The organism is Streptomyces sp. NPDC005898, from assembly GCF_040629635.1.
Lineage (GTDB): Bacteria > Actinomycetota > Actinomycetes > Streptomycetales > Streptomycetaceae > Streptomyces.
Map to the genome: position 1 here is coordinate 56,697 of NZ_JBEXWC010000024.1, position 56,070 is coordinate 112,766.

General features: G+C 71.9%; 50 protein-coding genes, 8 tRNA genes and 1 riboswitch (2 of these 59 running past the window's edge). Of the genes, 28 read left to right on the forward strand and 30 right to left on the reverse strand.

The annotated features are described in order from the left end of the window. The 4 genes from ABZ385_RS26665 to ABZ385_RS26680 form a co-directional block, all read right to left on the reverse strand. Nucleotides 1–709, reverse strand: the 5' portion of a protein-coding gene (locus ABZ385_RS26665) for an ABC transporter ATP-binding protein (RefSeq protein WP_358913561.1). Its footprint begins 272 nt before the window's first position; the window shows 709 of its 981 coding nt (coding positions 1–709); its start codon is at nt 707–709; the stop codon falls past the left edge of the window. A 155-nt stretch (nt 710–864) separates the two neighbouring features. After that, a tRNA-Gly gene (locus tag ABZ385_RS26670) sits at nt 865–940 on the reverse strand. 79 nt (nt 941–1,019) lie between these two features. Further along, nucleotides 1,020–1,091: transfer RNA gene (locus ABZ385_RS26675), tRNA-Gly, on the reverse strand. A 122-nt stretch (nt 1,092–1,213) separates the two neighbouring features. Next, entirely contained in the window at nt 1,214–1,531 is a 318-nt protein-coding gene (locus tag ABZ385_RS26680) for an Lsr2 family protein (RefSeq protein ID WP_358582495.1), read from the reverse strand. A gap of 352 nt (nt 1,532–1,883) precedes the next feature. Here ABZ385_RS26680 and purS point away from each other — a divergent pair, with 352 nt between their 5' ends. From purS to ABZ385_RS26720, 8 genes are all read left to right on the forward strand, one after another. Then, nucleotides 1,884–2,135, forward strand: coding sequence for a phosphoribosylformylglycinamidine synthase subunit PurS (gene purS, locus ABZ385_RS26685; RefSeq protein WP_358582497.1), 252 nt, complete (start codon nt 1,884–1,886; stop codon nt 2,133–2,135). Further along, nucleotides 2,132–2,812 (forward strand): phosphoribosylformylglycinamidine synthase subunit PurQ, encoded by a 681-nt coding sequence (gene purQ, locus ABZ385_RS26690; RefSeq protein WP_358582499.1) that lies wholly within the window; start codon nt 2,132–2,134, stop codon nt 2,810–2,812. Before purS ends, purQ begins: the two co-directional genes overlap by 4 nt. Then, nucleotides 2,809–5,058, forward strand: a complete 2,250-nt coding sequence (gene purL, locus ABZ385_RS26695) for a phosphoribosylformylglycinamidine synthase subunit PurL (RefSeq protein ID WP_358582502.1) — start codon at nt 2,809–2,811, stop codon at nt 5,056–5,058. The genes purQ and purL overlap by 4 nt, the downstream gene beginning before the upstream one ends. 125 nt (nt 5,059–5,183) lie before the next feature. Next, nucleotides 5,184–5,684 carry a helix-turn-helix domain-containing protein gene (locus tag ABZ385_RS26700; protein ID WP_358697318.1) on the forward strand — a complete coding sequence of 167 codons (501 nt, stop codon included), beginning with the start codon at nt 5,184–5,186 and terminating at the stop codon, nt 5,682–5,684. Between the two features lie 32 nt (nt 5,685–5,716). Further along, nucleotides 5,717–6,556: a M23 family metallopeptidase gene (locus ABZ385_RS26705; RefSeq protein WP_358913562.1), complete on the forward strand. Its 840-nt coding sequence runs from the start codon at nt 5,717–5,719 to the stop codon at nt 6,554–6,556. Nucleotides 6,557–6,561: 5 nt separating this feature from the next. Further along, nucleotides 6,562–7,200 (forward strand): TetR/AcrR family transcriptional regulator, encoded by a 639-nt coding sequence (locus ABZ385_RS26710; RefSeq protein WP_358582510.1) that lies wholly within the window; start codon nt 6,562–6,564, stop codon nt 7,198–7,200. Between the two features lie 10 nt (nt 7,201–7,210). Beyond that, nucleotides 7,211–8,011 carry a sterol carrier family protein gene (locus ABZ385_RS26715; protein ID WP_358913563.1) on the forward strand — a complete coding sequence of 267 codons (801 nt, stop codon included), beginning with the start codon at nt 7,211–7,213 and terminating at the stop codon, nt 8,009–8,011. 97 nt (nt 8,012–8,108) lie between these two features. Next, entirely contained in the window at nt 8,109–8,582 is a 474-nt protein-coding gene (locus ABZ385_RS26720; protein WP_358582514.1) for an META domain-containing protein, read from the forward strand. Between the two features lie 35 nt (nt 8,583–8,617). Here ABZ385_RS26720 and ABZ385_RS26725 read toward each other — a convergent pair whose 3' ends face one another. Further along, nucleotides 8,618–10,060 (reverse strand): sulfatase-like hydrolase/transferase, encoded by a 1,443-nt coding sequence (locus tag ABZ385_RS26725; protein WP_358913564.1) that lies wholly within the window; start codon nt 10,058–10,060, stop codon nt 8,618–8,620. Nucleotides 10,061–10,253: 193 nt separating this feature from the next. Between ABZ385_RS26725 and purF the strand changes: the two genes are divergently transcribed. Both purF and purM read left to right on the forward strand, forming a co-directional pair. Further along, nucleotides 10,254–11,780 carry an amidophosphoribosyltransferase gene (gene purF, locus ABZ385_RS26730; protein WP_358913565.1) on the forward strand — a complete coding sequence of 509 codons (1,527 nt, stop codon included), beginning with the start codon at nt 10,254–10,256 and terminating at the stop codon, nt 11,778–11,780. A gap of 36 nt (nt 11,781–11,816) precedes the next feature. Then, the gene (purM, locus tag ABZ385_RS26735) at nt 11,817–12,890 is read left to right on the forward strand and encodes a phosphoribosylformylglycinamidine cyclo-ligase (RefSeq protein WP_358697410.1); all 1,074 of its coding nucleotides are present in this window, start codon (nt 11,817–11,819) and stop codon (nt 12,888–12,890) included. A gap of 89 nt (nt 12,891–12,979) precedes the next feature. Here purM and ABZ385_RS26740 read toward each other — a convergent pair whose 3' ends face one another. Continuing rightward, on the reverse strand, nt 12,980–13,234 hold the full coding sequence (locus tag ABZ385_RS26740; RefSeq protein ID WP_125513810.1) for a DUF3073 domain-containing protein: 255 nt from the start codon (nt 13,232–13,234) through the stop codon (nt 12,980–12,982). A gap of 283 nt (nt 13,235–13,517) precedes the next feature. Continuing rightward, nucleotides 13,518–14,594 carry a Glu/Leu/Phe/Val dehydrogenase dimerization domain-containing protein gene (locus ABZ385_RS26745; protein WP_358585434.1) on the reverse strand — a complete coding sequence of 359 codons (1,077 nt, stop codon included), beginning with the start codon at nt 14,592–14,594 and terminating at the stop codon, nt 13,518–13,520. Between the two features lie 154 nt (nt 14,595–14,748). Between ABZ385_RS26745 and ABZ385_RS26750 the strand changes: the two genes are divergently transcribed. After that, nucleotides 14,749–15,645 carry a hypothetical protein gene (locus ABZ385_RS26750; protein WP_358913566.1) on the forward strand — a complete coding sequence of 299 codons (897 nt, stop codon included), beginning with the start codon at nt 14,749–14,751 and terminating at the stop codon, nt 15,643–15,645. A 468-nt stretch (nt 15,646–16,113) separates the two neighbouring features. Beyond that, entirely contained in the window at nt 16,114–16,320 is a 207-nt protein-coding gene (bldC, locus tag ABZ385_RS26755; RefSeq protein ID WP_003949541.1) for a developmental transcriptional regulator BldC, read from the forward strand. Between the two features lie 461 nt (nt 16,321–16,781). Here the strand turns inward: bldC and ABZ385_RS26760 are convergent, their stop codons facing one another. The 3 genes from ABZ385_RS26760 to hrpA form a co-directional block, all read right to left on the reverse strand. Then, the gene (locus ABZ385_RS26760; RefSeq protein ID WP_358585438.1) at nt 16,782–16,991 is read right to left on the reverse strand and encodes a DUF6274 family protein; all 210 of its coding nucleotides are present in this window, start codon (nt 16,989–16,991) and stop codon (nt 16,782–16,784) included. A 168-nt stretch (nt 16,992–17,159) separates the two neighbouring features. Continuing rightward, nucleotides 17,160–17,234 (reverse strand) — tRNA-Asp (locus tag ABZ385_RS26765). Between the two features lie 94 nt (nt 17,235–17,328). After that, the gene (gene hrpA / locus ABZ385_RS26770) at nt 17,329–21,318 is read right to left on the reverse strand and encodes an ATP-dependent RNA helicase HrpA (protein ID WP_358913567.1); all 3,990 of its coding nucleotides are present in this window, start codon (nt 21,316–21,318) and stop codon (nt 17,329–17,331) included. Between the two features lie 83 nt (nt 21,319–21,401). Between hrpA and ABZ385_RS26775 the strand changes: the two genes are divergently transcribed. The 4 genes from ABZ385_RS26775 to ABZ385_RS26790 are packed head-to-tail and all read left to right on the forward strand — an operon-like array spanning nt 21,402 to nt 24,586. Further along, nucleotides 21,402–21,788, forward strand: coding sequence for a hypothetical protein (locus ABZ385_RS26775; protein ID WP_358585442.1), 387 nt, complete (start codon nt 21,402–21,404; stop codon nt 21,786–21,788). 54 nt (nt 21,789–21,842) lie between these two features. Further along, nucleotides 21,843–22,601: a DsbA family protein gene (locus tag ABZ385_RS26780; RefSeq protein ID WP_358585444.1), complete on the forward strand. Its 759-nt coding sequence runs from the start codon at nt 21,843–21,845 to the stop codon at nt 22,599–22,601. Then, nucleotides 22,598–23,458 (forward strand): cytochrome c biogenesis CcdA family protein, encoded by an 861-nt coding sequence (locus tag ABZ385_RS26785; protein WP_358913568.1) that lies wholly within the window; start codon nt 22,598–22,600, stop codon nt 23,456–23,458. Before ABZ385_RS26780 ends, ABZ385_RS26785 begins: the two co-directional genes overlap by 4 nt. Before the next feature lie 33 nt (nt 23,459–23,491). Beyond that, entirely contained in the window at nt 23,492–24,586 is a 1,095-nt protein-coding gene (locus ABZ385_RS26790; RefSeq protein ID WP_358913569.1) for an ABC transporter permease, read from the forward strand. A 52-nt stretch (nt 24,587–24,638) separates the two neighbouring features. Here ABZ385_RS26790 and ABZ385_RS26795 read toward each other — a convergent pair. The 4 genes from ABZ385_RS26795 to ABZ385_RS26810 all read right to left on the reverse strand — a co-directional run bounded on the left by ABZ385_RS26795 (nt 24,639) and on the right by ABZ385_RS26810 (nt 26,571). Continuing rightward, a tRNA-Phe gene (locus ABZ385_RS26795) sits at nt 24,639–24,712 on the reverse strand. Between the two features lie 24 nt (nt 24,713–24,736). Beyond that, nucleotides 24,737–24,811 (reverse strand) — tRNA-Asp (locus ABZ385_RS26800). 39 nt (nt 24,812–24,850) lie between these two features. Next, nucleotides 24,851–24,923: transfer RNA gene (locus ABZ385_RS26805), tRNA-Glu, on the reverse strand. A 79-nt stretch (nt 24,924–25,002) separates the two neighbouring features. Next, on the reverse strand, nt 25,003–26,571 hold the full coding sequence (locus ABZ385_RS26810) for a metallophosphoesterase (RefSeq protein WP_358913570.1): 1,569 nt from the start codon (nt 26,569–26,571) through the stop codon (nt 25,003–25,005). Nucleotides 26,572–26,642: 71 nt separating this feature from the next. Between ABZ385_RS26810 and ABZ385_RS26815 the strand changes: the two genes are divergently transcribed. The 4 genes from ABZ385_RS26815 to ABZ385_RS26830 all read left to right on the forward strand — a co-directional run bounded on the left by ABZ385_RS26815 (nt 26,643) and on the right by ABZ385_RS26830 (nt 30,651). Further along, nucleotides 26,643–26,993 carry a metallopeptidase family protein gene (locus ABZ385_RS26815; RefSeq protein WP_358585451.1) on the forward strand — a complete coding sequence of 117 codons (351 nt, stop codon included), beginning with the start codon at nt 26,643–26,645 and terminating at the stop codon, nt 26,991–26,993. Nucleotides 26,994–27,273: 280 nt separating this feature from the next. Further along, a complete protein-coding gene (locus ABZ385_RS26820; protein ID WP_358585453.1) occupies nt 27,274–27,774 on the forward strand; it encodes a hypothetical protein in 501 nt (166 codons plus the stop codon). Nucleotides 27,775–28,035: 261 nt separating this feature from the next. Further along, on the forward strand, nt 28,036–30,405 hold the full coding sequence (locus tag ABZ385_RS26825) for a DEAD/DEAH box helicase (RefSeq protein WP_358913571.1): 2,370 nt from the start codon (nt 28,036–28,038) through the stop codon (nt 30,403–30,405). A 173-nt stretch (nt 30,406–30,578) separates the two neighbouring features. Continuing rightward, a tRNA-Lys gene (locus ABZ385_RS26830) sits at nt 30,579–30,651 on the forward strand. Nucleotides 30,652–31,189: 538 nt separating this feature from the next. On the opposite strand, the gene ABZ385_RS26835 is transcribed toward ABZ385_RS26830, so the two are convergent. Together ABZ385_RS26835 and ABZ385_RS26840 are read right to left on the reverse strand one after the other, a co-directional pair. Beyond that, the gene (locus tag ABZ385_RS26835; RefSeq protein WP_358913572.1) at nt 31,190–31,354 is read right to left on the reverse strand and encodes a hypothetical protein; all 165 of its coding nucleotides are present in this window, start codon (nt 31,352–31,354) and stop codon (nt 31,190–31,192) included. Then, nucleotides 31,351–31,590 (reverse strand): hypothetical protein, encoded by a 240-nt coding sequence (locus tag ABZ385_RS26840; protein WP_358913573.1) that lies wholly within the window; start codon nt 31,588–31,590, stop codon nt 31,351–31,353. The genes ABZ385_RS26835 and ABZ385_RS26840 overlap by 4 nt, the downstream gene beginning before the upstream one ends. Before the next feature lie 211 nt (nt 31,591–31,801). Between ABZ385_RS26840 and ABZ385_RS26845 the strand changes: the two genes are divergently transcribed. The 3 genes from ABZ385_RS26845 to ABZ385_RS26855 all read left to right on the forward strand — a co-directional run bounded on the left by ABZ385_RS26845 (nt 31,802) and on the right by ABZ385_RS26855 (nt 34,217). Next, nucleotides 31,802–33,046: a Twin-arginine translocation pathway signal gene (locus ABZ385_RS26845; protein ID WP_358913574.1), complete on the forward strand. Its 1,245-nt coding sequence runs from the start codon at nt 31,802–31,804 to the stop codon at nt 33,044–33,046. A gap of 5 nt (nt 33,047–33,051) precedes the next feature. Beyond that, nucleotides 33,052–33,372, forward strand: a complete 321-nt coding sequence (locus tag ABZ385_RS26850; RefSeq protein ID WP_358585463.1) for a 4a-hydroxytetrahydrobiopterin dehydratase — start codon at nt 33,052–33,054, stop codon at nt 33,370–33,372. Between the two features lie 419 nt (nt 33,373–33,791). Continuing rightward, nucleotides 33,792–34,217, forward strand: a complete 426-nt coding sequence (locus tag ABZ385_RS26855) for a hypothetical protein (RefSeq protein WP_358913575.1) — start codon at nt 33,792–33,794, stop codon at nt 34,215–34,217. A 312-nt stretch (nt 34,218–34,529) separates the two neighbouring features. On the opposite strand, the gene ABZ385_RS26860 is transcribed toward ABZ385_RS26855, so the two are convergent. The 8 genes from ABZ385_RS26860 to ABZ385_RS26895 all read right to left on the reverse strand — a co-directional run bounded on the left by ABZ385_RS26860 (nt 34,530) and on the right by ABZ385_RS26895 (nt 38,882). Continuing rightward, the gene (locus ABZ385_RS26860; RefSeq protein ID WP_358585466.1) at nt 34,530–34,658 is read right to left on the reverse strand and encodes a hypothetical protein; all 129 of its coding nucleotides are present in this window, start codon (nt 34,656–34,658) and stop codon (nt 34,530–34,532) included. 22 nt (nt 34,659–34,680) lie between these two features. Next, nucleotides 34,681–35,151, reverse strand: a complete 471-nt coding sequence (locus tag ABZ385_RS26865) for a hypothetical protein (RefSeq protein ID WP_358913586.1) — start codon at nt 35,149–35,151, stop codon at nt 34,681–34,683. A 340-nt stretch (nt 35,152–35,491) separates the two neighbouring features. After that, on the reverse strand, nt 35,492–35,974 hold the full coding sequence (locus ABZ385_RS26870) for a hypothetical protein (protein ID WP_358913576.1): 483 nt from the start codon (nt 35,972–35,974) through the stop codon (nt 35,492–35,494). Continuing rightward, nucleotides 35,971–36,432 (reverse strand): hypothetical protein, encoded by a 462-nt coding sequence (locus ABZ385_RS26875; RefSeq protein WP_358585472.1) that lies wholly within the window; start codon nt 36,430–36,432, stop codon nt 35,971–35,973. Before ABZ385_RS26875 ends, ABZ385_RS26870 begins: the two co-directional genes overlap by 4 nt. A gap of 87 nt (nt 36,433–36,519) precedes the next feature. Then, a complete protein-coding gene (locus tag ABZ385_RS26880) occupies nt 36,520–37,356 on the reverse strand; it encodes a helix-turn-helix transcriptional regulator (RefSeq protein WP_358913577.1) in 837 nt (278 codons plus the stop codon). A gap of 16 nt (nt 37,357–37,372) precedes the next feature. Beyond that, a complete protein-coding gene (locus ABZ385_RS26885) occupies nt 37,373–38,101 on the reverse strand; it encodes a DUF6879 family protein (RefSeq protein WP_358585475.1) in 729 nt (242 codons plus the stop codon). Nucleotides 38,102–38,217: 116 nt separating this feature from the next. After that, a complete protein-coding gene (locus ABZ385_RS26890; RefSeq protein ID WP_358913578.1) occupies nt 38,218–38,388 on the reverse strand; it encodes a hypothetical protein in 171 nt (56 codons plus the stop codon). A 191-nt stretch (nt 38,389–38,579) separates the two neighbouring features. Further along, nucleotides 38,580–38,882 carry a chaplin gene (locus ABZ385_RS26895; protein ID WP_358699358.1) on the reverse strand — a complete coding sequence of 101 codons (303 nt, stop codon included), beginning with the start codon at nt 38,880–38,882 and terminating at the stop codon, nt 38,580–38,582. A 409-nt stretch (nt 38,883–39,291) separates the two neighbouring features. On the opposite strand from ABZ385_RS26895, the gene ABZ385_RS26900 reads away from it, so the two are divergent. The 3 genes from ABZ385_RS26900 to ABZ385_RS26910 all read left to right on the forward strand — a co-directional run bounded on the left by ABZ385_RS26900 (nt 39,292) and on the right by ABZ385_RS26910 (nt 42,119). After that, nucleotides 39,292–39,365: transfer RNA gene (locus ABZ385_RS26900), tRNA-Met, on the forward strand. 156 nt (nt 39,366–39,521) lie between these two features. Beyond that, complete coding sequence (locus tag ABZ385_RS26905; RefSeq protein WP_358589067.1) at nt 39,522–40,682, forward strand: PP2C family protein-serine/threonine phosphatase; 1,161 nt, start codon at nt 39,522–39,524, stop codon at nt 40,680–40,682. Nucleotides 40,683–40,884: 202 nt separating this feature from the next. Then, nucleotides 40,885–41,031: riboswitch (cyclic di-AMP (ydaO/yuaA leader) on the forward strand. An 11-nt stretch (nt 41,032–41,042) separates the two neighbouring features. Further along, nucleotides 41,043–42,119: a M23 family metallopeptidase gene (locus tag ABZ385_RS26910; protein WP_358589066.1), complete on the forward strand. Its 1,077-nt coding sequence runs from the start codon at nt 41,043–41,045 to the stop codon at nt 42,117–42,119. A 30-nt stretch (nt 42,120–42,149) separates the two neighbouring features. Here ABZ385_RS26910 and ABZ385_RS26915 read toward each other — a convergent pair whose 3' ends face one another. The 4 genes from ABZ385_RS26915 to ABZ385_RS26930 form a co-directional block, all read right to left on the reverse strand. Further along, nucleotides 42,150–43,559 (reverse strand): PrsW family intramembrane metalloprotease, encoded by a 1,410-nt coding sequence (locus ABZ385_RS26915; RefSeq protein WP_358913579.1) that lies wholly within the window; start codon nt 43,557–43,559, stop codon nt 42,150–42,152. 43 nt (nt 43,560–43,602) lie between these two features. Further along, the gene (gene trmB / locus ABZ385_RS26920; protein ID WP_358913587.1) at nt 43,603–44,415 is read right to left on the reverse strand and encodes a tRNA (guanosine(46)-N7)-methyltransferase TrmB; all 813 of its coding nucleotides are present in this window, start codon (nt 44,413–44,415) and stop codon (nt 43,603–43,605) included. A 128-nt stretch (nt 44,416–44,543) separates the two neighbouring features. Continuing rightward, nucleotides 44,544–45,788, reverse strand: coding sequence for an L-2-hydroxyglutarate oxidase (gene lhgO, locus ABZ385_RS26925; protein ID WP_358913580.1), 1,245 nt, complete (start codon nt 45,786–45,788; stop codon nt 44,544–44,546). Between the two features lie 80 nt (nt 45,789–45,868). Continuing rightward, nucleotides 45,869–47,314 (reverse strand): MFS transporter, encoded by a 1,446-nt coding sequence (locus ABZ385_RS26930; protein ID WP_358913581.1) that lies wholly within the window; start codon nt 47,312–47,314, stop codon nt 45,869–45,871. Between the two features lie 854 nt (nt 47,315–48,168). On the opposite strand from ABZ385_RS26930, the gene ABZ385_RS26935 reads away from it, so the two are divergent. Beyond that, nucleotides 48,169–50,253: an asparagine synthase-related protein gene (locus tag ABZ385_RS26935; RefSeq protein ID WP_358913582.1), complete on the forward strand. Its 2,085-nt coding sequence runs from the start codon at nt 48,169–48,171 to the stop codon at nt 50,251–50,253. Between the two features lie 66 nt (nt 50,254–50,319). After that, nucleotides 50,320–53,700 carry a BTAD domain-containing putative transcriptional regulator gene (locus tag ABZ385_RS26940; protein WP_358913583.1) on the forward strand — a complete coding sequence of 1,127 codons (3,381 nt, stop codon included), beginning with the start codon at nt 50,320–50,322 and terminating at the stop codon, nt 53,698–53,700. Here ABZ385_RS26940 and ABZ385_RS26945 read toward each other — a convergent pair. After that, the gene (locus ABZ385_RS26945; protein WP_358913584.1) at nt 53,680–55,623 is read right to left on the reverse strand and encodes a sigma-70 family RNA polymerase sigma factor; all 1,944 of its coding nucleotides are present in this window, start codon (nt 55,621–55,623) and stop codon (nt 53,680–53,682) included. The genes ABZ385_RS26940 and ABZ385_RS26945 overlap by 21 nt on opposite strands. Nucleotides 55,624–55,816: 193 nt before the next feature. Next, a protein-coding gene (locus ABZ385_RS26950; RefSeq protein WP_358589832.1) for a helix-turn-helix domain-containing protein crosses the window boundary here: on the reverse strand, nt 55,817–56,070 show its 3' end. Its footprint extends 520 nt past the window's final position; only the last 254 of its 774 coding nucleotides appear in the window; its start codon lies off the right edge, out of view; it ends in the stop codon at nt 55,817–55,819.

Consider the following 56,070-nt stretch of genomic DNA (forward strand, 5'->3'; position numbering starts at 1 on the left):
CGAAGTACCCCTCGGGCAGTTCGAAGGAGACGTGGGAGGGCTGGGCGGCGACCACGTCGGCGACGCTTCCCTCGGCGGCGATCCGGCCCTCGTGCAGGATCGCGAGCCGGTCGGCCAGTTCCTCGGCCTCCTGCAGGTAGTGCGTGGTGAGCAGCACGGTCGTGCCGCCGTCCCGGAGTTCGCGGACCAAATCCCAGGTCTCGCGGCGCCCTTCGGCGTCGAGGCCGGTGGTGGGCTCGTCGAGGAAGAGCACCTCGGGCCGCCCGATGAGCGCCAGGGCCAGGTCGAGCCGCCGCTTCTCGCCGCCGGACAGCTGCTTGACGCGTACGCGGGAGCGCTTGCCGAGGCCCACCATGTCCAGGGCCTGAGCGGCTGGCCGGGCCCCGCTGGTGCACCCGGCCCACATCCGCACCGTCTCGGCGACGGTCAACTCGGCGGGAAAGCCGCCTTCTTGGAGCATGACGCCGATGCGCGGCCGTACCGCGTCGCGCTCGGTGTACGGGTCGTGCCCGAGCACCCGGACCCGCCCGCCGGCGGGTGCCGCGAGGCCTTCGAGCAGCTCCACGGTGGAGGTCTTGCCGGCGCCGTTGGTGCCGAGGAGCGCGAACAGCTCGCCGCGCCCCACCCCGAAGGAAACGCCCCGCACCGCCTCGAAACCTCCCCCGTACACGCGCCGGAGATCTCTCACGTCGATCACTTGGTCCGTCATGGGAGAAGCTTCCCCCGGTCAGGGGCGCGGCAGCAGTGCGGACTGTCACCGGCCCGCATGACAAATGTCAGAAGCCCCCGCAGGGCCCCCGGGGAGCGGCCACGGAAGCGCACACGAAGAAGGCCCCGGTCGAAATCGACCGGGGCCTTCTTGACTGGAGCGAACGACGAGGTTCGAACTCGCGACCTCAACCTTGGCAAGGTTGCGCTCTACCAACTGAGCTACGTTCGCATTGCCTCCGACCAGCTCTCACTGATCGGCGCGAGCACCAGCTTACCGCAACCAGAGGACTGGTCCGTAAGCGATGCGGAGCGGGTGACAGGAATTGCACACTGCGCCTTCCCCCTGGAAGGGGGATGTTCTACTACTGAACTACACCCGCACGACTCCGTGAGGCCCGGCCTTTCGGCCTCGCCCCTCGGCGTGCTCCAGACTCTAGCTGACCAGCGGGGGTGCAGCGCAAGTCGATCGCCGCGAGGGGCTCGGACCTCGGCGGACGCCGGGTCAGTTGGCGGCCTCGAAGGCCTCGTAGACCTTCTTCGGGATGCGGCCGCGCGCCGGTACGTCGAGCTGGTGCGAGCGGGCCCAGGCCCGGACGGCCGACGGGTCGGGGGAGACGGCCGTGTGCCGGTAGGCCTTGCCGGATCTCGACCGCTTCCGGGCCGCCTCCAGGTACGGGGCGAGTGCCGTGCGCAGTTTCTTGGCATTGGTTTGGTTCAGGTCGATCTCGTACGACTTGCCGTCAAGACCGAACGCGACTGTTTCCGCCGCTTCCCCGCCGTCCATGTCGTCAAAGAGAGTAACTACGACACGCTGCGCCACGAATATCGGTCCCTTCGTGCGACCCACCGCGCTGACGTGCGGTGATGTCGACTGTCCGGCTGTTTTGGGCAAAGTATCGACTATTGTCTTTTCCTTTGTACAGGGCCGGGCATTGAATTGTGAAGTCCGGCCGAATACCTCCGCGTGTCCGCACGCAATGCCGGTCCGTGATCTTTTCCCGGATTCCTCGCGAAGGCCGCCGCTCCGAAACCCGGCGGACCCCCCGGAACGTGACCGCCATCACGTAGGAAGCTACTAATCTACGCGAGTAGAAATTTTGTGCCGGTAGTCTGAAGGGACCTGCTCAGCACCAGCAAGCAGCACACGCCAGCACCACACACCGGGAGTGCCAGTGGCACGCGTCGTAGTCGACGTCATGCTCAAGCCGGAGATCCTCGACCCCCAGGGCCAGGCGGTGCAGCGTGCACTGCCGCGCCTCGGTTTCCAGGGCATCTCCGACGTACGTCAGGGAAAGCGATTCGAACTTCAGGTCGACGGGCCGGTGGACGACGCGGCCCTCGCCCGTATCCACGAGATGGCGGAGACCTTCCTCGCCAACACCGTGATCGAGGACTTCGTCGTAAAGGTGGAGGACGAGAAGTGACCGCTCGAATTGGAGTCGTCACTTTCCCCGGAACCCTCGACGACCGCGACACCCGGCGCGCCGTCCGTGTGGCGGGCGCCGAGGCCGTGCCGCTGTGGCACAAGGACAAGGACCTCAAGCAGGTCGACGCCGTGGTGCTGCCCGGCGGTTTCTCCTACGGCGACTATCTGCGGGCCGGTGCCATCTCCCGGTTCTCCCCGGTGATGGAGTCCGTCATCGAGCAGGCGAAGGCCGGCCTGCCGGTCCTCGGCATCTGCAACGGCTTCCAGGTGCTGACCGAGACCCACCTCCTGCCGGGCGCGATGCTGCGCAACAACCACCTGCACTTCATCTGCCGCGAGCAGAAGCTGCGCGTGGAGAACGCCGGGACCGCCTGGACCGCCGACTACACGGCGGGCCAGGAGATCTCGATCCCGCTCAAGAACATCGACGGGCAGTACACCGCCGACGAGCGGACCCTGGACATGCTGGAGGCCGAGGGCCGCGTCGCCTTCCGCTACCTCGACGGCAACCCCAACGGTTCGCTCCGTGACATCGCCGGCATCACCAACGAGGCGGGCAACGTCGTCGGCCTCATGCCGCACCCCGAGCACGCGGTCGAGCCGCTGGTCGGGACCGGCCGCACCGACGGCCTCGGATTCTTCACCTCGATCCTGAAGAAGCTGGTCAACGCATGACTCTGGACACCGTCAAGCACGCGGCCGAAACGCCCGACGTCAAGCTGCCCTGGGCCGAACTGGGCCTGAAGGAGGACGAGTACGAGCGCGTCCGCGAGATCCTCGGCCGCCGCCCCACCGGCGCCGAGCTGGCCATGTACTCCGTGATGTGGTCCGAGCACTGCTCGTACAAGTCCAGCAAGGTCCACCTGCGCCAGTTCGGCGAGAAGGTCCCCGACAACGACGCGATGCTCGTCGGCATCGGGGAGAACGCCGGCGTCGTGGACGTCGGCCAGGGCTACGCCGTCACCTTCAAGGTCGAGTCGCACAACCACCCCTCGTACGTCGAGCCCTACCAGGGCGCGGCCACCGGCGTCGGCGGCATCGTCCGCGACATCATCGCGATGGGCGCCCGGCCGGTCGCGGTCGTGGACCCGCTGCGGATGGGCGACGCGCACCACCCCGACACCAAGCGGGTGCTGCCCGGCGTCGTCGCGGGCATCGGCGGCTACGGCAACTGCCTGGGCCTGCCCAACATCGGCGGCGAGCTGGTCTTCGACGCCTGCTACCAGGGCAACCCGCTGGTCAACGCCGGTGCCATCGGCGTCATGCGGCACGAGGACATCCACCTCGCCAAGGCGTCGGGCCCCGGCAACAAGGTCATCCTGTACGGCGCCCGCACCGGCGGCGACGGCATCGGCGGCGCCTCGATCCTGGCGAGCGAGACCTTCGACGACACCAAGCCGAGCAAGCGCCCCGCCGTGCAGGTCGGCGACCCCTTCCAGGAGAAGCTCCTCATCGAGTGCACCCTGGAGGCCTTCGCCGAGAAGCTCGTGGTCGGCATCCAGGACCTCGGCGCGGCCGGACTCTCCTGCGCCACCAGCGAGTTGGCGTCCAACGGCTCCGGCGGCATGCGCGTCGAGCTGGACGACGTACCGCTGCGCGACTCCACGCTCACTCCCGAGGAGATCCTCATGAGCGAGTCGCAGGAGCGCATGTGCGCCGTCGTGGAGCCGGACAAGGTCGGGCGCTTCCTGGAGATCTGCGAGAAGTGGGACGTCATCGCCACCGTCGTCGGTGAGGTGACCGACGGCGACCGCCTGGAGATCTTCTGGCACGGCGAGAAGATCGTCGACGTCGACCCGCGCACGGTCGCGCACGACGGCCCGGTCTACGAGCGCCCCTACGCCCGCCCGGCGTGGCAGGACGCGCTCCAGGCGGACGACGCGAACAAGCTGCCCCGCCCGGCGGACGCGGACGAGCTGCGCGCGCAGGTCCTGAAGCTGGTCGCCGCCCCGAACCAGGCCGCGAAGTCCTGGGTCACCGACCAGTACGACCGCTTCGTGCAGGGCAACACCGTGCTCGCCCAGCCCGAGGACTCCGGGATGATCCGGATCAGCGAGGAGAGTGGCCTCGGCGTCGCCATCGCCACCGACGGCAACGGCCGGTACGCGAAGCTCGACCCGTACACGGGCGCCCGGCTCGCGCTCGCCGAGTCGTACCGCAACGTGGCCGCCTCGGGCGCCAGGCCGCTCGCGATCTCGGACTGCCTGAACTTCGGCTCCCCCGAGGACCCGGACGTCATGTGGCAGTTCGCGGAGGCCGTGCGCGGTCTCGCGGACGGCTGCCTGGAGCTGGGCACCCCGGTCACCGGCGGCAACGTCTCGCTGTACAACCAGACCGGCGAGGCCGCGATCCACCCGACGCCGGTCGTCGCCGTGCTCGGCGTGATCGACGACGTGGCCCGCCGCACGCCGATCGCCTTCCGGGAAGAGGGCCAGCTCCTCTACCTGCTCGGCGAGACGCGCGAGGAGTTCGGCGGTTCGGCCTGGTCGCAGGTGATCCACGACCACCTCGGCGGGCTGCCGCCCCAGGTGGACCTGGGCCGCGAGAAGCTGCTCGCGGACATCCTGATCTCGGCCTCCCGCGACGGCATGATCGACGCCGCGCACGACCTCTCCGACGGCGGTCTCGTGCAGGCCGTCACGGAGTCCTGCCTGCGCGGCGGCAAGGGCGCCCGCCTGGTCGTCCCGGACGGCCTGGACGCCTTCACGTTCCTCTTCTCCGAGTCGGCGGGGCGCGCGGTCGTCTCCGTGCCGCGCAGCGAGGAGCTGCGCTTCACCGACATGTGCGGCGCGCGGGGCCTGCCCGTCACGCGCATCGGCGTCGTCGACGGCGACGCGGTCGAGGTGCAGGGCCAGTTCACGCTGCCCCTGAGCGAACTGCGCGAGGCGCACGAGGGCACGATCCCGGGCCTCTTCGCCTGACGGTCACCTCTTGCGAAGCCCCCGCCCGGACCGCACCGTCCGGCGGGGGCTTCGGTGTTCCCGGGTTCGCCACCGCATCCCTCGACCCTCTTGATGGGCATTACGTAATTACGTAAGATCTGCCCATGGATCTGGAAGAGCGGGTCACCGAGCTGGAACGGCGTTTGGCGGAGCTGGAGAGCGCGGGCCCGACCGCGCCCCCCGTGGAGGAGGGCGACTTCTGGGCCCTCGACGCGCTGAAGGCACGGCACCCGGTGGGGCGGGACGCGGACGGTGCCGTGCTGTTCACCGGTGCCGTGCGGACGCCCACCGGGCACCGGTACGAGTGGCAGTACGGCCGACTCACGGAGTCGCTGTTCGAGGACGACTGGTCCGAGGCGGCCGATGCGTTCGCCGCGCTCGGCCATCCCGTGCGGCTGCGGCTGCTGCGGGAGATCATCGCGGGCACCCATACCGCCGCCGAGCTGGCCGCGCTCGACGACATCGGCACGACCGGCCAGATCTACCACCACCTGCGCCAACTGACCGGCGCCGGCTGGCTGCACAGCACGGGACGCGGCCGCCACGAGGTTCCGGCGGGGCGGATGGTGCCGCTGCTCGTGATGCTCTCCGCCGCGCGTCCCTGACCGACCACGCCGACCGCAGCAAGGGGAACGACATGTCCATGGGTATGCGCACATTCACCGCGGTGCTGCAACGCCTGCTGGTGCTCTACGTGTTCGTCCAGGTCGTGGCGGGGTTCTTCGTGGAGCTGCCGTACCCGTACTGGGCGGGCTGGATCCCGATCGTCGCCGTCCTCGCGATCGGCTTCGCCCGGCGCCGGGCCGCCCGCCGGGAGATCGTGGCGGACCCCCCGGCCCCCGTCGAGGTCGAGCCGCCCGTCACCGGCCGCTGGTCGGCGCTGAACAGCCCCGCCGACAAGGTGCCGAGCCACGGCACGCACAGCCTCGGGCAGACCTACGCCATCGACATCGTGGCCGTACCGGAGGAGGGGCCCGCCCGCCCGGCCTTCGCCTGGCTGTGGCCGGTCACACGCCGCAACCGCGCCTTCCCCGCGTTCGGGGCGCCCCTGCTCGCGGCCGGTGACGCCACCGTCGTACACGCGGAGGACGGCCGGCGCGACCACCTCAGCCGCAACTCCCTCGCCGCGCTCCTGTACTTCTTCCTGATCGAGGGCATCGGCAGGACGGTCGGCGGGGCCCGCGGCATCGTCGGCAACCACGTGGTGCTCGACCTCGGCGAGGGCACGTACGCCCTGTACGCGCACGTCGAGCGGGGCTCGCTGACCGTGCGGGCGGGCGACGAGGTGGTGGCCGGACAGCGGCTGGGCGGCTGCGGGAACTCGGGCAACTCCACCGAGCCGCATCTGCACTTCCAGTTGATGGACGGGCCCGACCTGAACGTGGCGCGGGGCGTGCCGTTCAGCTGGCGCGGGATCGGGGTGCCCGGCGGCGGCGAGACGTTCACGGTGCGGGCGGGCGCCGTCCCGGTACCGTGATCCGTATGACTGAGGAGCTGGGACTGCGGGCGCGCAAGAAGAGGCAGACCGCCGCGCGGATCTGGCAGGTCGCCGTGGACCTGTGCTCGGAGCGGGGTTTCGACCACGTCTCCGTGGCGGAGATCGCCGAGGCGGCCGACGTGTCAAAGATGACCGTCTTCAACTACTTCGGCACCAAGGAAGGCGTGATCGTCGCCCCCATGGAGGAGCACGCCGGGGATCCCGCCCGCGCGGTGCGCGAGCGTGCGCCGGGCGAGTCCGCGGTGGCCGCCATGCGCCGCCAGTTCCTGGAGCAGGTCGCCGGGCGCGATCCGGCGACCGGCCTCAGCGGTGACCCGCGCACCCTCAAGGTGCGCCAGCTCATCAACGAGACGCCGACCCTCGCGCACCGCATGGTGATCTTCCACATGCGCAGCGTCCAGCTCCTCACGGACGCCCTCGCCGAGGAGACGGGCGACGTGCTCCTCGCCCGGGTCGCCGCCGCCCAGCTCCTCGGCGCCCGGAACGCGCTCATCATGGAGAACCACCGGCGCACCCTCGACGGCGACCCGCTCGAAGACATCGCGAAGGACTGCGCCGCGTCCGCCGAACGGGCCTTCGGGCTGGTGGAGAAGGGCCTTCAGGGCTACCCCGGCAGCGTCTAGGCTCGACTCCATGCCCCCGGCCAAGAAGCGCACGCGATCGTACGACTCCGCCAAGATCCGCACCGCTGTGCTCACCCAGTCCGGCAACGTACGGGACGCGGTGCGCACCCTCACGCCCGAGCAGCTCGCCCGCCCGACCCGGCTCGGCGACTGGACGGTGCGCGAACTGTCGGCGCACATCGCGATGGTCCTCGGCACCGTCCACCGCTATCTGAGCGCCCCGGAGCCGGCGCGCCACGAAGTGCCGCTCATGGACTGGCCCTTCGCGACCGTCACGGCGGCCGCCCAGGTCGACGAGGACACCCGCGCCCTCGCCGAGACGGCGGGCACGGCGCTGGACGAGCTGTTCGCGCGCACCCTCACCGACTTCGAGCGGTCCCTGGCCGCGGCGCCCGACGAGCGCCTGGTGCCCTCCCGCTTCGGGGCGATGACCCTCGGCGACTTCCTCGTCACCCGCACGGTGGAACTGACCGTCCACACCGACGACTTGAACGACGCCGTGCCGGGCCTCGACGTCCCCCACGACCGGCAGGCCCTGGCCGCCTGCGCGCGCCTGCTCGCCGACGCGCTCGCGCTGAAGGCGCCGGGGGCCTCGACGGAGGTGCGGATCCCGCCGTACGCGGTGGTGCAGTGCGTCGAGGGCCCGCGACACACCCGCGGCACCCCGCCGAACGTCGTCGAGACGGACCCGCTGACCTGGATCCGCCTCGCCACGGGACGTACGGAGTGGGCGAGCGCCCTGGCCGCGGCACAGGTCAGCGCGAGCGGGGAACGGGCCGATCTCTCGGGGCTGCTGCCGCTCATGGCCTAGGGCGTCCGTCACGGGTCGGCCCCCGGCGCCGATCACGGGATGCCCCGGCCGGCGGAGCCGAGGGAACCGACACCCCCGCTCGTCCCGTCCCATCGCCATGCACACGCAGCGTCTGACCCTGACCCTGACCGCGCTGGCCTCCGCCGGGCTGCTGCTCACCGCATGCGGCACCGACTCGGGAGCCGGCTCCGAAGGCGGCTCCGACAGCCGTTCCGTGGCGAGCGAGGCGCCGCTCACCGGCGTCCGGTGGAACGTCGAGAGCGTCACCGCGGGCGGCAAGAGGTACGCGGCCCCCGACGGCGCCCATCTCAAGATCGGCAAGGACGGCGGGGTGCGCGGCAACCTCGGCTGCAACGACGTCACCGCCAAGGCCGAGGCGAAGGACGGCCGCATCACCTTCGGCGCCCCCGCCACCACCCGGAAGCTGTGCGCGGGCACCGCGATGAGCACCGAGCGCAGGCTGCTGAAGCTCTTCGACGGCACCGCGCGCTACGCGATCGAGCGCGAGACCCTGAAGCTCACCACCGCCGACGGCACGGTGATCCAGGCGCACGCCGAGCGGGAGAAGTAGCCGCCTCCCGGCGGGACCCCGACGGCGGCGGGACCTCAGCGGTAGGGCAGCAGCTCCCTGTCCGTCCGCTCCCACGCCGCCTTCAGCTCGGCCAGCAACCGCGGTTCGGCCGCCGCCCGGTCGGCCTGCTCCCGCCGGTCGGCCGCGAGGTCGAACAGCTGGTCCGCGCCGTCCTTGCCCCGGTAGTACTTCCACGCCCCGCGCCGCAGCGCCCGCTCCCCGCGCACCCGCCAGAACAGCTCGCGCGCCGGGAGGCGCGCGCCCCTGAGCAGATACGGCGCGAGACTCGTGCCGTCCAGCGGATACGCCGGGTCGGGCCGGGCCCCGGCGATCTCCAGAAGGGTCGCCGTCCAGTCCGGCGTGAAGACGGGCTCCTCGCTGACCTGCCCGCCATCGATCCGCGCCGGCCACCGCACGAGGGTCGGCACCCGGATGCCGCCCTCCTTCAGCGACCCCTTGTTGCCGGACAGCGGCCAGTTGTACGAAAAGCGCTCACCGCCGTTGTCGGAGGCGAAGAACACCAGCGTGTCCCGCTCCTGCCCGGACTCCCGCAGCGCGCGCAGCACCTCGCCGACGGACCGGTCCAGGTCCTCGACCAGCTGCGCGTACTTCTCGACGGAGCCGCCGTCCTGGTGCCAGAGCGCGCCCTTGTCGCCCGCCTTGATCCTGCGTACGATCTCGGCGCTCTGCTCCTCGTCGCCGTCCGCTATCCAAGGCCAGTGCGGGGTGGTGAAGTTGAGGTTGAGCAGCCAGGGCCGCTCCCCGTGGTCCCGCCGTACGTAGGCGCTCGCGCGCTCGGTGAGGACGCGCGTGTAGTACCTCAGGTCCTTGTACTCGGCGTCGCCTTCGCGGACCTTCCCCTCGTAGAGGTCGTACTCCCCGCCGAGCCCCAGCTTCGAGTAGTACTCCAGGGCGCCGCCGAAGTTGCCGAAGAACTCGTCCCAGCCCGAGCGGGTGGGGGAGTAGTCCGGCAGGTAGCCGCAGTGCCACTTGCCGATCAGGGCGGTCGCGTACCCGGCGCCGCGCAGCAGCGAGGCGAGCGTGGGATGCGTCGGTTCGAGGCCCACCGACTTGTCGGCTATGGGCTCCGCGAGGCCGCCCTTCGTACGCCCGGGGAAGCGGCCCGTGTACAGGCTGAAGCGGGTCGGGGAGCAGGTCGCGGACCCGGCGTAGGCGTCGGTGAACCGCACCCCCTGGCGGGCGAGGCGGTCCAGGTGCGGCGTCCTGATGTGCGGGGAGCCGTACGAGGACAGGTCGGCCCAGCCGAGGTCGTCGCCCAGGATGAACAGGATGTTGGGCCGCTTCGAGCGCCGCCCGCGCGCGGCGGCGAAGGGACGCTCGGCGGCCTCCGCCTCGGCGGTTCCGGCACCCGCGCCCACGCCGGCGGCGGCGGCGGCCGCGCCCGCCACCCCGCCGGCGAACGAGCGCCGGGAGAGCGGGGAGGGCCGGGAGGGCCGTGACAGTCCATGAGATCGCATGGAAGAGGAGCCTTCCGGCGCGCCGGAAGGGGCGTCAACGGCCGCCGGCCCCTGTTCACAAGGCTGTCGTCCCCGTTCACAGAGCCGTCGTGCGCCCGCAGCACAGAGGCGGCGATCCGGCCGCGCTCACCCTCCGTACAGGGGTCGTATCCCCAATTCGGACCAGTGGTCGATCTCGCCTACACTCGAAGATGTGCCACGTGGTGACGGTCGACTCAATCACGATCTGCTCCCCGGCGAGAAAGGCCCCCAGGACGCTTGTGGCGTCTTCGGTGTCTGGGCTCCGGGCGAAGAGGTCGCAAAGCTCACGTACTTCGGGCTCTACGCCCTCCAGCATCGGGGCCAGGAATCCGCGGGAATCGCGGTCAGCAACGGCTCCCAGATCCTCGTCTTCAAGGACATGGGCCTCGTGTCCCAGGTCTTCGACGAAACCTCTCTCAGCTCGCTCCAGGGTCATATCGCGGTCGGTCACGCCCGCTACTCGACCACCGGCGCCTCCGTATGGGAGAACGCCCAGCCGACGTTCCGTGCCACCGCGCACGGCTCCATCGCGCTCGGGCACAACGGCAACCTCGTCAACACGGCCCGGCTCGCCGAGCTGGTCGCCGAGATGCCCAAGGAGAACGGCCGCGCGACGCAGGTCGCCGCGACCAACGACACCGACCTGGTGACGGCTCTCCTCGCGGGCCAGGTGGACGACGACGGCAAGCCGCTGACCACCGAGGAGGCCTCGGCCAGGATCCTCCCGCAGGTCCGGGGCGCCTTCTCCCTCGTCTTCATGGACGAGCACACGCTGTACGCGGCCCGCGACCCGCAGGGCATCCGCCCGCTGGTCCTCGGCCGCCTGGAGCGCGGCTGGGTCATCGCCTCGGAGTCCGCGGCGCTCGACATCTGCGGCGCCTCCTACGTCCGCGAGATCGAGCCGGGCGAGTTCGTCGCCATCGACGAGAACGGCCTGCGAACGTCCCGATTCGCGGAAGCGAAGCCCAAGGGCTGTGTCTTCGAGTACGTCTACCTCGCGCGCCCCGACACGGACATCGCCGGGCGGAACGTCTACCTCTCGCGGGTCGAGATGGGCCGCAGGCTGGCCAAGGAAGCCCCGGTCGAGGCCGACCTGGTCATAGCGACCCCGGAATCGGGCACCCCCGCCGCGATCGGCTACGCGGAGGCCTCCGGCATCCCCTTCGGCGCCGGCCTGGTCAAGAACGCCTACGTCGGACGTACGTTCATCCAGCCCTCGCAGACGATCCGGCAGCTCGGCATCCGGCTGAAGCTGAACCCCCTCAAGGAAGTCATCAAGGGCAAGCGCCTCGTGGTCGTCGACGACTCGATCGTCCGCGGCAACACCCAGCGCGCCCTGGTCAAGATGCTCCGCGAGGCGGGCGCCGCCGAGATCCACATCCGGATCTCCTCGCCGCCCGTGAAGTGGCCGTGCTTCTTCGGCATCGACTTCGCCACCCGCGCCGAGCTGATCGCCAACGGCATGACCATCGAGGAGATCGGCTCCTCCATGGGCGCCGACTCCCTCTCGTACATCTCCATCGACGGCATGATCGAGGCGACGACCATCGACAAGCCGAACCTCTGCCGCGCCTGCTTCGACGGCGAGTACCCGATGGACCTGCCCGACCCCGAACTGCTCGGCAAGCAGCTTCTGGAGACGGAACTGGCCGCGGGCCCGGCGGGCACCGCCGCCGCCGACGCGATCCGTCGCCCGTAAGACCCCACGCAGTACGACACGAAAGTTCTCACCGTCATGTCTGAGACCACTGGTGCCAGCTACGCAAGCGCGGGCGTCGACATCGAGGCGGGCGACCGCGCCGTCGAGCTGATGAAGGAGTGGGTCAAGAAGACCCAGCGCCCGGAGGTCGCGGGCCTCGGCGGCCTCGGCGGCTTCGCCGGGCTCTTCGACGCCTCCGCCCTCAAGCGCTTCGAGCGCCCCCTGCTCGCCTCCGCCACCGACGGCGTCGGCACGAAGGTCGACATCGCCCGCCAGCTGGGCGTGTACGACACCATCGGCCACGACCTCGTCGCGATGGTCATGGACGACATCGTCGTGTGCGGCGCCGAGCCGCTGTTCATGACCGACTACATCTGCGTGGGCAAGGTCCACCCCGAGCGTGTCGCCGCCATCGTCAAGGGCATCGCGGAGGGCTGCGTGCTCGCCGGCTGCTCCCTCGTCGGCGGCGAGACCGCCGAGCACCCGGGCCTGCTCGGCCCCGACGACTTCGACGTCGCGGGCGCCGGCACGGGCGCGGTCGAGGCGGACCGCCTGCTCGGCCCGGATCGCATCCGCAAGGGTGACGCGGTCATCGCGATGGCCTCGTCCGGTCTTCACTCGAACGGGTACTCGCTCGTACGGCACGTGGTCTTCGACCGCGCCGGCTGGACGCTGGACCGCCGGGTGGAGGAGTTCGGCCGCACGCTCGGCGAGGAGCTCCTGGAGCCCACCAAGATCTACTCCCTGGACTGCCTGGCGCTCACCCGCACCACGGACGTCCACGCCTTCAGCCACATCACCGGCGGCGGCCTCGCGGCCAACCTCGCCCGGGTCGTCCCCGACGATCTGCACGCGATCGTGGACCGCGGGACCTGGACCCCGGACGCCGTCTTCGACGTCGTCGGTGCGGTGGGTCAGGTCGAGCGGCTCGAACTGGAGAAGACGCTGAACATGGGCGTCGGCATGATCGCGATCGTCCCCGAGGAGTCGGCGGACGCGGCGCTCACCACCCTCGCCGACCGTGGCGTGGACGCCTGGGTCGCCGGTGAGATCACCGAGCGCGGCGAGCACACCACGGGCGCGGCCCTCATCGGCGACTACGCCAAGTAGGACGCCCGGAAGGGCCCACAGCAGCACAAAACCCGGTCCGGGGTGGTGACCCACCCCGGACCGGGTGAAGTGCAGTCGCTACAACGAGGTCAAGCGCCGCGGCGCTGCGACGACGGGCCGGACTCGTCGGAGTCCTCTTCGTCGTCGACGTTGTACAGATCCGCGTACTGGGCGTACGGGTCGTCTTCCTCGTCGTCGTCCTCGAACGGCTCGCCATTAGGTGGCTGTTGCGAAGTCGAAGCGCCCAGCTCATTGGCCAGACGCGACAGATCAGTCCCGCCGCTGCTGTACTTCAGCTGGCGGGCGACCTTCGTCTGCTTGGCCTTTGCCCGGCCGCGCCCCATGGCTCGACCCCCTCGGATACGGGGCTCGACGGCCCCAGAGTCTTGACACGCGTTCATGATCTAGGACGGACTCTCCTCGGAGAGACCGGTCCGTAGGGCTTCCACGGTACCTGTTCCTGCGGCCATACGGTACGTCGCCCGCAGGACGCGCCTCGGCGCAGAACCCGCGAGGAGCCCCGTCCTCGCTGGTCAACTGCGATTTTAACCTCTTCTTGCCGGGCGACCCGCCGACGGGGGTGAGTCTTGTCTCCCGAATCCCGCCGGCGGGGCCCGCGCCGTGCGCTCAGCGCGCGTCGGCCATCCGCTGCTCGGCGATCCGGTCGGCCGCCGCAGCCGGCGGAATCCCGTCCTTCTTCGCACGAGCGAATATTGCGAGCGTGGTGTCGAAGATCTGCGCGGCCTTGGCCTTGCACCGGTCGAAGTCGAAGCCGCGCAGCTCGTCGGCGACCTGGATGACCCCGCCCGCGTTCACCACGTAGTCCGGCGCGTAGAGGATCGAGCGGTCGGCGAGGTCCTTCTCGACGCCCGGGTGCGCGAGCTGGTTGTTGGCGGCCCCGCACACCACCTTCGCGGTCAGCGCCGGCACGGAGGCGTCGTTCAGGGCGCCGCCGAGCGCGCAGGGGGCGTAGATGTCCAGGCCCGCCGTGCGGATCAGCGCTTCGGTGTCCGCCGCGGCGGTGACCGACGGATGCCGGTGGACGATCCGGGCCACGGCCTCCTCGCGCACATCGGTGATCACGACCTCGGCGCCGTCCGCCAGCAGGTGCTCCACCAGGTGGTGCCCGACCTTGCCGACGCCCGCGACGCCGACTTTGCGACCGCGCAGGGTCGGGTCGCCCCACAGGTGCTGGGCCGAGGCCCGCATGCCCTGGAAAACGCCGAAGGCGGTGAGCACGGAGGAGTCGCCGGCGCCGCCGTGCTCCGGGGAGCGCCCGGTGGTCCAGCGGCACTCGCGGGCCACGACGTCCATGTCCGACACGTACGTGCCGACGTCGCACGCCGTCACGTACCGGCCGCCCAGCGAGGCCACGAAGCGGCCGTAGGCCAGGAGCAGGGCCTCGCTCTTGATCTGCTCGGGGTCACCGATGATCACGGCCTTGCCGCCGCCGTGGTCGAGGCCGGCCATGGCGTTCTTGTACGACATCCCGCGCGCGAGGTTCAGCGCGTCGGCGACGGCCGCCGCCTCGTCCGCGTACGGATAGAAGCGGGTGCCGCCGAGGGCGGGCCCGAGGGCGGTGGAGTGGAGGGCGATGACGGCCTTGAGGCCACTTGCGCGGTCCTGGCAGAGCACTACTTGCTCATGGCCGCCCTGATCCGCGTGGAACAGGGTGTGCAGGACGCCGTTGTCTGCTGCGGTCACTGTGGTGACTCCCGGTCGGGTGGCGGCAATGGACGGGCTCCCGTACGGGTGGCGGGGGCCCGTTGGGCATGACACTAGAGCCTGTCCACCGCCGGGTTCGGCCATGGCACGATCAACAGTGTTTTCCGGTCCGTCCGCGGGGGAGGGAGCAGCCGTGCCCAAGGTGTCTTCGGTGACGGTCCCCTATGCGTCCTACTTGCGTGTCTACGAGCCGCTTGCCGCTTTTCCCGAGCCGGAACGCGCTCACTGGGAGCGCTACGCCCGGCGCCGGGACCGCCCCTCGTACCAGGACGAGCTGCGCCGCTCGCTGGCCGACCTGGTGCCGACGCCGCCCGTCCCGGTGCCGGTGCACGAGAGCGGCGACGCCTTCGTGGTGGAGGTCGACGGAGTGCTGTGCGTCTGCCCGTGGCGCACCCGGCTGCGCGGGTGGCAGGCCCTCGGCACGCTCGCCGAGCAGCTGCCCACGCCCGTCCTGGACGCGGTGCTCCCGCCGGTGCTGCGCCGGCAGACGGCCGCGGACTACGAGCGGTGGCTGGCCCGCAACCCCGACGCGCGCCCCTGGATCCGTACGTCCACGTGGCAGGTGCCGCTGCACTGGTTCGTGCTCGTCTCGGAACAGGAGCGAGACCATGACAAGGGCGACAAGGCTGACAAGGGCGACAGGCCCGACAAGGCCGACGAGGCCGACAAGGGGGAGCCGGGCGCCGCGCCGGTCCTGCGCTACCGCACACCCATGGTCGAGGCCAGGCGCCGGGTGGCGCGGGGTCTGAAGACGCTGCGGGAGGCGCTGGACGAGGCGCCGGTCGTCGAGAGGCTGGTGGACGTCGGGCGGTGGCTGGAGGAGTTCCACCCGCGCTCCCTGGTCGAGCTGGACTACGGCGGCCTGGTGCACGCCGTCTCCGAGGAGGAGCTGGAGGAGGACCACTCGGCGGCGGATGTCGCCGAGGGGATCGAGGCGCTGCGCACCGGCGACGACGAGGGGGCCGGCGAGGCGTATGCGAGGCTCGTGGAGCGATGGCGGGCGGTCCGGGACCTTCAGTTCGCGAACTGAGGGCCGGCGCGCACCGGGTGGCGGGACGTAGGTCCCGATCCGGGCCTTTGTGTCAAGCGTGACGGACCGCACTTTACCGCGCCCTTGCGCCCATCGCCCCTCCTCGTGCCAAAATAGGACAAGGAGTCCGGGGAGGACTCCTTCCGTCCGAGTAAGGGCGGATTGCTCTGCATTGCACGCTATGGGGGGTCCTGTTGACTCCTGATCGCTCTGTGACTGATCGTCACGGGTGCGTGACTGTCCGCTATGGCATGGTCCATCGGCTTCCGTCGGTGATGAACACCTGGGAGGGCAATTCCATCGGTTTGGCCGACGTGGCTGGACGGATGGTGTAGTTGTAGTGCCGAGGACAAGCCGTTCGTCCTATAACCGACTCGACTCGCGTCCGCCATTTCGGGCAACGCGGGTCAAGGTGCAGAATTTAGAGGAATGAACCGAGAAGGTTCGGTTCTCCCGAGGAGGCCGCTCATGACCGCTCGCACCCCTGATGCCGAGCCGCTGCTGACCCCGGCTGAGGTCGCCACGATGTTCCGCGTCGACCCGAAGACGGTGACGCGCTGGGCCAAGGCTGGCAAGCTCACGTCGATTCGCACGCTCGGCGGACACCGCCGTTACCGCGAGGCTGAGGTCCGCGCACTGCTCGCGGGCATTCCGCAGCAGCGCAGCGAGGCCTGACGTACGCCAGAAGTACCGCTCAACCAGCAGTAACCCGCACAACTCGGGCGAAGAGCACCACTGCTGCCGGGTCCCCCAACCCGGTCGTACGTCCGACATATAGCTACACGCGACGCGGTCCCCGCCCCAACGGGTGCCACGCCTGAGCCGCATGGGTGAGTCGTTCGATCGCGCTGGACTCCGCCGGGTCCAGCGCGATTTTTTTGTGCGCCGGCGCGGGTGTGCGGGCGGGCCCGGGGGCGGGCCTGGCACCCCCCGAGAGGGCCGCGCGGGGGCTGTGCGGGGGTCGCGTGGGGGCGTGGGCGGTGCGAGGCGGGCGCGTCCGGGGGGTGGTGCAATTGCACATATTAAATTGGCCCGTTGTAGGAAGGGTGTAAGTTCGGGCCTTTCCAAAACTTGTTCGGTGACACCCGTCACACGCCGCGCGCCTTGTTGTGTGAGTTGTCGCTGCGCTAAAGGGGTCAGGGGCCGGCGGGGCTCTCGTCGCCGTCGCCCTCGTCGGGTTCGCCGCACCCGTCCTCGCGGCCCTGGGTGGGCTCCTGAGCGAGCCTCAGCAGCCGATGGCAGATGGGGCAGTGGCGCGTCAGGTGGCGGTAGCCGGAGGCCGCCGCGAGGTGCGCGCGCAACAGGGCCCGGGTCTCGTGCCGCGCGGACGCGGAAGAAGCAGACATGCGTCACCTCCCGGGAGCCTGCCGTCGACTCCCTGATGTCCGGGGTACCGGCGGAATGTGACGCCGTCAAGACACGCGCCCGAGAACACGCCGGAGGCCGTAGGGGCCGGGTGGCCTGACATGCGAAAGACCCCGTAACCGATGCGGTTACGGGGTCTTCCTCTACTGCGGTCCTGACGGGATTTGAACCCGCGGCCTCCACCTTGACAGGGTGGCGAGCACTCCAAACTGCTCCACAGGACCTTGCTCGCGGCACTCGCTCGCGCGCTGTGCTGCGAGACAGGACTCTACAGCAGCGCAGGCCCGGCGGTCGAACTCACCCTGCGTGCCCGGGTGCTCACGGCGCCAGCGCGTCGATCGCCTTCACGATCCGCTTGTCCGAGACGGGGAACGCCGTGCCGAGCGCGTGCGCGAAGTAGCTGACGCGCAGCTCCTCGATCATCCAGCGGACGTCCAGGACCTCCTGCGGCACGGGCCGGCCCCGCGGCAGCTGTTCCAGGAGCCACAGGTACTCGTCCCGCATCTCGTGGACCTTCTCCATGCGGCTGGTGTCCCGCTGCGCGTTCGTCGGCATCTGCTGGAGCCGCCGGTCCGCCGCCATCATGTAGCGCATCAGGTCGGGCAGGCGCCGCAGCCCCGTCTCCGTCACGAAGCCCGGCTTGACGAGGGCGTCCAGCTGCTGCCGCACGTCCGCGAGGTTGGCGAGCAGCACGGGGCTCCTGGTCGACTTCAGGCGCCGCTCACAGGCCTGCCAGGCGGCGAGGACCTGCTGCACCTGCCCGACGGCCCGCACGGTCGTGTCCACGATCTCCGCGCGCACCTTGTCGAAGAGCTTGCGGTAGGACTCCTCGTCCCAGGCGGGCCCGCCGAAGTCCGCGATCAGCTTGTCCGCCGCCGCCATCGCGCAGTCGTCGAAGAGCGCCTGTATGGAGCCGTGCGGATTCGCGGACAGGGCGAGCTTCTGCTGGTTCGTCAGCTTGTCCGAGGCGAACTTGCCCGGGTTGACCGGGATGTTGCGCAGGATGAGCCGGCGGGTGCCGCGCCACATCGCCTGCCGCTGCTCCGCCTCGGTGTCGAAGAGGCGTACGGAGACGGTGTCGCCGTCGTCCACGAGGGCGGGGTAGGCCTTCACGGGCTGTCCGGCCCGCCGCGTCTCGAAGACGCGGCTGAGCGCGCCGATGCTCCAGTCCGTCAGCCCCGTGCGCTCCACCGCCGAGCCGCCCGTCCGCTCGGCGGTCGCGGCGGCGGCCTGCGAGAGCGCCTGGCGGGCCTTCGGCTTCAGCCGCAGCTTGAGCGCTTCGAGGTCCTTGTCCTCGGCGAGCTTGCGACGCCGCTCGTCGATGATCCGGAACGTGATCTTCAAGTGGTCCGGCACGCGCGTCAGATCGAAGTCGTCGGGCGAGACGGGCACCCCGACCATCCGCTGGAGCTCGCGCGCCAGCGTGACGTGCAGCGGCTCCTGCAACGGCACCGCGCGCTCCAGGAACGCCTTCGCGTAGTTCGGTGCCGGTACGTAGTTGCGCCGGATCGGCTTGGGCAGGGAGCGGATCAGCTCGATGACCACGTCCTCGCGCAGGCCCGGGATCTGCCAGTCGAAGCCCTCGTCCGTGACCTGGTTCAGGACCTGGAGCGGGATGTGGACCGTGACGCCGTCCGCGTCCGCGCCGGGCTCGAACTGGTAGGTCACCTTGAACTTCAGCGGCCCCTGGCGCCACGAGTCGGGGTAGTCGTCCTTGGAGACGTCACCGGCCTTCTCGTTGATGAGCATCGAGCGCTCGAAGTCGAGCAGTTCGGGCTCTTCGCGCTGCTTCTTCTTCCACCAGGAGTCGAAGTGCGCGCCGGACACGACGTCCGCCGGCACCCGCTGGTCGTAGAAGTCGAAGAGCGTCTCGTCGTCCACGAGGATGTCGCGGCGCCGGGCGCGGTGCTCCAACTCCTCGACCTCGGTGAGCAGTTTGCGGTTGGCGGCGAAGAATTTGTGGTGCGTGCGCCAGTCGCCCTCCACGAGGGCGTTGCGGATGAACAGGTCGCGGGAGACCTCGGGGTCGATCCGGCCGTAGTTCACCTTGCGGTCGGTGACGATCGGGACGCCGTACAGCGTGACCTTCTCGACCGCCATCACCGCCGCCTGGTCCTTCTCCCAGTGCGGCTCGCTGTACGTGCGCTTCAGGAGGTGCTGGGCGAGCGGCTCGACCCACTCGGGCTCGATCCTCGCGTTGACCCGGGCCCACAGCCGCGAGGTCTCCACCAGCTCGGCCGACATGATGAAGCGCGGGGGCTTCTTGAAGAGCGCCGAGCCGGGGAAGAGCGCGAACTTGGCGTTGCGGGCACCGATGTACTCGTTGCGCCCGCCGCGCTGCTTGGGGTCACCGTCCTTGGCGGCCCTGCCGTCCTTGGACTCCTTCACGTCCTTCATCCCGATGTGGGAGAGGAGGCCGGCGAGGAGGGAGACATGGACGCGGTCGTCGGGCGCGTCCTCGTCGTTGACGTGGATGCCCAGCTGCTTGGCGACCGTGCGCAGCTGCGCGTAGATGTCCTGCCATTCGCGGATGCGCAGGAAGTTCAGGTACTCCGCCTTGCACATGCGGCGGAACGACGACGAGCCGCGCTCCTTCTGCTGCTCGCGGACGTACCGCCACAGGTTCAGGTAGGCGAGGAAGTCGCTCGTCTCGTCCTTGAAGCGGGCGTGCTGCTGGTCGGCCTGGGCCTGCTTCTCGGCCGGGCGCTCGCGCGGGTCCTGGATGGAGAGCGCCGCCGCGATCACCATGACCTCGCGCACGCAGCCGTTCTTGTCGGCCTCCAGGACCATCCGGGCCAGGCGCGGGTCCACCGGCAGCTGGGCCAGCTTGCGGCCCTGCTGCGTGAGCCGCTTCTTCGGGTCCTTCTGGGTGGGGTCCAGCGCGCCCAGCTCGTGCAGGAGCTGCACGCCGTCGCGGATGTTGCGGTGGTCCGGCGGGTCGATGAAGGGGAACTTCTCGATGTCGCCGAGCCCGGCCGCGGTCATCTGGAGGATGACGGAGGCGAGGTTCGTACGGAGGATCTCCGCGTCCGTGAACTCCGGCCGGGAGAGGAAGTCGTCCTCGCTGTACAGGCGGATGCAGATGCCGTCCGACGTACGGCCGCAGCGGCCCTTGCGCTGGTTGGCGCTGGCCTGGCTGATCGCCTCGATGGGCAGCCGCTGCACCTTCGTGCGGTGGCTGTAGCGGGAGATGCGGGCCGTGCCGGGGTCGATCACGTACTTGATGCCGGGCACGGTCAGCGAGGTCTCGGCGACGTTCGTCGCGAGGACGATCCGTCTGCCCGTGTGCTGCTGGAAGACGCGGTGCTGCTCGGCGTGCGAGAGCCGGGCGTAGAGGGGGAGGACCTCGGTGAACCGGTAGTTCTTCTTGTTCAGCGCGTCCGCCGTGTCGCGGATCTCGCGCTCCCCGGAGAGGAAGACGAGGATGTCGCCCTTGCCCTCGGCCTGGAGCTCCTCGACGGCGTCGGTGATCGCGGTGATCTGATCGCGGTCGGAGTCGTCCGAGTCCTCTTCCAGGAGCGGGCGGTAGCGCACCTCCACCGGGAAGGTCCGGCCGCTGACCTCGACGATCGGGGCGTCCCCGAAGTGCCGCGAGAAGCGCTCGGGGTCGATGGTCGCCGAGGTGATGACGACCTTCAGGTCGGGGCGCCTGGGCAGCAGCTGGGCGAGGTAGCCGAGCAGGAAGTCGATGTTGAGCGAGCGCTCGTGGGCCTCGTCGATGATGATCGTGTCGTACGCCCGCAGCTCGCGGTCCGTCTGGATCTCGGCCAGCAGGATGCCGTCCGTCATCAGCTTGATGAACGTCCCGTCCGGGTTCACCTGGTCGGTGAAGCGGACCTTCCAGCCGACGGCCTCGCCCAGCGGCGTGTCCATCTCCTCGGCGACGCGCTCGGCGACCGTACGGGCCGCGATGCGGCGCGGCTGGGTGTGGCCGATCATGCCGCGCACGCCCCGGCCCAGCTCCAGGCAGATCTTGGGGATCTGCGTGGTCTTGCCGGAACCGGTCTCGCCCGCGACGATCACGACCTGGTGGTCGCGGATCGCCTCGGCGATGTCGTCCTTCTTCTGGCTGACCGGGAGCTGCTCGGGATAGGTGATCGCGGGCACGCGGGAGCCGCGCTCGGCCATCCGCGCCTCGGCCTTCGCCACGTCCGCCGCGATCTCGGCGAGGACGGCGGCACGGGCCTCGGGCTTGCGGACGCGGCGGGCACCCTCCAGCCGGCGCCCGATCCGGTGCTCGTCGCGCAGCGAGAGCTCGGTCAGACGGGAGGCGAGGGTGTCGAGGGTGAGGGCGGGCTGCGTAGACATACGCCGTCCAGGATCTCACCCGCCGCTCGGCGGTGGCGAACCGATTTCCCTCCCGAGGTGTCCCGGCACGTACGATTCCGGGCATGTTGTCCGGTACGCGTACGCCGTGGGGCCCCTTGCTCGGGGTCCTGCTGGTCGTGCTCGGGGTGTGCTGCGGGCCCGCCCGGGCGGCGGAACCGGCGACGAAGCCGGTGACGAAGCCGGTGGCGGAGCAGACGGCGACGGTGCGCGCCGGGGAGTCCACCGGGGTGCCCGGCTGCGGCCAGGGGAGCCGGCGGGAGACCGGGCAGCCGCCCGCCGCCCCGCCGCGCCCCACGTCCGCGTACGAGTTGCTGCCCGCCCTGCACGAGGCCCATGCCGCGTCCGGTGGGTGGGGCGCCGAGCAGACGGTGCCGTCGCCGGGACCGGAGCGCGGGCCGCCGCCCCTCGCGCCGCCCTCCCCCCTCGCTCTCTCGATCCTGCGCGTGTAGAGGCCCCCGCCCGGGGCCCCTTCAACGACGTACAGGAACAGAGAGAACTCCCTGATGCCCGAGAACGACAACAACAAAAAGAAGCACATCGCCATCGGCGCGGGCGTGGCCCTCGCCGCGCTGCTGCTCGGCGCCGCTTCCTACAGCGCGACCAAGCCGGCGGAGCACGCGTCGGCCGGCGCGCGGGACGGGTCGTCCGGCACGTCCGCAGAGCCGCGGGCCGGTGTCCACCCCGAGCTGGAGAAGCTCGCCCGCCGCGACGCCGGGGACCCGCTCGCCCGGGGCCGCGCGGACGCGCCCGTCGTGCTGGTCGAGTACGCCGACTTCAAGTGCGGCTTCTGCGGGAAGTTCGCCCGCGACACCGAGCCGGGTCTCGTGAAGAAGTACGTGGACAAGGGCGTCCTGCGCATCGAGTGGCGCAACTTCCCGATCTTCGGCGAGGACTCCGAGCGGGCCGCGCGCGGCGCGTGGGCGGCGGGCAGGCAGGGCCGCTTCTGGCAGTTCCACGAGGCCGCGTACGCCGAGGGGGCCAAGGAGAAGGGCTTCGGCGACGACCGGCTCAAGGAACTGGCCGAGGAGGCCGGGGTCGAGGACATCGGCCGCTTCGTGCGCGACGCCGACGGCGACGCCGCCGAGGCGGCCGTGCGCGAGGACCAGCAGGAGGCGTACGGCCTCGGCGCCACCTCCACGCCGTCCTTCCTGGTCAACGGCAGGCCCATCGCGGGCGCGCAGCCGGACGAGGTCTTCGCCCAGGCGATCGAGGCGGCCGCCGAGGAGGCCGGCCCGGCCCGTGGCAGGGGTGGTTCGCGGTGACCGCCGGCGTGGGCTACTTCGCCGCCTTCCTGGGCGGGCTGCTCGCCCTGGTCAGCCCGTGCAGCGCACTGCTGCTGCCCGCCTTCTTCGCGTACTCGATCGACTCCGCCTCCCGGCTCGTCGCGCGGACCGGCATCTTCTACGCGGGTCTCGCCACCACCCTGGTCCCGCTGGGCGCGGCCGGGTCCTACGCGGGGCGTTTCTTCTTCGGCCACCGCGACCAGCTGGTGCTCGTCGCCGGGTGGCTGATCGTCGGGCTCGGGGTGCTCCAGGTGGTGGGGAGGGGGTTCGCCTCGCGCCGCATGGCGGAGCTGTCGGGGCGCATCCGGCCGACGACCGCCTTCTCCGTGTACGCGCTGGGCGCGGTGTACGGGCTCGCCGGGTTCTGCGCCGGGCCGATCCTCGGCAGCGTCCTGACGGTCGCGGCGGTCAGCGGGAGCCCGGTGTACGGCGGGCTGCTGCTCGCGGTCTACGCCCTCGGCATGGCCGTGCCGCTCTTCGTCCTCGCGCTGCTCTGGGAGCGGTTCGACCTGGGACGGCGGGCGTGGCTGCGGGGCCGGGCCTTCCGGCTGGGGCGGTTCGAACTGCATACGACCTCGCTGCTGTCCGGGCTCTTCTTCATCGGCCTCGGGGCGCTCTTCCTCGCCTACGACGGGACGACCGCGCTGCCCGGTCTGCTGGACGTGGACGACTCGTTCGCGGTGGAGCGGTGGGCCGGGGGCGTGGGCAGGGCGGTGCCGGACGCCGCGCTGCTGATCGGGGTCGTGGTGCTGGTGGGGGCGGTGTGCGCGGTGCGGGGGTGGCGGGGACGGGAGAGGCGGCGACGGGGGAGGTCTGTTTCGTCAGCTTCTGAGTGAGTGGTGCGGGTATGCGTGGTTTAGCGTGTTCGTATGCCTGATCACGAGCCGGGAGAGCAGAGTCAGCAGGGCGCGCATCCCCACGGCGCGCACGGGCGGGTCCCCACCCGCGGTGAGCGGTGGGAGTCCTTCAAGGAGTCGCCCTTCCTGCCGGCGATCGTGCTGGTCTTCATCCTGGCGGCCGCGGCGGGGCTCTTCGCGGGTTCGTACACGTACTCCATGGCGAACCCGACGCCCCACCACGTGCCCACGGCGGTGGTCGGGGCGCCGGACAACGCGCGCGGCAAGGCCTTCCTCGACGGCATGGAGAAGGCGCTGAACGCCTCGCTGGAGGTGCGGCGGTACGACGACGTCGCCGGGGCCCGGCGGGACGTGGAGGAGCAGAAGGTCTTCGCGATCCTCGACGTGGGCGAGGACAAGGTGACCCTGGACGTGTCGGGGGCGTCCGGGGCCTCGGTCGCGCAGGTGCTCGCGGAGACCGCGCCGAAGGTGGGCGAGAAGGTCGGGGTCCCGGTCACGGTGAAGGACATCAAGCCGTTGCAGGAGGGCGACCCCAGGGGGCTCGCGATCTTCTACATCTCGCTGGCGGCGGTGATCATCGGCTTCGTCGGGGCGATCCAGCTGAGCGTGCACGCGCGGGGGCTGAATCCGGCGGAGCGGATCGGGTTCACGGCGCTGTACGCGCTGCTCGGGGCGTTCGTCATCGCGGCGGTCGTCGACTGGTGGCTGGGGGCGGTGGATCTGCCGTTCGTGGAGTCGTGGCTGATCCTGGCGCTGACGCTGTTCGCGTCCGGGATGGTCTTCACCATGTTCAACACGCTGTTCGGGCGGTGGGCGATGCTGCCGACGTGGGGGCTGATGGTGCTGCTCGGGAACCCGTCGTCCGGGGGCGCGGTGTCCTGGCCGCTGCTGCCGTCCGTGCTGGGGCACATCGGGCAGTGGCTGCCGCCGGGGGCGTCGGTCAACGCGCAGCACACGGCGGTGTACTTCGGCGGCCACCAGCACGCGTTCCCGTTCCTGGTGCTCGGGGGCTGGGCGCTGGTGGCCTCGGCGGTGTTCTGGGTGTGGCGGCACCGCCATCCGGGGGGCCGGGCGGGGAGGGCGGCCCATGCGGGCAAGCCCGCGTAGAGGTGTCCGGGAACGCCGAAGGCCCCGTCCGGGGACGGGGCCTTCGGGGAAGTGGCTGGGGCCGGGATCGAACCGGCGACCTATCGCTTTTCAGGCGATCGCTCGTACCAACTGAGCTACCCAGCCACGCGATCCGCGTGGAATCGCAAGCGGTCCTGACGGGATTTGAACCCGCGGCCTCCACCTTGACAGGGTGGCGAGCACTCCAAACTGCTCCACAGGACCAAGCAATGTGCGAGCACCAGTCTCGCACATGGTGTTGCGTGCCCCCAACGGGATTCGAACCCGTGCTACCGCCTTGAAAGGGCGGCGTCCTGGGCCACTAGACGATGAGGGCTAAGGGCCCACCTGGGCGCTTTGCAGCGCGTCGGGGACGTGAGAAGCATATGGGATGCGGGGAGGTATCGCCAAAACAGTTACCCGGGGGCCCGGGAGCGTGCCCCGGCGGAGCGTTCGGGAGAGGTGGCGGGGGCCGTCGGGGAGGGGCTCGCGCCGGGCTGGTTCTCCTTGGGCAGATGCCGGCTGACCTCCGCCTTCGTCAGGCCGAGTCCCCCCAGCTTGATCTCGTCCCAGGCCTGCAGCCGTCTTGTCGTACGGTCCAGGTACAGGACGGAGGCCTCGACCGGGTCGGGGTACTTGCCCTCGACCGCGCGCAGTCCACTGCCGCCCGTCGAGCCCTCGACCCGCAGCCGTGTGCCGCCGTCCAGGACCTCCATCAGCTGGTGGTGGACGTGCCCCGCGAGGGCCAGCGGAACCTCGCCGTCCGTCTCGCGCGCGGCCGTCGGGTTGTGCGCGATCGCCACGTCGACCGGGGTGCCGGCGGCCCGTTCGGCGCGCAGGGCCGACGCGAGGCGGATGCCGGCCATGTGCTGGACCGTGTCGCCGCCGGTCTTCCCCGAACGGTCGGGCGTGTACTGCGGGTCGCCGATCCCGGCGAGGCGCAGACCGGCGACGGTCTCGGCCCTGCCGTCGTCCAGGACGTGCACGTTCTTGAAGCGTTCCAGGTAGCGCTGGGTGGTGAACGAGTCGTGGTTGCCGCGCACCCACACGTAGGGGGCGCCCAGGTCCTCGATCGGGTCCAGGAAGCCGTTCTCGGCCGCCGTGCCGTGGTCCATCGTGTCGCCGGAATCGACGATGACGTCGATGTCGTACTGCTCGACGAGCGAGGCGATGATCTTCCAGCTCGCCGGGTTCAGATGGATGTCGGAGACGTGCAGGAGCCGCATGGTGGTGGGGTCCGGCTGGTAGGCGGGCAGCGAGGACGTCACGTCGTAGAGCTTGGTGACGTTGGTGACCAGGCGGGCCAACTCCTGCTGGTAGACGTCGAATTCGGTGACGATGCTGCGGGCGTTGCCGACGACGGAGGGCGCGCTGCTGAGCAGGCCGGAGAATTTGGGCTCCAGGACCGACTTCGGGTTCCAGGTGGCGTACGCGGCCGTGCCCGACGCCGCGAGCAGGGCGAGCGCCAGGCCGCCCGCCGCGAGCGCGCGGCGCGGGCGGCGGTAGACGGCGAGGCCGAGCGCGGTGGCGCCGGAGACGACGGCCACGCAGGAGCGCACGGCGAGGTCGAGCGTGCCGTGGCCGACGTCGCGCGCGACCTCGTCCTGGAGCCCGGCGAGCCGCTCGGGGTGGTCGACCAGGGCCTGGGAGCGGACCGGGTCGAGGCGGTCCACGTCGACGTCGAGACGGATGGGCGCGGTGTGGGAGTGCAGCTCCAGGGCGCCCAGCGGCGAGACGTTGATCTTCGTGCCGCCGGTCAGGGACGGGCGGAGCGTCATGCGGGTGTCCATGGGGCCCACCGGCGCGCGCACGCTGCCGACGATCAGCAGGCCGAGCCAGGCGCCGACGAGCACGACCGTGACGAGGCCGAGGGCGCGGGCGCAGGGGCGGGTCGGTTCGCCGATCGCCCGGGTGCGGCGGCGGCCCACGCGGGCGGCGGCCGCCCGTCGCAGCCCTCGGGGAACGACCGTGAAGGCGCGTGCCATTGGTCCCGTATGCCCAGGGCGGGCGCGGGGTATGCCGGGACGGGGGCGGGGGCGTGGCCGACAATGGGGGTGTGCTGGAGATGACGCGCGAGGAGTTCGAGGAACTGGTCGGCGAGGCTCTCGACCGGATTCCGCCGGAGTTGACGCGGCTGATGGACAACGTGGCCGTCTTTGTCGAGGACGAGCCGCCCTCCGACGATCCCGAGCTGCTCGGGCTGTACGAGGGCACGCCGCTGACCGACCGCGGCGAGTGGTACGCGGGTGTCCTGCCGGACCGCATCACCATCTACCGGGGGCCCACGCTCCGGATGTGCGAGTCGCGGGAGGACGTGGTCGCCGAGACGGAGATCACGGTGGTGCACGAGGTGGCGCACCACTTCGGGATCGACGACGCGCGGCTGCATGCGCTCGGGTACGGGTGAGGGGGGCGGCCGTTCAGGGGTGCGGGGCGGGGGCGCGGGGCGCTTTTCCGGAGGGTGGGGTCATCGGTGCGGGGCGCCTGTCCGGGGTGTGGGGCTCTGGGGGCGGGCCGACTTCCGGGATGCGACGTGGGCATGACGTCCGTGTCTTCTCGTGGGCCACGGGAGTTGGGCAGGGCGTCTTGATTCTCGGCGCCTCAGGAGGTGCTCGGCCGTGCGTCATTTGTACGTTTCCGTGCGTTGGGCCGCGGTCGCTGTGGCCGTCGCGGCGAGCGCGGGGTGCATGAGCATCGGGGACGACGGGAACGCGCCGCGGCCCGGGCACTCGGCCGGCGAACACGGCGGGGCGGCCGCCTCCGACGGCAAACCGGCGGCCGGGGACGACGCCGCGTCGGGAGGCGAGCGCGGGCAGGGCCGGGACAAGGGGAAGGCCAAGGGCAAACGCAAGGGCAAGGGCAAGGGCGGCAAGAGCGGCGGGGCTTCGGCGGGCGACGGTCCGGCCCTGGGCGGCGGAAGGCCCCTGGAGACCGTCGCCGCCACGGCCACCGCGATGCCGCCGAAGCCGGGCGGTCCCGGCAGGCCCGCGACGACGCGGCCGAAGCCGACCCCGACGCGGTCGAGCGAGGAGCCGGAGCCGCCGAAGCCCACGCCCACGCCGACCCCGGAACCCACCACTCCGGAGCCCTCCTCCTCGGCGCACGAGGGCGGCCAGGGCGCTCAGCTGGAGCGGCGGAACGCGCTGATCGCCGAGCGCGAGCCGTCACCCGAGGCGGGCCCGCTATAGCTGTCGTGCGCATGCTCATGGGCGGCGACGAGAAGTGCGTATGCCCAGGTGGGAGGGGGTGAGGCGGGGGCGGTTTGCCATATGGGCCAGGGGGTGCGTATGGTAGTAGATCGTTTGATACCAATTGCCCGGCGCCGACACAGAAGAGCGCCGCGTGGCGCGTACTCTCCCTTGCCGTGGCTGACCGCATCGAGGCGGTCCATTGCGAAATCACGGAGTTGACGGGCGCGTGCCGAGACTCCGGAAGGTTTCGCATTTCGCATGTCCATTTTCAGTTCTGACCACATCGTCCTGCCCGAGAACGAGATCGCCGAGACCGCTGAGGTCGTCGGCGGCGTCGAGACCGTCGACGCCCCGGCCGCGGTCGTAGAGGCGCCGGCGCAGGCCCTTGAGGCCACCGAGGCCCCGGAGATCACCGAGGTCCCTGAGATCACCGAGGTCGCCGAGGTCGTCGCGATCGCCGGTTCCGAGGACGTCGCCGAGGCCGCCGCCGACGCGGACGCCGCCCCCGAGGCCGCCGCCGACGCCGAGCCCGAGATGACCTTCTCGGACCTCGGTCTGCCCGAGGGCATCGTCCGCAAGCTCGCGCAGAACGGTGTGACCACGCCCTTCCCGATCCAGGCCGCGACCATCCCGGACGCCCTGGCCGGCAAGGACATCCTCGGCCGCGGCCGCACCGGCTCCGGCAAGACCCTCTCCTTCGGCCTGCCGATGCTGGCGACCCTCGCCGAGGGCGGCCGCACCGAGAAGAAGAAGCCCCGCGGCGTCATCCTCACCCCGACCCGCGAGCTCGCGATGCAGGTCGCGGACGCCCTCCAGCCCTACGGCGACGTCCTCGGCCTGAAGATGAAGGTCGTCTGCGGCGGTACGTCCATGGGCAACCAGATCTACGCCCTGGAGCGCGGTGTCGACATCCTCGTCGCCACGCCGGGCCGACTGCGCGACATCATCAGCCGTGGCGCCTGCTCCCTGGAGAACACCCAGATCGCGGTGCTCGACGAGGCCGACCAGATGTCCGACCTGGGCTTCCTGCCCGAGGTCACCGAGCTGCTCGACCAGGTCCCGTCCGGCGGCCAGCGCATGCTGTTCTCGGCCACGATGGAGAACGAGATCTCCACGCTGGTCAAGCGCTACCTGACCAACCCGGTGACGCACGAGGTCGACAGCGCCCAGGGCAACGTCACGACCATGACGCACCACATCCTCATCGTGAAGCCCCGCGACAAGGCGCCCGTCACGGCCGCCATCGCCGCGCGCAAGGGCCGCACGATCATCTTCGTCCGCACCCAGCTGGGCGCCGACCGCATCGCCGAGCAGCTCTGCGACTCCGGTGTGAAGGCCGACGCGCTGCACGGCGGCATGACGCAGGGTGCCCGCACCCGCGTCCTCGAGGACTTCAAGAAGGGCTACGTCAACGCCCTCGTCGCCACCGACGTCGCCGCGCGCGGCATCCACGTGGACGGCATCGACCTGGTCCTGAACGTGGACCCGGCCGGCGACCACAAGGACTACCTGCACCGCTCGGGCCGCACGGCCCGCGCCGGCCGCAGCGGCACGGTCGTCTCCCTCTCCCTGCCGCACCAGCGCCGCCAGATCTTCCGCCTGATGGAGGACGCGGGCGTCGACGCCACGCGCCACATCATCAACGGCGGCGGCACCTTCGACCCGGAGGTCGCCGAGATCACCGGCGCCCGTTCCATGACCGAGGTGCAGGCCGACTCCGCGGGCAACGCGGCGACCCAGGCCGAGCGCGAGGTCAAGGAGCTGACCAAGGAGCTGGAGCGCGCCACCCGCCGCGCCGCCGAGCTGCGCGAGGAGGCCGACCGCCTCACCGCGCGTGCCGCCCGCGAGCGCGGCGAGGACCCGGAGGTCGCGGTCGCCGAGGCGGCCGCCGCCGCGGAGGCCGTCGTCGAGGCCGCCGTCGCGTCGGTCCCCGAGCAGCCCACCGCCGAGCGCGTCGAGCGCCCGGCCCGCGAGGAGCGCTCCTCCTCGTACGAGAACCGCCGTCCGCAGCGCGACGAGCGCGGCAACTACGAGCGGGACCGCCGGGGCGACCGTGGCGGTGACCGCGGTGGCTTCAACCGTGACGACCGCGGTGGCGACCGTGGCGGCCGTTCCTTCGAGCGCCGTGACGACAGCCGTGGCGGTGGCTTCAACCGCGACCGTCGTGACGACAACCGTGGCGGTGGCTTCCGCCGTGACGACAACCGCGGTGGCGGCTTCAACCGCGACCGCCGTGACGAGCGTCCCTCGGGCGGCGACCGTGGCGGCCGTTCCTTCGAGCGCCGTGACGACAGCCGTGGCGGTGGCTTCAACCGCGACCGTCGTGACGACAACCGTGGCGGTGGCTTCCGCCGTGACGACAACCGCGGTGGCGGCTTCAACCGCGACCGTCGTGACGAGCGTCCCTCGGGCGGCGACCGTGGCGGCTTCCGCCGTGACGAGCGCCCGGCCGGCGGCCACCGTGGCAGCGACCGTCCGTTCAACCGCGACCGTCGCGACGACCGTCCCTCGGGCGGCTTCCGCTCGGGCGGCCACGAGCGCCCGGCGTTCAACCGCGACCGCTCCGGCACCAGCACCGGTTCCTTCGGCCGCCGCGACGACAAGCCGCGCTGGAAGCGCAACAGCTGACCGCGCCTGATCGAACGGAAGGGCCCGCACGACGTACCCGCGTCGTGCGGGCCCTTCCGCATGACGTCGACGGCGTCGCGCAGGGCCGCCCGCCGGGACGGAAACGCTCCGGGGAGGCGATACCCGATCGGAACGCGCGGCGGCTCCCGCTATGCTCGGGGGAGCACCGACGAGGACCGTTAGCTCAATTGGCAGAGCAGTGGACTTTTAATCCATTGGTTGTGGGTTCGAGTCCCACACGGTCTACAGAGAAAGCCCAGCTCAGAGACGCCTCTGGCTGGGCTTTCGGCATGTTCGGGGGCCCTGGAGGCCGTTTGCTCGCCCGCTGCTCGCGCGAGCGGTCGCGCTGCCGGGTAGTGCGAGCGGCGCCCATAGGGACGAGCCGGGGGGGCTACGGGGTGTCGCGGCGGAGGACGCGGTGGGCTGCTGCCCGTCCCGCCTTCGCCGCTGGGCTTTCCTCCTGCTGCTGGCACCGACAGGGGCCAGGTCCCTTCGGGAGGGGGTAGAGGAGCCCGCCGTGGAGGCCGAGGGCGGTGCCCTCAGCACAGGGGTGGGGGGCGGTCACGTCGGTGGTGATGAGCTGGTGCAGGCACGGCCCGCACGGGAGGGGCACCGGGGGCGGCACCGCCGGATCGTCCTGCGAGGGGTGGGGGTTGGGCATGGTGGCCTTTCTGCTCTGTTGGGTGTGAGGGTGACGGGGCGGCCCGTGCCCCCCCGAGTGCCGTCGGGTGCGGGCCGCCCCTCCCGGCGGTCGCGCGGTCAGTCAGAGCGCGACGGCGGGGGTCTACCAGGTCGTGCGCCGCACGAAGGTGGGCGGCTGAGGGCATTTGATGTGCCACCAGACGACGGTGCCGCCGGCCGAGCCGGACTCCTTCGGCATGGACGTGCCGGGCCGTTCCTTGGTGATCGGCGCGTCGCAGCGCCAGCAGTACCGGACGCCCTCGTTCATCGCCGCACCATCCTCATGGCCCGGCGCAGGGCCTTGCCGACGGGGCAGCGGGTGAGGTCGTCGGCGCACTGCTCACAGGACTGGGTGTGATCGAGGAGCACCCGGTAGACGTGCTTGAAGCCGCACGAGCGGCAGCAGCGGGGGAACCAGCTGCTGATGCTGCCGTGCGCGCTCACCTCGCGACGCTCCCCGAGGTCGATGGCGATGGCGGTGTTGAGGGAGGTTGCGCACCACACGCAGCGCCGACCGCACACCTAATCCTCGGCGAGCTCGGCCGGATCGGGCAGGGGAAAGTAGGTGACATCGGCTGCGTTCGATGTACGTCTTGTGGTCACAGCAGGATGATGCTTGCGCACGTAGAACGGCAACTAGGCCGTTCCGTGGCCACCCGTGGCCATGTAGCGGCCATGACCGGAGAGATCCGCGATGGCACCTCAGACTGTCCCCATGAGCCGCAACGACGCGCTTAGGGCTGCCCGTTTTCGCGTCGGGTGGCGCACCATCGAGCAGGCCGCGGACCGCATCACCGCCCACGGACAGCAGTTGCTCGGCGATCGGCAGTTCACGGTGTCCGCACGCACCTGGCGGCGGTGGGAGGGGGCACGCCCTGGCTGGCCCCCAGAAGAAACCGCCCTTGTTCTGCACGACGCCCTCGGCCGCTGGCCGGAAGACCTCGGATTCACCACGCCTGCGGGGTGGATCCGGCCCGAGCATCACGAAGAGGACCAGGTGAACCGCCGCGCACTCGGTTCCGTCACCGCTGCCGCGCTCGTGGCCGCCCCTGTGGCACCTCAACACGTAGACCCCGCCCTGATCACCTATTTCCAGGATCAGTTGGAGGGGCACTACCGAGCGGACATGCTGTTGGGCCCGCACGATCTGATGGGCACCGTCTCCGCCCAGTACCAGCTGATCGACAAGCTGGTCCGCTCGGCGAAGGGTGAGACGAGGCGCGGACTGCTGCGCATCGGGGCCGCGTACTCGGCGCTCGTTGGATGGCTCTACCAGGACGCCGGGGACATGCAAGGCGCGAGCTTCTGGCGGGGGATCACGCAGGAGATCGCGATGCGGTCGCGCGACCCGCACCTGGTCGGATACTCCCTCGTCAACCAGGCGCAAGTACGCACGGACCTGGGCGACGGAGGCGCGGTCATCGATCTGTGCGAGGCGGCCCTGGAGGATTCCAGGCGCCTGGTCCCGAAGGTTCGCATCATGGCCCTGCAGCAGCAAGCGCACGGGGCGAGTCTGACGGGGGACCGCCCAGCCGTGGACCGGCTCATCGACCAAGCCGACGGTCTGCTCGCCCGCGTGGACGACGACCTGCCCTGGGGGAACGCCTGCCGTCGCACCCCCGGCTACCTGGAGGTGCAACGCGCCACCTGTTACGGCCGTCTCGGCCTCGGAACTGAAGCCGGGGACCTGTGGGGGCAGGTTCTCGCGGGCGTGCCCGGAACGGCACGGAGGGACCGGGGCGTCTACATGGCAAGGCACGCCACAGCGGCGGCCGAAGCGGGTGAGCCAGATCAGGCCGTAGAGATTGCGCGCACGGTAGCGGACATCGCGGTCGAGACCCGGTCCGCGCGTATGCGGCGTGAGTTGTGCACTCTTCAGCGGGTTATGCGGCCGTGGCAGGATGCCCCGGTCGGCAGGGACCTCGCCGAGGTTCTGGAGCCCGTCATCGAGGGGAGCTAAAGAGCGTGGCAGAGGGACCGGTGCCGCTGAGTGAGCAGGAGATCGAAGCGGCCCTTCGGGAAATTCCGGGGTGGCGCCGCGACGGTGACGAAATCACCCGTTCTTACGGGATCCGCTACCACGGCGGGGTGGCGTTGATCGTGCACGTCGCCGATGTGGAGCGCCTCATCGGTCACCATGCGGACATCGATCTTCGGTGGGACAACGTTCGCTTCGGCATCACCACTCATGACGCCGGGCACAAGCTGACCGCTGCGGACTTCGAACTCGCAAAGCGAATCGACGAAATCGCCCAGGCACACGGGGCAGAGCCCCTCGTTGACTGATTTCCGGCATGACGAAGGCCCCCTTCCGCCCGAAGGGGGCCTGTTCATCTGGTGTGCATGTGCTCGCGGACCTGGTCGTGGGTGTCGCGCGGGTCGGGGGGATGTCTGCGGCGCGCATGCGGTGGATGAGCCGGTCGACGGTCCAGGAGTAGGCGAGGACCAGACTGCCGAGCTGGTCGATCCGCCGATCCTGCTTCTCGATCTTCGCCTTCATCTCGTCCCGGATCTCCCGGAACGAGGCGAGGTCGGCCTGCCGCTGCGCGGGTTCGGCGGCGGCCTGCGCCTGGGCGCGCGTCGTCGCCTCCGCCGTGGTCCGGGCCGCTGCCCGCGTCGCTCGCGCGGCGAAGAGCAGGAAAATCGCCGTTGACGGCTGGACCCCGATCGAGACCGAGCCCAAGACGGAGGGGTCTGCCGGTGTCGTGAAGCTGGACACCGGCACCTTGCGAGTGCTGCGCGAGCACCGGGAGCGGGATGCGTGGAACGCGCGGGCGTCGCAGCAGTGCGCCGAGGGCGAGGAAGCGCACGACTGGGTCGAAACCGGCAAGATCCTTACTGCAGAGGACGGCAGTTGGCTGCATCCGGACGTGCTGAGCAAGGAGTTCCAGAGGTTGTATGAGCAGGCCGACCTGCCTCCCAGCAACCTCCGCGATCTGCGCCACGGGGCGGCCGCCCTGGTGAAGGCCGGCGGCGGTGGCGACCCGCACGATGCGAAGGTGAAGCTGCGGCACTCGACGATCACCTTGACGTCTGACACATACATGGAGCTGTTCGAGGAGTATGAGGATGAGCTGACAGAAGCGGCAGCGGCCGCCGTGCCGCCGGCCAGGGCTTCGACGGAGGATTGAGCGGACCCATGAACTGGCCTCGTCACTGCAGGCGGCGGGGCCTTTCTGCTCAGCCAGCGCGCAACCGAAGGTCCCGGATGAGGACCGACGAGACCCAACGGGACACGATGGGCGGTCTACAGACTTTTAATCCAGTGGTTGTGGGTTCGAGTCCCACACGGTCCACAGAGAAAGCCCAGCTCAGAGACTCCTCAGGCTGGGCTTTCGGCATGTTCGGGGCCCTGGAGGCTGTTTGCTCGCCAAGGTGAGCACAGAGAGCAGCCCCGAAACGACGACGTGGAGCGTTGATCCGAGGCTGCAGTCGGTGAACGGTCAGGGCTTGGGCGGGGTCACGAACCCCCGGACAGGCCGCTGCTCCTTCGGGTCACGCGAGGCGGGCTGTTGTGAGCGCTTCCACGCCGACACCAGATCCGCGTACCGCGGGTCGATCCACTCAGACACGGTGCCTCCCTTCACGGGCAGGCTACGTGAGGCCGGGCTTGGGCTTGGGCGTGATGACGATGGTGCACTCCGGGGCGTGCTGGCACTTCGCCGCCACGGAGACGAGGGTCTCGTCGGACGGCGGTCCCCACAGCTCCGGGTCCGCTTCCCAGCCGAGTGCCGCGATGGTCTCGCGGGTCCGGTCGAGGATCGGCGGGTCGTAGTGGGTGGGGTCGTAGCCCGGGTAGTGGTGGACGAACTGACCGCCGAGCCGCTCGCACAGCTCGGCGTACAGGGCGGTGTGCAGGATCAGGGCGTGCCAGCCCTCGTCCACCATCCGCGACGGAGCCAGACCGGTGTCCGGGTTGGTCGCGCAGGCGGCCACGAACTTGAGGCCCTCGTCGACGATGCGGTTGGCCAACTCCTTGTCCAGGGCGGGGGTGGCGTCCATGACGGTGGCGCGGACACCGGCGAGCTGGTCGTCGGTGATGAGCATGCGCGCGAGCGCGGGCATGGCCAACTTGGCGGGTGGGCCCATGGGGTACGGAGGCAGGGGCACGGGATCTCCTTCGCTTCGTGCGGATGCGGATGACCCGCCCGGGCCGGGGCGCCTTGCCTGGTCAACCCGGCTCGGGCGGGAGCCTGCCCAGCAGAACCGTGTGCCCTCGCTCATCCCGGGCCGCCGTTCACGCGTCGCATGGCGGGCTCGCCGCCGGCTTTCAGGGTTCGGCGCAGGCGGCGACCCTTCGCGCAGATGCGATCGATGGACTTGCACGTGGGGCAGTCGTATGTGTGCTTGACCACCGCCTGGCCGATCTCCACCGGGCCCAACTCCGGGACCCTGGCCCGGGCGCTCACAGTTCTGCCTCCTGGGTGATGCTGAGCCCGAAGCCGATCAGGGCCTCGACGGTGGCGGGTTCGCACAGGTCGCCCGGGAACCGCGGGGGCGCCACCCAGTGCGTGCCGGGCGGCTTCACGCGCTCCATCCTCGGTACGCCGAGATAGGTGTTCGCGCCGAGGCGTGGGGCGACGTCCTGGTACTTCCAGACCTGGCCCGCGCGGTGGGGCTGCATCAGGGCGTAGAAGGTGCCGCCCATCGCCCGACCGTCGAAGAAGGCGGGGCCGTTGAGGAACCGGGTGAGGCGTTCGGTGATCTCCAGCGGATCGTACGTGTCCACCGCCGCGAGGACGAGCCGCGCGGGCAGGCGGGCGGCCTCGAACCGCTGGCCGAGCGGCAGCAAGGCCACGCCGGTGTCCGCCCATTCCCGCCGGGCCTGCTCGGGGCGGCCTGCGTGTGCGAGCCAATCTTCGATCGGAACGTCTGTTGAAGTGGTCATCCGAACGCCTCCGCGGGGAGTCGGGGGCCGCCGCCGGGGTCGAGGGCAGCGGCGAGGTAGACGGGATACATGAGCCGCCCAGTGCCGTCGGGGGCCTCCAGCCAGACGCGGCTACCGACGGCGCGCTGTGTGGACGGGCAGCGCAGCGGCCAGCCGAGCGGCAGGACCAGGATTTGCGGGACGTCTGCGAGCTGTTCACGGGCGTCGAGGGGCATGAGCCACCAGGCTTTGTCCATCCTGACGTCCACCAGGAGAGGACCCTGTTCGGACGGGGGGATGCGTTGCACGGCCTGCATGGCGGTCTGCAACTGCACCTCGGCGGCGAGCCACTGCGTGCAGTGGATCAGCACGAGGCCGCGAGAGTCCCAGACGGCGTAGGCCAACTCCGAGCATGCGGCGCTCTCGGCGAGCCAGGTGTCTCCGGGGTCTCGTGGCGTCGAGTGCGTCGTTGCGGCCATGCCCAGGACGTTAGGAAGTTCTGCGAATCAGACGGGCAGTTGATTCTCGGATATTCGCGCAGGAAGGAACGGTATTCCCGGGAATTCTTACGCCATGTCGAGGTGGGCTCGGGCTCGGGCAATCAACCGGTGGGCGTGCGAGCCGTACACCGCAGAGTGGTGAAGCGAGTTCCAGACGCGTCGGTACAGGCTCACGCTCGGCACGTCGTCGAGCCACAGCTCAGCATGCCAGTCTTCAACGATGGCGAGGCGGTCGTCGTAGAGCCAGAACCCGTTTGCTGGCGGTACCGCCACGCCGGCGCCGAGCGGGACGATACCGAGCTTGACGGTATCGAGGCCAACCGCTCCGATGAGACGGTCAAGTTGGGCGGCGAGCACGTGGGGCGGCGCGACTCCAGCGTGCAGAGCCGCTTCCCACATAACGATGTGGAAGACCCTGCCGGGTCGGTAGAGCATCTCCTGTCGCTTCACGCGGGCACGGACGGCGTCCTCGCTGTCCTTCGGCGAGCGGTGCAGTTCGGCGTATCGAGAGAACACATGCCGGGCGTAGTCCGGTGTCTGGAGCATGCCGACGACCATGGCGCCTTCCCACGCGCGGAGCACCGTGGATCGCTCGTACTCCACGGTGAGCGCGTCTTGGACGGGCCCGTGCCCTGCGCGCAGTTGGCGGTGCCACGACCGGACGTGGGACTCGATTCCCTGAAGGCGTGCCGCCAGTTCATCGGCCACATCTGGCTGCTCAATCGCCCGAGCCCACTCAGCCAGATCTTCCTTCGTCGGCGTCTGGCGGCCACCTTCGATCTTGCTGACTTTCGACTGAGGCCAGCCAAGCCGCTCTGCGAGTACCCGTTGGGACACACCGGCGCGCAGCTCGCGGAGCCGCGCGCCGAGGGCCGTCCGCCCTTGCTGGAAGTCGGTGCTCACATGATGAACGTACCCGCTACACCTGGTCGAACGGGACGGCGTGGTGCCATGCGGCCTCGCGGGCCTGTGCGTATCGGAGGACCTCGACCGGGTTCGTGATCAGTTCGACGCCCGTCATCACGTCCGCCTCATCGTGGTGGAGCAGGGCGACCACTCGTGAGTCGAAGAACCAGAAGTCTTCTCGCGGCAGGCCGAGCTCCTCGGCCTTGCTCCGGGCGAGGACACGGATGTCTTCACCGACGGCCGCATTCCGGCGGGCGTTGTCGAGGAGGTACCGCTGTCCGACTGTAGGCGGCTCGTCGAGAATGCGAACTCGTTCGAACCGCTTGCCGAGGGCTGTCTGTTCGCGGCGCTCAGCGCACCAAGGGTCGTTGAGATCCCAGTCGACGCGGCCCTCAGCAAGGAACTGTGCGTATGTCTCCTGCTGCTCGTCGAAGGCATACCGGCGTCGGGTCTCCAGCCTCCAAGCTGAGTACTTGAGACTGGTGAACATGCCGTCGAACTCGGTGAAGCTGATGAACTGGGGCACGTGCACGGGCTCCTTGGGACCGAAGTTGGCGAGCAACTCGCGGGGCACGGTGACGGCGCCCTCGTCGAGCGTCAGGTTGTGGAGCTGCTCCAGCTCGCCGGGGTCGGTCACACGGTCGCCTTGGACGACGTAGCGATCCGTGCCGGGGATCTCGTACAGCGTGGGGCATCCGTTGTTGCCGCTGTTCGTGCCGACTTTCCACAGGTGACGCGTCATGGACATTCCCCTCCTAGTGGGTGGTCACACGAACGGTAGGCCCGTAGTAGGCCGGTGCAAGAGGGCCGCAGAACGACGAAAAGTCCCCTTCAGCCCGAAGGCGGAAGGGGACCTGTTCATCTGGTGTCCATGTGCTCGCGGACCTGGTCATGGATGTCGCGCGGGTCGGGGGTGATGTCTGCGGCGCGCATGCGGTGGATGAGCCGGTCGACGGTCCAGGAGTAGGCGAAGACCAAGCTGCCGAGCTGGCCGATCCGCTGATTCTGCTTCTCGATCTTCGCCTTCATCTCGTCCCGGATCTCCCGGAACGAGGCGAGGTCGGCCTGTCGCTGCGCGGGTTCGGCGGCGGCCTGCGCCTGGGCGCGCGTCGCCTCCGCCGTGGTCCGGGCCGCCGCCCGCGTCGCTCGTGCGGCGTAGATCCCGGAGCCGAGGAGCGAGGCCGCGCACCTTCTACGCCTGAGGTGCGACCCGCTTCGGGTTACTGCGGTTCGCAGACGTTGTTCGGGGTGGGGTTGAGGACGCCGGCGACCGAGATGGTGTTGCCGCAGAAGTTCACGGTGGCGTGTACGGGGGCCTGGACCAGGTTGCCGGTGGCAAGGCCGGGGGAGTTGGTGACCTTTCCGTCGGCTTGGGGCTCGGGCCCGGGGTCGTCGGCGGTGGCCGGGGCGGTACCGAGGGCGAGGGTGAGCGCGGTGAGCGCCATGGCCACGGCGAGGGCTCCGCGCTTGCTCCGGTGCCTGGGGCTCGGGCTCGGGTTCGGGCTCGGGGGAGGAGTGGACATGCGTGCCGCCTTCCGGAGGTGCGGGGCTGCTTTACCTGGGAGCCTCGTGGGCGCAGCGCGAAGGGGCTCGGCCGGTGACCCGGCAGGGGGAAATGAATCGCCCATTCGTACGCCTGGGCGTGCGCCCGGGAGCGCGGCGTGGCAGGCCGCTCAGGTCGTGCGCCCGGGAGCGCGGTGTGGCAGGACGTGCAGGTCGTACGCCCGGGGCGCGCCGCCCGCCCGAGGCGCACCCGGGACACGGCGCGATACCCCGGATAACGAGCCGACGACCACCGACCCCGACGCCCCGCCCCGTCGGCCCCGCCACCCCTGACCGCCCCGCCGACCCCGCCACCCCCGACCACCCCACCGGCCCCCGGAGAAGCGGTTCGCTTCATCCGTCCGGATGGCGTACTGTTGTGTTTACCGACGCGGGGTGGAGCAGCTCGGTAGCTCGCTGGGCTCATAACCCAGAGGTCGCAGGTTCAAATCCTGTCCCCGCTACTGAAGGCCGAGGGCCGGAAGCATTTCGATGCTTCCGGCCCTCGGTGTTTTCCGCCCCCGTGACCCGCTCGGCCCCCACCAGCTCGCACCCCCGCCCCGCTGCGGGAAACCTGGGTGCAGCGCGGTGATGGGCGCGGACTCGGCGGGAGACAAGCGGTGGGGCAGCGTGGAGGTACCGGCGGCAGCGGAGCCACCGCGCACGAGCGGGCCTTCGTGCGGGCCCTGCCGGTCCTGCTCCTGGTCGTCGGGGTCCTGTACGACGCCTCGACCCCGCCCGACTTCACCGCGGCCCCGCTCTTCACGGCCGCCCCGCTGATCGCCGCCCCCTTCTACTCGCTCCTGAACACCGCCCTGACCGGCGCCGCGGCCTCCCTCTCCGTCATCGTGCTGCACTACGGCAACGCGGCGAACAGCCATGTCGAGGCCGTCACCGAACTGCTGACCGTGATGACCGTCGCCGCCCTCGCCGTCGTCACCAACCGCGTCGTGCGCCGCGGCAACGACCGGCTCGCCACCGCCCGCTCCATCGCCGAGGCCACCCAGCGCGCCGTGCTGCCGCAGCCGGACCCCCGTATCGGCGGGCTCGACATCGCGGCGCGGTACGAGGCCGCGCAGGCGGACGCCTTCATCGGCGGCGATCTGTACGCCGTACAGGACACCCCGCACGGCGTGCGGCTCATCGTCGGCGACGTGCGCGGCAAGGGCATGGGCGCGGTGGCCGCCGTCGCCGTGGTCATCGGTGCCTTCCGGGAGGCCGCCGAGCAGGAGGCCACCCTGGAGGCGGTGGCCCAGCGCCTGGAGCGGGCGCTCGCCCGGGAGGGCACCCGACGCGACGGGCTGGACGCCTTCGAAGGGTTCACCACCGCCGTCCTCGCGGAGATCCGGCTCAGCGACGGCTGCGTACGACTGGTCAACCGGGGGCATCCCGAGCCGCTGCTGTTGCGCGGCGACGGGCGGCTGTGCGTGCTCTCCCCGAGCGAGCCCGCGCTGCCGCTCGGCATGGGTGAACTGGGCGGCTGGCCGGACCGGGCGGACGAGTCGAGGTTCCCGCCCGGCGCGATGCTGCTCTTCTACACGGACGGCCTGTCGGAGGCGCGCGACGCCGCGGGCGTCTTCTACGACCCGGCGGCCCGGCTCGGCGGGCGGATCTTCCCCGGTCGCGAGGGCCCGCACGCGCTGCTGGCCACGCTCACACAGGAGGTGCGGCGGCACACCGGGGGCGCGGCCACGGACGACATGGCGCTGCTCGCCGTGCGGCGCCCCGCCACCGCGGACGCGACCCACGGCCGGCGCGAGCGCGACGGTGACCCGGGGTGACCGAAGCGCGCTGCCGCACCGCCCAACTGACGTCTTGTCAACGCGGCGGAGGGTCAACTCGCCCCGGTCCGGGCGTCCGTGTCCGGACAAGTACGGGCCGAAGCCGTTAACGATCAATCGGAACGGCTTGGAATACGGGCCCCCTGTCTATTAACGTTCGATAACGCAGCGCGGTCGTCCCAGCCGTCACCAGAGACGGCTCCGTGCGCACGCGCCTAATCCCGCAAGGGAGCCGGGGAACCACCAACTTGGGGTGAATCAGGCAGCCGCGCCCTCGTGCCGGATGCTCGTAGGAGACCTTCCTGCTCCGAACCCGTCAGCTAACCCGGTAGGCGAAAGGAAGGAAAGGAGCGCGCCCCAGTGGCGTCCAACCGGCCTGCCCCCCAAGCCGTGTACATACCGAACGACGACGATTTCGGTGGGTACGACCAGGAGACCTGGGAGGAATGGAACCCCACCGAGGAGTCCGTCCGTCCCGTCCGCGGCAGGCACCGTGTGCACAAGAAGGGCGGCGGCGGGCTCGCCCGCAGCTCCACCGTGCTGGGCGTCGGCGTCATCGCCGCCGTCGGGGCGGGAGGCATCGCCACCGCGCAGGACGGCAAGCCGCCGGTCACCATCTCGATGCCCGACCTGGGCACCGTCGCGGACTCGCTGCCCAAGGCCGAGTCGCTGCCCGGCATCGGCTCCCTGCTGGCCGACGACGCGTCCGCCGCCGCGGGCTCCGACGCCGTCCCGGCCGCCACGCCGCTCACCACCGCCGGTGCCGGCACCGCCGGCATCCGGCAGGGCGGCGCCGACGCGGGCGAGGCGTTGCGCGCCCGCATCATGCGGCAGGCGGAGAGCCAGCAGGCCCAGGCGGACGACGCCGTGCGCACGGCGGCCGAGGAGAGCGCCGCCGAGAAGGCCGCCGCCGAGGCCGCCGCCCAGCAGCGGGAGGCCGAGCGCGAGGCCGACGCGAAGGCCGCCGCCCAGAAGAAGAAGGAGCGGGAGGCCCGGGAGGCCAAGGCCCTGGCCGAGCGCCGGGCCAAGCTCGCCAAAAGCTATGCGCTGCCCACCTCCTCGTACACCCTGACCTCGCACTTCGGTGACGCCGGCGCCATGTGGTCCTCCGGGCACCACACCGGTCTGGACTTCGCCGCGCCGACGGGTACCCCCCTCAAGGCCGTGCACACCGGCACCGTCAAGGAGGCCGGCTGGGCGGGTGCGTACGGCTACCGCACGGTCCTGGAGCTGCCCGACGGCACCGAGGTCTGGTACTGCCACCAGTCCTCGCTCAACGTCAGCGTCGGCCAGAAGGTCGCCACCGGCGATGTCATCGGGCGGGTCGGCGCGACCGGCAACGTCACCGGGCCGCACCTGCACATGGAGGTCCACACCGCCGGCGGGGCCAACATCGACCCGCTGTCCTGGCTGCAGGGCAAGGGCCTCAACCCCTGAGCAGGCCCTGAGCAACCCCTGAGTCCGGGCTTAGGAGCGGTAGGGGTTGTGCGGCGGACAGCCGTACGCCGGGTAGCCGTACGCCGGGTAGCCGTACGGGGGGCCGCCCGGCGCGGGGCCGCCGTATGCGGGGCCGTAGGCAGGACCGCCGTAGGGCGGCGGGTGGCCGTATCCGGCGTAGGGCATCCCCACGGCCAGGGGCATCGGCATGGGGTACAGGACCGGCGCCGTCGCGCGGGCCGCGTAGGCCAGGGCGGGGCGGGCCGGCCCGCGGCGCTCCCACAGCTCTTCGAGCAGCTCCCGCTCGCGTACGACGAAGTCGGCGCCGGCCCTGCCGCGGCGCCCCCGGTGGCGCAGGAACGCCAGTGACGTCGCGTACGTCTCGTACTCGGCGACCGTGCGGGCCGCCGCCTTCCCCCAGGTGTACGCGGCGTAGTCGCGGGCCAGCGCGCGGGCGCGCATCGAGCCGAGCGCGTACGGCTCGGGCGGGGTGAGCCAGCCCGCCGCCGCGTAGGCGGGCAGCTCGGCGCGGATCAGGCGCAGTTCGCGCTGCCGGGTCCAGATGGCCAGCCAGGTCACCAGGCCGAAAGAGGGCAGCATGAACAGCGCGTACACGGTGAAGAAGCCGTACTGCCCGAAGACCGCGGAGCCGTTCCACAGCGCGTGCACGCCCATCGCGAGCAGCAGCCCGGTGAGCGGGAGCAGCACGCGGCGCACGTGCTGGCGCTCGGCGAAGAACGCGGCGAGGCCGAAGCCGATGCCGGTGAGGACCGTGAAGAGCGGGTGCGCGAACGGCGACATCACCACGCGCACGAAGAACGTCGCGGCGGTCACGGAGGCCAGGCCGCTGTCGCGGCTGAGCTGATCGGTGACGAAGGCGTTGCCCAGGTAGAGGATGTTCTCGGTGAACGCGAAGCCGGTCGCGGTCACCCCGGCGATCACCACGCCGTCGACGACGCCGGTGAAGTCGCGTCTGCGGAACAGGAAGACGAGCAGGACGGCGGCCGCCTTGGCCGACTCCTCCACGATCGGGGCGATGACCGTGGCGCCGAGGGTGTCGGCGCTGTGCGGGTCCGCGGTGGCGGTGGCTATCCAGCGGATCGCGAAACTGTTCGCGACGATCGCGATGAGCGCGGCCGCGCAGGCCCCCCACGCGAAGGCGAACAGGAGATTGCGCCAGGGACCCGGCGCCACCCGGTCCAGCCAGCGGAACGCGGCGACGAGCAGCGGCACCGGCACCGTCGCGAGGCCGAGGCCGACGAGGAAGCCCTCGGTGCCGGTCTGCTCCCTGACCAGGGAGAGGATCACCAGGCCCGACAGGGCGAGCAGCGTGACGAGCCCGGCCGCCCGTATCGCGCGCCGCTGCCACCAGTGGGCGCGGCGGACCTCTCCCGGGGCGGGGACCTCGGGGGGTATCGGATACGGAGAAGTGGTGGCCACGTCGTTGACCCTAACGAGGGATACGGGTGGCCGCGACGGGGCCTTACCGACCGGCGCCGGTCCCGAGCCGCGCGGTGCGGCGGAACAGCAGGTCGCGGACGACGTGTCCCTTGTTCAGGCCCTGGCCCTCGAAGCGGGTCAGGGGGCGGAACTCCGGGCGCGGGGCGAAGCCGCCCTCCGGCCGCGTGTTCTCGAAGTCGGGGTGCGCGGTGAGCACCTCCAGCATCTGCTCGGCGTACGGCTCCCAGTCCGTCGCGCAGTGCAGGAGCGCCCCGGGCTTGAGGGAGGGCGCGGCCAGCGTCAGGAACTCCGGCTGGATCAGGCGGCGCTTGTGGTGGCGGGCCTTGGGCCAGGGGTCGGGGAAGTAGACGCGCAGGCCGTCGAGGGACTCGGGCGGGAGCATCTCGCGGAGCAGGATGATCGCGTCGCCGTTGGCCACGCGTACGTTCGTCAGTCCCGCCCGTTCGGCGAGGCCGAGCAGATTGCCCTGGCCGGGGGTGTGGACGTCGACGGCGAGGATGCCGGTGTCCGGGTCGGCGGCGGCCATCTTCGCGGTGGCCTCTCCCATGCCGAAGCCGATCTCCAGGACGACGGGGAGGTCGGGGCGGGGCCCCTTGTCGTCCGCGAACAGCTCGCCGAGGTCCAGGGTGCGCAGCCCGTCGATGTCCAGGCCCCACGTGGGCCACAGCCGCCGCAGGGCGTCGCCCTGGCTGGTGGTCACCCGGCTGCGGCGCGGCTGGAAACTGCGGATCCGCCGCTCGTGGTGCGACCCGGCGGGATCGGGCGAGGGCCCCCCGGGAAACCGGGGAGCGGCCGGCGCGCGCCGCCCGCCCCGCCCCTCCGCGGTCGACGACACCCCCTCGGGAGCTTCGGGGCCGTCGGGGACTTCGGGGACTTCGGGGATACGGGGAGACTCAGACACAGTGCGCCCGATTTTACGGGTTGCCCGGGCTTCCCCCGTACGGCGACCGACGCCCTTCCCCGCTAAGGGCGCCCCGCCACGCCCCCCAGAGAGGCCAGCGCCCGCCGCGCGACCTCCCGGCCGATCGGCAGCGAGGCGGTCGCCGCGGGCGAGGGCGCATTCAGCACATGGACGGTCCGCGCCCCCTCCCGTATGAGGAAGTCGTCGACCAGCGTGCCGTCCCGCAGCACGGCCTGCGCCCGGACCCCCGCCGGCGCGGGGACCAGGTCGTCCGGCCCGACCGCGGGCAGCAACCTGCGCACGGCGTCGGTGAACGCCGACTTGGAGGCCGAGCGGCGCAGCTCGCCCGCCCCGTAGCGCCAGTGGCGCCGGGCTATGTGCCAGGAGCCCGGCCACCCCAGCGTGCCGGCCAGCTCGCGGGGGCGGACCACCGACCAGTCGTACCCCTCGCGGGCGAGGGCCGGGACCGCGTTCGGCCCGACGTGGACGCCGCCGTCGATGCCGCGGGTGAGGTGGACGCCGAGGAAGGGGAAGGCGGGGTCGGGCACGGGATAGACGAGGCCGCGGACCAGCTCGGGCCGTGCCAGCTCGAAGTACTCCCCGCGGAACGGCACGATCCGCATGCCCGGGTCGTCCCCGGTGAGCCGCGCGATCGCGTCGCAGTGCAGTCCGGCGCAGTTCACCAGGACCCGGCCGCGCACGATGGCGCCGTCGGCGGTGCGGACGGCGACGCCGCGCTCGGGCCGGCGGTCCACCCGCAGGACGTGGCCGCCCGCGCCGTAGCGGATCTCGGCGCCCGAGGCGGCCGCCAGGTGCCGGGCCACCGCGCCGTAGTCGCAGATGCCGGTCGTCCCGACGTGGATGGCGGCGAGCCCGCGGACCTCCGGTTCGTACGCGGTGATCTGGGCGGGGCCCAGCTCGCGCACCGGAATGCCGTTCTCCCTGCCGCGCTGGACCAGGGCGTGCAGCCGGGGCAGCTCCGCGCGCTCCGTGGCGACGATCAGCTTGCCGGTGACCTCGTGCGGAAGGCCGTACTCCGCGCAGAACTTGATCATTTCGGCGGCGCCGCCGACCGCGTATCTGGCCTTCAGCGAGCCCGGGCGGTAGTAGATCCCGCTGTGGATCACGCCGCTGTTGCGGCCCGTCTGGTGCCGGGCGGGGCCGGGCTCCTTCTCCAGCACGGTGACGCGGGTGCCGGGGGCGGTGCGGGTGAGGGCGTACACCGTCGCGAGACCGACGATGCCGCCGCCGATCACCAGGACATCGCAGTCGTACGGACCGCCGCCGTCGTACGCGACCTTCTTCACCGCGCCTCACCTCCCACCACAGATACTGCCCTGCGCCACTGACAACGCCTTCAAACTCGGGGTGGGTGTGTGATTGAGCGCTACGCGGGAGCCATCAGCAGCGGCCGCGCGCGTTCCCGCAGCTCCACCACCCGGGGCTCGTCCCCGTACGGCTCCAGTCGGTGCAGGAGGTCCTTCACGTATTCGGTGGTCCGCGCGGAGGAGATGCGCCCGGCGACCTCCAGGGCCCGGGTGCCCTGCTCGCACGCCGCGTCGAGGTTGCCGGACTCCAGTTCGGCGACCGCCGAGACGACCAGGCGCAGGCCGTGCGAGCGCACGAACTCCTCCGTGGGCCGCGACAGGGCCTGCTCCGTGAAGCGGCGGACCTGCCGGGGCGCCTTCAGGTCGCGGTAGCACTCGGCGGCGTCCGCGGCGAAGCGGTCGTAGCCGTAGAAGCCGAGCCACGTGGGGTCGTTGTCGCCGTCGCGGGCCCGCTCCAGCCAGCCCTCGGCGGCCCGCAGCGCCGTCCCCGCGGCCTGCGCGTCATGGGCACGCGCGTGTGCCCGCGCCTCGACGAGGCGGAAGAAGCTCATGGTGCGGGCCGTCGCGAGCCCGCGGTTGCGCTCCAGGGCGGCCTGCGCGAGGTCGACGCCCTCGTCGCCGAAGCCGCGGTAGGTGGCCTGGAGGGACATGGAGGCGAGGACGTACCCCCCCAAGGGCACGTCGGCGGCGGCGCGGGCCAGGCGCAGCGCCTGGATGTAGTAGCGCTGGGCGGCTTCCTGCTGGCCGGTGTCGAAGGCCATCCACCCGGCCAGGCGCGTCAGCTCGGCGGAGGCTCCGAAGAGGGCCCGTCCGACCTCGTCGGAGTAGGAGCCGAGCAGCAGCGGCGCCGCCTCGACGCGCAGGCACTCGGGGACCATCGAGGAGCGCCAGTCGCCGCCCCCGTACTTGGAGTCCCAGCGCCGGGCGTCCTCCGCGGCCTCGCGCAGCTTCAGCACGTCGCTGTAGCCGACCTTCATGGGCGCGCCGCCGTCGTCGGCCTGCGCCACGTCGCGCGGCACGTCGTGGGAGGCGTCACGCGCCACGGAGCTGTCGGCCGGGGTTATCAGCCAGCGCGAGGCGGGCGTGGCGTAGGCGCTCACCGCGAAGGAGCCGGCGAGGGACTGCCAGATCCCGCCGCCCGCGCGCCGGCCCGCCAGGTCGAGGCGGTACAGCTCGGTGGCCGACTTCACGGCGGCCCCCACGTCACGGGGGAAGGCGAGGCCCACCTCGGGCGCCGGGTCGGCGTCCGCGAGGCCGATCTCGTGCAGCGGCACCGGGCGGCCGAGCTTCTGGCCGATGGCCGCCGCGATCAGGTGGGGCGCGGCGCCCTGGGGCACCATGCCCTTGGACACCCACCGGGCCACCGATGTCTTGTCGTATCGAAGCGTCAACCCGCGCTGTGCGCCGAGGTCGTTGACCCGGCGGGCGAGTCCCGCGTTGCTGATTCCCGCGAGGGCGAGAACGGTGCCGAGTTTCTCGTTCGGCCCGCGTTGCTCCCTGGACATGCGCCACCCCTCGGACACAGACGGCTGCCGGGCGATGGCTGGACCGCACGGCATTCGTGCTGCGTTCCCCCGGGGGCAGGGGTACCCGCGCCCATCCGTGCCGTGGCGTGGGCCCCGGACACGGTGGCCGGACTCGCGGCCGCAAGAGCGTTTGGCCGATCCTCCAGGTATATGCCTCCGCGAAAACATCAGCACACACAGGGTAGTTCGCCGCATCCCAAGCGTTAAGGGGCGTAGTTCCGTATGGCGAGATTGTTGTCCGTACGGAAGTGCGGCGGGGGTGTGCCGTGCTCCCGGTGTGTGGCCGTGCGCCCGGGTGTGCGCTCTTCTGCGGCCATGGCGGGAGCGCTTCCATGGACGACGCGTGGGTCGGCCCGCTGCGCTGGAGTCAGTGGGCTGGGGGATGCCGTCGCCTCCATCCCCGCGGGCGGCGGACCGGTCCGGGAGGCGAACACCGCCTCCCGGGCTGTGCGTTGTCCTCGAACGGTTCCGTGCTGGGCTCATCCCAGGCCGATTTGGCCGAAAATCACTCACGGGAGAGAACGGGGCGAGCGGCCCGACGCCCCTGTAGAGGGGCCTCACACCTTCTTCAAGAACCGCCCAACAACCGCCCACACGAAGCGGATTCGACGCCCACCCCGAGCGGGCCGACCGCTCGCCCACGGTGGTCGCACCACCGGTACGCGGTGGTCGCACCACCTGTACGCGGTGGATTCACCGCCGCGCAAGCGGCCACGCGGCCCCTCCCGTGCGCCTCCTTCGTGGCAGCATGGGACCCCAGTTCTTCGGTGCACTGGTCGGCCGGGCCTCTCGGCGCCCCGCCGACGGCCCGTCCACAGCCTGTGGAGGCAGCGATGCGGTGGTTGGTGGGGTGGAGCAGTACCGCCGCGAGGCCCTCGGCGGCCGGCTCCGCCGGGGCCACCGGCGACGACGGCGAGTCGGTGCACCCCGTGGGCTCCCAACTCCTGTGGGGCGACCCGGATCCGCTCTGGGCGGTCGGTGACTGGCGCGCCGACGAGGTGCGCGTGGTGAAGGTCGACGAACAGACCCGCATCGCGGTGCTCGGCACCTGCGGCGCCTCCGAAGAGCAGCTGCGGGTGGGCCTCTTCGCCGCCCGCGGCGGCGCCCTGCGCCACCTCACCGCCTGGTCCGGCAGCTACACGGCGGTCGTCCAGGTCGGCCGCCGCGTCATGGTGGCCGGGGACCTCGCGGGCGCGCGGCCCGTCTTCCACACCCCGTGGGCGGGCGGCACGGCCTACGCCACCGCCGCACTGCCCCTGGCCGACCTCGTCGAGGCCCACCTGGACATCGGCCACCTCGCGGCGCTGCTCGCCGCCCCCGACGTCCCCGAGGCGCTGCACGACTCGACGCCCTACCAGGGCGTGCGGCGCGTACCGCCGGGGCACGCGCTGATCCTGCGCGCGGGCGCACGGGAGGTCGCCGGGTACGAGCCGGTGGCGTCGCTGGCCGTCGCGGCGCCCGCCGCGGACGCCGCCAGCGCGGTCGACGGCGTCCGGGACGCCCTCGTCGAGGCGGTACGCACCCGCCTGACCGCCCCGCGCCACGTCCCCGGCGCGGGGGTCGACCCCGGCCCGGTGCCCGGCATGGGGCCCGCCGAGCGGCGGGCGGCGCGCGGCATGCCGGTGCCCGGCATCGGAGCGGACCTCTCCGGAGGACCCGCCTCGGCGACCCTCGCCCTCCTGGCGGCCGGTCTGCCCGGCATGCCCGGCACGGTCCTCGGGCACGGCACGGGCGCCGGGGAGCGGCTCCTGGCCGTCACCTTCAACGACCTCGCCGTCGACGGCAGGGAGGCGGAGCTGGAGCGGGCCGGCGCCATCGCCGCCAACCCGCGCCTGCACCACGTGGTCGTCGCCGCGGGCGAGGACACCCTGCCCTACGCCGACCTGGACGGCCCCCTGACGGACGAGCCGAGCAGCACCCTGGTGATGGCCCAGCGCCACCGCGCGCGGCTCTCCTCGGGCAGCGCGGACCACTTCACGGGCCATGGCGCGCGGCAGGTCCTGGACGCCCATCCCGCCCGCCTCGCCGACCTCCTGATGGACCGCAGGCGGCGGCACCTGGTGCGGCCGGTGGCCGCGCTGGCGAAGGCCGACGGGTCGGTGCTGGTCCCCGCGCGCGTGTACGGCGCGGCGCGCAAGCTGGCCCGCACACCCCACCGCGCGGGCGTCGCCTCGCTCGCCGACCGGCTGCTGCGGCGCCGCTTCGACGAACCGGAGGGGGCCGTGGGGGCCTCGCTCGCCGGTCTCACGTGGGCGAGACCGGGACCCGCCGCCCGCTGGCTGACGGGGGAGGCCCTGGCCGAAGTATCGGTTCGCCTGAACGACACGACGATGCGGCCCGGCGGCCCCGGCCAGCGCCCGGGGGACTTCCGCGCGCGGGCGGCCCTCGCCCGGCACGCCGCCGACCTGCGCATCCTCGAACAGGCCGCCGAGGTCCGCTTCCAGCGGCTGCACGCGCCCTTCCTGGACAACCAGGTCGTACGCGCGTGCCGGGCGCTCCCCGAGGCCCTGCGCGTGCGGCCGGGGGCGCGGGCCGCGATCCTGCGCACGGTCCTGGAGGGCGCCGGGGTCACCGATCTGCCGGCCGGCTGGGGCACCCCGTCGCCCGCCTCCAGCACGGCGGCGGCCCGTACCGGCCTGCGGGTTGCGGCCGACCGTCTGATCGCCCTCTTCGACACCCCGCTCCTCGCCCAGGCGGGCCTGGTGGAGGCCCGCGTCGTCCGCAAGGCGCTGCGCGAGGCCGCCGAGGGAGCGCCCCTCCCGCTGGACGGCCTGGCCGAGCTGGTCGCCACGGAACTGTGGCTGCGCCGGCTCCTGGCCCGCAGGGGAACGTGCTGGACGGGCACCCCGGCGCGCCAACGCGCCGTCCCCACCGGGAGCGTGGTCCCCCAGCGGGGCGCCCTGGGAGCGGGCCGCTGACCCCCGCGAAACCCGCCGCCTGCTAAACCCCGCGCCTTACCTCGCCCCGACAGGGAGAATGACCCGGTGCGGTACGGAATCCTGGGCGCCACCGAGGCGTACGACGACCAAGGCGCCCTCCTGCCCGTGGGAGGGCGGCGGCTGCGTGCCCTGCTCGCCGCGCTGGCGCTCCACGCGGGCCGTACGGTCACCGTCGGCGCCCTCATCGACGAGATCTGGGCCGACACCCCGCCTGCCGACGCCCCCGCCGCCCTCCAGGCCCTGGTCGGCCGGCTGCGCCGCGTGCTCGGCAAGGACGCCGTCGCCTCCGTCCCCGGCGGCTACCGCCTCGCCGCCGCCCCCGAGGACGTCGACCTGCACCGCTTCGAGCGCCTCGTACGCGAGGGCCGGGCGGCCCTGGACCGCGACGACCCGGCGCCGGCCGCCCGCATCCTGCGGGACGCGCTCGCCCTGTGGCGCGGCCCCGCCCTCGCCGACCTGCCCGACCGCACCGCGGCGGCGCGCCCCGAGGCCCGGCGCGCCGAGGCGCTCCGCGCGCGCATAGCGGCGGACCTGCTGCTGGGCCGCGCCGGCGACGTCGTACCCGAGCTGCGGGAACTGACCGCCGCGCGGCCCTACGACGAGCAGCTGCGCGCGCTCCTGATCCGCGCCCTGCGCGCTGCCGGACGCGGCGCCGACGCGCTCGACGCCTACGAGGACGCGCGCCGCGCCCTCGCCGACGGGCTCGGCACCGATCCCGGGCCGGAGCTGCGAGCACTGCACGCGGAACTGCTCGGTCCGGCCGGCCCGACCTCGGCGCCCGCCGCCGCCCTACCGGAGGTCGAGCGGTCCGAGCGGGCGGAACGGCCCGAGCATCCCGGGCAGCCGCACCGGCCCGAGCATCCCGGGCAGCCGCACCGGCCCGAGCGGCATGAGTGGCCCGAGCGGCATGAGCGGCCCGAGCGGAAGGGGAACATCCGCAACCGTCTGACGTCATTCGTCGGGCGGGAACCCGAACTCACCGCCATCCGTTCGGATCTGCGCAGGGCCCGCCTCGTCACCCTCACCGGACCGGGCGGCTCCGGAAAGACCCGCCTCGCCGAGGAAGCCGCCGCCGGGCATCCGCAGGCATGGCTGGCCGAGCTGGCCCCGCTCGACCACCCCGAGGCGGTGCCGGGCGCCGTCGTCAGCGCGCTCGGGCTGCGCGAGACCGTGCTGATGACCAGCGAGCTGACCGCCCCGCAGGACGATCCGGTCACGCTGCTCGTCGAGTACTGCGCCCCGCGCGGCCTGCTCCTGATCCTTGACAACTGCGAACATGTGATCGACGCGGCCGCCGGGCTGGCCGAGACGCTCCTCACCCACTGCCCCGACCTCACCATCCTCGCCACCAGCCGCGAACCCCTGGGCGTGCCGGGCGAGTCGGTGCGCCCCGTGGAGCCCCTCCCGCCCGACCCGGCGCACCGCCTGTTCGCCGAGCGGGCCACGGCGGTGCGGCCCGGCTTCGCCCCGGACGAGGACGCCGGGGCCGTCGCCGAGATCTGCCGCCGCCTGGACGGCCTGCCGCTCGCGATCGAACTGGCCGCGGCCCGCCTCCGGCTGCTCACCCCCCGCCAGATCGCCGACCGCCTCGACGACCGCTTCCGCCTGCTGACCAGCGGCAGCCGCACGGTCCTGCCCCGCCAGCAGACGCTGCGCGCCGTCGTCGACTGGTCCTGGGACCTGCTCGGTGAGGCCGAGCGGACCGTGCTGCGCGAGGTCTCCGTCTTCGCCGGCAGCTGGGACCTGCCCGCCGCCGAGGCGATCTGCACCGGGCCCGCCACGGAGCTGATCGGCGCCCTGGTCGACAAGTCCCTGATCGTGGCGGTCCCGTACACCGGCCCCGAGGACGCGGGCATGCGCTACCGCCTCCTGGAGACCATCCACGAGTACGCCGCCGAGCGCGCCGCCGAGACCCCGGAACTGCTCGCGGCCGCCGCCCGGCGCCACAGCGCGTACTTCCGCGCGATGGTCGAGCGGGCCGAGCCTTTGCTGCGCAGCTCGGAACAACTGCCGTGGTTCGGCCGCCTGGAGACGGAGCTGGACAACATCCGCGCGGCCCTCCAGCACGCCATCGAGACCCGCGACACGCGGACGGCGATCGCGCTGGCCGTCGACACCGGCTGGTTCTGGTGGCTGCGCAACTTCCGGCGCGAGGGATGCGACTGGATGGGCCGCATCCTGGAGCTGGCCCCGGGCCCCGCCTCGCCCGACGGCATCCCGGCCCTGCCCGACGCGGACGACCCGCTCTACTGGCCGTGGATGAAGCTGCGGCTGCTGCACCTCTTCCTGCTGACGGAGTCCCGCCCCGCGGACGCGCCGGCGGACCAGGAGGGCTGGACCAGGGGCGAGTACGTCGAGCGGGTCCGCGCCGTCTTCGCCCGGCCCGTCCCGCAGTCCGCCAAGTTCCCGGGCCTGATCTGGCCGTTCACCATCTTCTTCACCGGCGGCACGATGGAGGACGCCCGCCCCGCCCTGGACGCCACGGTCGACAACTGCCGCCGCCACGGCGGGGAGTGGGAGCTGTGCGTCATCCTGATGTTCCGCGCCCACATGGCCATCGACACCAACGGCAACCTCTCGGGCGTCGACGAGGACCTCGCCGAACTGCGCACGCTCAGCGGACGGGTGGGCGACCGGTGGATGAGCGCCCAGGTGCACAGCGCCTCGGGCGAGGCCGCGATGGCCCGCAGCCGCCACGACGAGGCCCGCGCCGCCTACGAGGAAGCGCTCCGCCTCGCCTACGAAGTGGGCGCGTACGCGGAGACGCCGTTCCTGATGGCCAGGCTCGCCGAGATCTCCTACCGGGAGGGCGACCGGGCCACCGCGGTGAAGGCCCTCGACGAGGCGAGCGACGAGGCGGACCGGCACGGCGTGACCGACTCACGCGCGTACGTACGGCTGCTGCGCGCCCTGATGGCCCTTGACGACGGCGAGCCGGCCACGGCCCGCGAGCTGTGCGCGGCCGCCCGCGACGAGACGGTGTACGGGACACCGCCGCCGCAGTTCACCGTGGCCCTGCGGAGCGTGGAGGCCCGCGTCATCGCCGCCGAGTCCGGCCCGGAGGCGGGGGTGCCCGAACTGGCCGAGGCGCTGCGGGAGGCGTTGGCCGCCCGGTGCTCCGAGGTCGTCGTCGCCTCGCTCGTGGATCACGGCGCCGCGCTCGTGAGCGAACTGGGCGACCACGCGCGGGCGGCCCGGCTGCTCGCGGTCGGCACCCGCCTGCGGGGCGGCAGCCCGCGGCCGCGCCCCGAGTCGACCGCCGCCGAGCGCGTCGCAGCCGCCGCGACGGCCGCGCTCGGCGCCCGGCGCCACGAGGCGGCGCGCGCAGCGGGCAGCACCCTGACGACCGAGGAGGCGCTCACGGAACTGTCCGGGGCGGTGCCGTGCGGCGGGCCCCGGACCGGGTCAGGCGCAGCGCATCCGTGACTGCGCCCAGTCGGCGAGGGTCACCGCGTGGAAGGGCGAGTGAGGTTCGACGACCAGCCGGACGGTCTTGCGGCCGGCGAGGCTCACGCTGACCGGCACCGCCGGGTCACCGCCCTCGACCAGCGGCGAGCGCCACAGCCGCGCCCCGTCCGCGTACACGGAGAAGCGCACCTTGCCGAGCCCCATCGTCATGTCGTCGATGCCGACGAGGGCGTCGTACGTCGAGCAGCGGCGGTTCAGGTCGATCGTCACGGAGGACTCGCCGTGCACGGTCACGCCGTGGGAGTACTGCCTGCCGGCGATCCTCAGGCCCTTGCGCTGCCATACCCAGCTGCTCTCGGCCAGCCGCATCTCGGGCTTGGTGCCGTCACCGACCAGGCCGTAGCGCAGCTCGCTCCACTGGTAGACCGCCGGGGCGGGCGGCGGTGGCGGCGGTGGTTTCGGCGTCGGTCTGGGTCTGGGCCCGGGCGGGGCGGGTGCTGGTTCCGGGGGCGGCGGTGGCGGCTTCGGCCGGGGCTCGGGTCTGTCCTTGGCGGGGGGCTTCGGAGCGGGCGGGGGCGGCGACGGCGGCTCGGGGGTGGGCTTCGGCGCGGGCGCCGGCGGTGTCGGCCCGGATGCGGGGGGCGTCGGCTCGTGCGGCGCGGCCGACTCGGACACCGCGGGTGCCTCGGCCTTCGGCGGCGCGTCGGCCTCGGGCTTGGCGTCGCCGCCGGTGAGGGCGAGCGCGGCGGCGACCCCGGCGGCCACGACGACACCCGCCGCGATCCCCGCCTTGGCGGGCGCGCCGAGCCCCTCGGCGGCGGCACCGCCCGCCGCGGACCCTCCGGAGGACCCGCTCACGGCGGCCGCGCCCGCGGCTCCCGCGGCGCCCGCGCCGGCCGTGCCGCCCCCGACGAGCGCGGCCACCTTCGCGTACCCGGCGGCCCCGAACCAGCCGATGACGGCGATCGGCACGACCGCGGGGATGCCGCTGGCGACCTCCTCGATCTGCCCGGCCGCCAGGCGGCACTTGGCGCACTCCGCCAGGTGCTTGCGCAGGCCTCGCTCGGCGCGGGAGCGCAGGCCGCCGCGGGCGTAGGCGCCGAGGCGGTCGGCGTAGCGCGCGCACTCCTCGCTCTCGGTGAGCGTGGCGCTGACGTGCGCCTGGAGGTAGGCCTGCTTGAGGCCCTCGCGGGCGCGGCTGGCGAGCACGCGCGTGCCGTTCGCATCCAGGCCGAAGAGGGTGGCGACCTCGCTCGGGGACTCCTCCTCGATCTCCGTGTGCCAGAGCACGGCCTGCCAGCGCTCGGGCAGGCTCCTGAAGGCCTGCATGGCCATCGACTGCTCGGCCTCGTGCATCGCGCGGACGTCCGCGCCCAGCTCCAGGCCCGCTCCGAAGGACGCCATGGACGCCATGGACACGGTCTCGTCCGAGGCGTCGGTGCCGCGCGCGGCCTGCGCGGCGAACACCGCGAAGTCCTCGACCAGCTGCTCCCGCTTCGCCGACTTCGTCCAACCCGCGGCGACGCGCCTGACCGTGGTCAGCAGATAGGCGCGCACCGCGTGCTCGGGCCCGCTGCCGCCGCGCACGGCCTGGAGCATGCGGGCGAAGACCTCGGCGGTGAGGTCGTCGGCGGTGTGGGCGTCACGGCAGCAGGTGCGGGCATAGCGGCGGACCGCCTCGGCGTGCCTGCGGTACAGCTCCTCGTACGCGAAGTCGTCGCCCGCCCGCATCCGGGTGATCAGATCGGCGTCGGAGTGCGCCCCTGCCCCGTCGGCGGCCGCGGTGCCCGTGCCGCCTTCGCGCTGCGGCGGCACGCTGGGCCCCGGTCCGCCCTGGGGCGGCACCTGGCGGGTGGGCGGCCCCTCGGTCTCCGTGCCGCCCGCCGCGGACGCCTCCTCGCCGAAGCCTGTGGACGGCTCGTCCCGACCGTCACCACTCATCGCGGAACGCCCCCGGTTGCACACTCGGACCAGAACACCGGCACAGAGTGACACACAGCCGTGCTCAGGCCGTGGGTGATGACGGGCAACCACTCGTCCGGGGTGATTCCCCGGAATGGAGCACTATTGTTCACCCATTCGGGGAAGGCTCAACGCCCTGCACGTACCGGAGTTGAGCCTTCCGCCGTGGGCCCTAGGACGGACGCGACCGCAGTCCCTCGAGCAGGATGTCGAGCAGCCGCGACGACGCCGCGGCCTGCTGCGCCGCGTCCGGCAGCGACGGCGCCGCCGTCGCTATCACCAGCAGGACGTCGGAGACGGTCACGTCCGGCCGCAGCTCGCCCGCCGCGCGGGCCCGCTCCACGAGGCGCCCGACGACATCGAGGAGCGTCGCCGCCCCCGCGTCGTCGCTCACCGCGGCGGAAGCGGACTCCTCGGCGGGCGCCT

What these genes read in the sequence shown, in the direction of transcription:
- purL (WP_358582502.1), top strand. Translation starts at nt 2,809, where the DNA reads ATGACTCTGGACACCGTCAAGCACGCGGCCGAAACGCCCGACGTCAAG.
- ABZ385_RS26700 (WP_358697318.1), top strand. Translation starts at nt 5,184, where the DNA reads ATGGATCTGGAAGAGCGGGTCACCGAGCTGGAACGGCGTTTGGCGGAG.
- ABZ385_RS26705 (WP_358913562.1), top strand. Translation starts at nt 5,717, where the DNA reads ATGTCCATGGGTATGCGCACATTCACCGCGGTGCTGCAACGCCTGCTG.
- ABZ385_RS26710 (WP_358582510.1), top strand. Translation starts at nt 6,562, where the DNA reads ATGACTGAGGAGCTGGGACTGCGGGCGCGCAAGAAGAGGCAGACCGCC.
- ABZ385_RS26715 (WP_358913563.1), top strand. Translation starts at nt 7,211, where the DNA reads ATGCCCCCGGCCAAGAAGCGCACGCGATCGTACGACTCCGCCAAGATC.
- ABZ385_RS26720 (WP_358582514.1), top strand. Translation starts at nt 8,109, where the DNA reads ATGCACACGCAGCGTCTGACCCTGACCCTGACCGCGCTGGCCTCCGCC.
- ABZ385_RS26725 (WP_358913564.1), bottom strand. Translation starts at nt 10,060, where the DNA reads ATGCGATCTCATGGACTGTCACGGCCCTCCCGGCCCTCCCCGCTCTCC.
- purM (WP_358697410.1), top strand. Translation starts at nt 11,817, where the DNA reads ATGTCTGAGACCACTGGTGCCAGCTACGCAAGCGCGGGCGTCGACATC.
- ABZ385_RS26740 (WP_125513810.1), bottom strand. Translation starts at nt 13,234, where the DNA reads ATGGGGCGCGGCCGGGCAAAGGCCAAGCAGACGAAGGTCGCCCGCCAG.
- bldC (WP_003949541.1), top strand. Translation starts at nt 16,114, where the DNA reads ATGACCGCTCGCACCCCTGATGCCGAGCCGCTGCTGACCCCGGCTGAG.
- ABZ385_RS26760 (WP_358585438.1), bottom strand. Translation starts at nt 16,991, where the DNA reads ATGTCTGCTTCTTCCGCGTCCGCGCGGCACGAGACCCGGGCCCTGTTG.
- hrpA (WP_358913567.1), bottom strand. Translation starts at nt 21,318, where the DNA reads ATGTCTACGCAGCCCGCCCTCACCCTCGACACCCTCGCCTCCCGTCTG.
- ABZ385_RS26775 (WP_358585442.1), top strand. Translation starts at nt 21,402, where the DNA reads ATGTTGTCCGGTACGCGTACGCCGTGGGGCCCCTTGCTCGGGGTCCTG.
- ABZ385_RS26780 (WP_358585444.1), top strand. Translation starts at nt 21,843, where the DNA reads ATGCCCGAGAACGACAACAACAAAAAGAAGCACATCGCCATCGGCGCG.
- ABZ385_RS26790 (WP_358913569.1), top strand. Translation starts at nt 23,492, where the DNA reads ATGCCTGATCACGAGCCGGGAGAGCAGAGTCAGCAGGGCGCGCATCCC.
- ABZ385_RS26810 (WP_358913570.1), bottom strand. Translation starts at nt 26,571, where the DNA reads ATGGCACGCGCCTTCACGGTCGTTCCCCGAGGGCTGCGACGGGCGGCC.
- ABZ385_RS26820 (WP_358585453.1), top strand. Translation starts at nt 27,274, where the DNA reads ATGAGCATCGGGGACGACGGGAACGCGCCGCGGCCCGGGCACTCGGCC.
- ABZ385_RS26825 (WP_358913571.1), top strand. Translation starts at nt 28,036, where the DNA reads ATGTCCATTTTCAGTTCTGACCACATCGTCCTGCCCGAGAACGAGATC.
- ABZ385_RS26835 (WP_358913572.1), bottom strand. Translation starts at nt 31,354, where the DNA reads ATGAACGAGGGCGTCCGGTACTGCTGGCGCTGCGACGCGCCGATCACC.
- ABZ385_RS26845 (WP_358913574.1), top strand. Translation starts at nt 31,802, where the DNA reads ATGAGCCGCAACGACGCGCTTAGGGCTGCCCGTTTTCGCGTCGGGTGG.
- ABZ385_RS26865 (WP_358913586.1), bottom strand. Translation starts at nt 35,151, where the DNA reads ATGCCCGCGCTCGCGCGCATGCTCATCACCGACGACCAGCTCGCCGGT.
- ABZ385_RS26870 (WP_358913576.1), bottom strand. Translation starts at nt 35,974, where the DNA reads ATGACCACTTCAACAGACGTTCCGATCGAAGATTGGCTCGCACACGCA.
- ABZ385_RS26875 (WP_358585472.1), bottom strand. Translation starts at nt 36,432, where the DNA reads ATGGCCGCAACGACGCACTCGACGCCACGAGACCCCGGAGACACCTGG.
- ABZ385_RS26885 (WP_358585475.1), bottom strand. Translation starts at nt 38,101, where the DNA reads ATGACGCGTCACCTGTGGAAAGTCGGCACGAACAGCGGCAACAACGGA.
- ABZ385_RS26890 (WP_358913578.1), bottom strand. Translation starts at nt 38,388, where the DNA reads ATGAAGGCGAAGATCGAGAAGCAGAATCAGCGGATCGGCCAGCTCGGC.
- ABZ385_RS26895 (WP_358699358.1), bottom strand. Translation starts at nt 38,882, where the DNA reads ATGTCCACTCCTCCCCCGAGCCCGAACCCGAGCCCGAGCCCCAGGCAC.
- ABZ385_RS26930 (WP_358913581.1), bottom strand. Translation starts at nt 47,314, where the DNA reads ATGTCCAGGGAGCAACGCGGGCCGAACGAGAAACTCGGCACCGTTCTC.
- ABZ385_RS26935 (WP_358913582.1), top strand. Translation starts at nt 48,169, where the DNA reads ATGCGGTGGTTGGTGGGGTGGAGCAGTACCGCCGCGAGGCCCTCGGCG.
- ABZ385_RS26945 (WP_358913584.1), bottom strand. Translation starts at nt 55,623, where the DNA reads ATGAGTGGTGACGGTCGGGACGAGCCGTCCACAGGCTTCGGCGAGGAG.